We start from the raw sequence: 57,671 nt of genomic DNA on the forward strand, positions 1-57,671 counted from the left end.
CAAACGTTTGGTAGGTTATGTAGTGAGTGAAGGTGATTTTGATAAAGAGGCTGTTCAATTAGAATTAAAGAATAGTTTACCAGAATACATGGTTCCTACAGTTTGGGTTGAGTTAGAAGCGATGCCATTAACCTCAAGTGGGAAGTTAGACAGAAAGGCTTTACCAGGGCCAGATGGTTCATTACTATCAACTAAGGAATATGTAGCTCCAAGAAATGAAGTAGAAGCAGATATTGCAAGGATTTGGCAAGAAGTTTTAGGACTAGACAAAGTAGGAGTTTACGATAATTTCTTTGAATTAGGCGGACACAGTTTATTAGTTGTACAACTAATTTCACGCCTACAAAAGATAGATTATACTATCGAAGTAAAAGATATTTTCTCAAATCCAACAATTGCTGCAATGAGTCAAAAAGCATCTTCGTTGTCATTGGCTTATACAGTTCCAGAAAATGGAATTACAGTAGATACAGATCGCATTACTCCAGAAATGGTATCTCTGTTAAATATTAGTCAAGAAGATATAGATACTATCGTTTCTAATGTTCCAGGAGGTGTTTCTAATATTCAAGATATTTATCCTTTGGCACCATTACAAGAAGGAATTTATTTCCATCATTTAATGAGTACTAAGGAAGAAGGAGATCCATATATTATTCCGAATCTTTTATCATTCCCAAATACAGAAAATCGAGAGATATTTATAGAAGCGTTACAATTTGTGATCAATCGTCACGATGTATTGCGTACCTGTATTATTAATGAAGGATTAACCGAAGCTGTCCAAGTAGTACTTAGAGAGGCTCCATTAACCGTAACACATCTAGAGATAGACTCATCTAAAGATGTATTAACAGAATTAAAAATATTAAAAGAACCAAGTAATCAATGGATGGACGTTTCAAAAGCGCCATTATTTAAATTACTATCGGCAGATGAACCAAATAGTAGTACTTGTTATTTACTAATAGGTCAACATCACTTAACATTAGACCATGTAGGCTTAGAGAAAGTTGTTTCTGAGATCATTTTATACTTATCAGGTAAACAGGATAGTCTTCCAACACCAGTTTTATATAGAAATTTTATTGGTCATACCTTGCACCAATTATCAGTTAATGATAGTGAATCGCACTTTAAAAAATTATTAGGAACTATTGACGAACCAACGTATCCTTTTGATTTAGCAGATGTAAGAGGAAATGTTGGTGATATTAAAGAACTACAGATTATTTTACCAGAAGGCTTAAATAACGGAATTAGAAAAACGTGTTTGGAATTAGGAATTAGTCCAGCTGTTTTCTTCCATGCAGCCTATGGATTAGTTATAGGAAAGTGTAGTAATTCAGAATATGCATTATTCGGATCATTATTTTCTGGACGTTTGCAAGGTGCTATTGGAGCATCAAATTCTTTAGGATTATTTATCAATACATTACCTATTATTTTAGAATTAAAAGGAAATGTAAAAGAATATCTGAACGATGTCCAAAATATCTTACGAGGACTATTACCATACGAACAAGTTTCATTATCTGATATTCAAACATGGAGTGGAATTTCCAACGAAGTACCATTATTTAGTGCTTTATTCAACTTCCGCCATTCTTCAATTTCCTCTGAAGTAGAAGAAGCAAATGATACTATTGACTTAGGAATAGAAATGTTCGATGGTCATGAACGAACAAATTATCCATTTACTATGAGTGTGGATGATTACGGAACTGATTTTGGATTAACAGCTAAGATGCATCATAGTATTGAGCCAAGTAGAATTATTGAATATATGACAATAACCTTGGAAACATTACTAGAAAATGTAGCAACCGATAAAGAAGTATCGATTGACAGTCTAAACATCATATCTGAGAAAGAAACTACACAGTTAGTAACAAATTTCAATACTACATTCCAAGAAATACCAGAAAACAAAACATTAATAGAGTTATTTTCAGAACAAGTTCAGAAAAATCCTTTACAAACAGCGTTAGTTTATGAAGGAGAGTTGATTACGTACAAAGAGTTAGACGAAAAATCAAATCAATTAGCACATTATTTACATGTTCAAGGAGTTGTTCCGGATATGTTAGTAGGAATTTGTTTAGAGCGTGGCTTTGATATGATAGTAGGTATTTTAGGGATCCTAAAATCAGGAGGTGCTTATGTGCCAATAGATCCAACATTCCCACAGGCTCGTATTGATTATATTTTAGAAGATGCAAGGATTAATTTAGTAATAAGTACATCAGTTAATAGTTATGCTTTAGAACATACAAAAGGACTACATATTGTATCGTTAGATAGTGATTGGAGTACTATTACTGATTTTTCTACAGGTACATTAAGTCAAACAGTAACACCAAATCATTTAGCATATGCTATTTATACTTCAGGAAGTACAGGAAAGCCAAAAGGAGTACTTATAGAGCATAGAAATGTGGTGAATTTAGTAACTGCTCAAATCAAAGCATTTGGAATCGATAAAGATGATAGTATTTTACAATTAGCAAATTTTGTATTTGATGCTTCAGTAGAACAAATTTTTATCACCTTATCAGCCGGAGCAAAATTAGTATTACTTAGCAGAGAAACTATTATTGATACTGATAAGGTATTAGAGTTAATAGATAAGGAAAGAGTTACACATTTACACGCTACTCCGAGTTTACTGAGCATATTACCAATTAACGAAAAACTACCATCTCTGAAAAGAGTAGTGTCAGGAGGAGAGCCTTGTAGCGAAGAATTAATGTTACGTTGGAGTAAAGATTATCTATTCTATAATAAATACGGACCAACAGAAGCTACGGTTACTGCAACTATGAAAGCTTTTGAAAATAGTGATACTACACAACCAATTACCATTGGAACTCCAATTGGAAATACGCAAATCTATATTACAGATACCTCTATGAATTTAGTTCCTGAAGGTGTAGTAGGAGAACTATGTATAGGAGGTAAAGGAGTCGCTAGAGGATATTTGAATAAAGAAGCATTAACTGCAGAAAAATTTGTTGTAAACCCATTCAAAGCAAATGATATCATTTATAAAACTGGAGATTTAGCACGTTGGTTACCAGATGGAACTATTGAGTTTTTAGGAAGAAGGGATAACCAAGTAAAAATCCGAGGATATCGTATTGAATTAGGCGAAATAGAAAATGCATTGGCTTCTTTACCAGGTATACATCAATCTTGTGTGTTAGCTAAAGAAGATACTAATGGAAGTAAACAATTAATCGGTTATGTAGTTGTAGAAGATGAATTTGATAAGGAATCAATTCAATTACAGTTGCATGCGAGTTTACCAGAGTATATGGTTCCTGCATTATGGGTTCAGTTAGATGAAATGCCATTAACTTCAAGTGGAAAGTTAGATAGAAAAGTCTTACCAGAACCTGATGGAGGAATGTTGTCAACCAGAGAATATGTTGCACCACGTACAGAAACAGAAGAACAACTAGTACGTATTTGGCAGCAACTATTAGGAATAGATAAAATTGGAGTTTATGATAATTTCTTTGAGTTAGGAGGACACAGTTTATTAGCTACTCGTTTAGTATCAACTATTAGAAAGGAATTAGAAATAGAATTGTCTATTCGCAACATTTTTAGATTTACTACCATAGAAGAAATAGCTTCTTACCTAGACTATAAAGAGCGCACATTAAAAGAAGATCAAGAAGATTACAATATAAATATTGAAATATAAATTCAATCAACCACATCAATCAACCAAACATGGACATTATAAGTTTTTTTCACAGACTTGATAAGGAGGGTATTAAGTTGGTTTTAAAGAATGATTCTTTAAAAATTCAAGCTAAGACCGAGATAAAACCGGAAATAATAAAAGAACTAAAATCCAATAAACAACTAATTATTGACCATTTAAAAGCTTATGAAGATGAAGGAGCTGCAGATGGACAACAATTACAAAAAATTACTGCCTATAATAAAGAAAGTTTAGACCGTATTCCACTATCATTTAATCAAGAACGATTGTGGTTTTTAGATCAACTAAACGGAAGTAATGAATACCATATGCCTACTGTTATTCGCTTAGAAGGAGCGTTAAATATTACAGTATTGGAAGAGGTATTACAAACCATTGTTTCGCGCCATGAAGTGCTACGAACCAACATCTTGTCAGATGAAGGTTTAGGGTACCAAGAAATTATGGAAGCAGATAGTTGGTCTTTAGATCTAGTAGAAGGCGTTTCTGAAGAATCATTAACGGAAAGTTTAGTAAACTATATAAATGCACCCTTTAATGTAGCTACAGATTATAAATTACGTTCATGTTTATACGATCTAGGGAATGAAAAATATGTATTAGCATGTGTTTTTCATCATATTGCAAGTGATGGTTGGTCAAAAGGAATTTTGGTAAATGAATTTATAGCATTGTATAGCGCCTTACAGGCAGGAAAAGAAATAGAATTACCAGAATTAACATTACAATATTCAGATTATGCCATTTGGCAACGTAAGCATATAGAAGGAGAAATACTAGACAATCAATTAGCATATTGGGAAAAAAAGCTAAAAGATATAAGTACACTAACATTACCAATAAATTATAAGCGTACAACTGTTACTAGTAAAGAAGGAGCTAATGTTATTTTGAATTTAGATCAAAAATTAAGAGATGACTTACAAGCTGTATGTAAAAAGGAAGGAGTAACCTTATTTATGCTGTTATTATCAGTATTTAAAGTACTATTATCTCGATACAGTGGTCAAGAAGATATTTGTGTAGGAACTCCAGTAGCCAATCGTACCCAAGCTGACCTAGAGGGAATGATAGGATTCTTTGTAAATACCTTAGTACTAAGAAGTGATGTAAGTGGAAATCCAAGTTTTAGAGAGTTACTAAATAGAATTAAATCAACTACCTTAGAAGGGTACGACAATCAGTTAGTGCCTTTTGAAAAAGTAGTAGATAAAGTACTTGTAGATAGAGATATGAGTACTACTCCTCTGTTTCAAGTAATGTTTGCATTACAAAATACATCATCATCATCTTTAATCGCTGAAGAAGGAACAGCTGTAGATTTAGGCGGAGTTGAAATTTCAGGATATAGTTTTGAAGGAAAAACATCAAAATTTGATCTTACACTAGACATATCAGAAAATGATCTTGGTATTGTAATGGACATGGAATACCGTACTGCATTGTTTGATAAAGCTGCTATTGAACAATTATTAGCACACTACAAAAACCTATTACTTGCTATTGTAGATAATATTACCCAGCCTATTGCTGCATTACCTATATTAAATCCTGAAGAGGAAACACAACTATTAGAAGTTTTCAATGATACATCATTTGAGTATACTAAAGGTCTTACAATCGTTGACTTGTTTAAAGAACAGGTTGTAAAAACACCAGAAGCGTATGCATTATCTTATAAAGGAGATACATTAACTTATAAAGAGTTAGATGCATGTTCTAATCAATTAGCACATTATTTAGTATCAAAAGGAGTAAAGACTAATTCAAGTGTAGGTATTCTTTTCGATAGAAGCTTTGATATGGTAATTAGTATGTTAGGAGTATTAAAAGCAGGATGCTATTATGTTCCCATAGATGCTTCTTTACCGAGTAATCGATTATCTCATATTTTGCAAGATGCTGAAATCTGTTATGTATTATATACAGAAGATTACTTGTTGCCAAAAGTTCCTGTTTCAAATGATATTACCACGTTACTTCTTAAAGATGCTCAGGTGTATGAGACTTCAGAAAAAGTTGTAGATAGATCTGAACAATCTATAGCTTATGTAATGTACACGTCAGGAACAACTGGAGTTCCTAAAGGAATTTGTATTACTGATACTAATATTATTACATTGGTTAATAATCCTTCAAGTGCTATTGCAATTAGAAATTCAGATCGAGTATTACAATGGTCTAATTATGCTTTTGACGGATCAACCTATGAAATTTTTGGAACATTATTAAATGGAGCCACATTATACTTCATTGATAGCGAGGTAGCTTCCGATGCACAAGCTTTATCTCAAGTAATCCATAAAGAAGAATTAAGTGTTATTTTTATTACTACAGCTTTATTCAACAGTTTGGCAGAGTATAATTTGTCTTTGTTGTCAAGTTTACGCTTATTACTTTTTGGAGGAGAAAAAGTTTCAGTAGCACCTGTTAGAAAAATGTTAGTTGGTTTAGGTGCAGAAAAAATACTCCATGTTTATGGACCTACAGAAACTACTACTTATGCTTCTTGTGAAGTTATTTCAGAAATAAAAACAAATGTAATTACCATTCCAATAGGAAAACCATTAAGTAATACAAAATTCTATGTTTTAGATCAGTATCAGAATGTATTACCAATTGGAGCCATTGGAGAATTATGTATTTCAGGAAGTGGTGTCGCTAAAGGATATTTAAATAGAGAAGAATTAACCAACCAGAAGTTTATAGAAAACCCTTTTGTTAAAGAAGAAAGACTATATAAAACTGGAGATTTAGTCCGTTGGTTACCAGAAGGAAAAATAGAGTTTGTCGGAAGGAAAGATACTCAAGTAAAAATACGTGGATACCGTATTGAATTAGGAGAAATAGAAAACGCTTTATCTAAATTAACCGCAATACATCAAAGCTGTGTATTAGTTAAAGAAGACACAAATGGTAATAAACGTTTAGTAGGTTATGTAGTTACAGATGGTGAATTTGATAAAAAAGTAATTCAATCTGAATTGAAAGAAAGTATACCAGAATACATGATTCCAGGTATATGGATTGAATTAGAGGAACTTCCTTTAACTAGTAATGGTAAATTAGACAAAAAATCATTACCAGAACCTAATATAGCTTACTTGTCTACTGCAGAATATATAGCACCAAGAAACAATACAGAGAAACAATTAGCAATCGTTTGGCAAGAATTATTAGGTGTAGAAAAAATAGGAATTCATGATAATTTCTTTGAGCTAGGTGGACATAGTTTACTAGTAATTCAGCTTATTGCACAATTACAAAAAATAGATTTTTATATTCAAGTAAAAGATATTTTCTCAAACTCAACTATTGCTTCTTTAAGTGAAAAAGTATCGTCAGAAGCCCCATTATATGAAGTTCCAGCTAATGGAATTACAACAGCTACAGAACGTATACTTCCAAAAATGCTTCCTTTAGTAGAGCTTACTCAAGAAGAAATAGATAAAATAGTAGGAGAAATCTCAGGTGGAGTAGCTAACATTCAAGATATCTACCCATTATCACCATTACAAGAAGGAATGTATTTTCATTATTTAATGAGTGATAAATCCGAAGGAGATCCTTATGTCTTATCAAATTTATTAGTATTTGTTGATAAAGAAAAACGAACTTCTTTTGTAGAAGCCTTAGAGTTCGTGATGAATAGACACGATGTATTACGTACATGTGTACTAAGTGATGGTTTACCAAGTGCGGTTCAAGTAGTACTTAGAGAAGTTAAACTATCTGTAGAACACTTAGTTTTTGACGAATCGAAAGATGTTTTGTCTGAATTAAAGGTATTATCAGCGCCAGGAGGTCAATGGATGGATGTTTCTAAAGCGCCATTAATGCATTTAAAATCTGCGGACGATGAGGAGCAAGAGTATTATTTCTTATGGATTACACATCATCACGTACTTTTTGACCATGTTGGATTAGAAAAAATAATTGAAGAAATAGCAAGCTACACGTCAGGTGAAACAGCAAATTTACCAGAACCTGTACTATATAGAGAATTCATTGCTCATACTTTACATTTACAAGCAACAAACGATAGCGCATCATATTTTAAAGAATTATTAGGAGAAATTAGCGAACCTACTTATCCATTCGATGTATCAGATGTTCAGGGTTCTGGGAATAATGTAAAAGAATCAATCATAAATATATCAGAAGAATTAAGCGCAAAAATACGAAGTGTTAGTACTACATTAGGAATAAGTCCAGGTGTACTATTTCACGCAGCATATGCAATTGTAGTGGGAAGATGTAGTAATAAAGAATATGCACTTTTTGGTTCATTACTATCAGGACGTTTACAAGGAAGTACTGGAGCAGCAGATTCATTAGGACTTTTTATCAATACATTACCGTTTTTTATTAGGTTAGAAGGAAGTGTAAAAGAATACATTTTAGCGGTTAAAAATGCACTAGGATCATTATTATCTTATGAACAAACGCCATTAGCTTCTGTTCAAGGTTGGAGTGGAGTCGCTAATGATATGCCGCTATTTAGTGCGTTATTAAATTTCCGTCATTCTCCTGAGGCTACAGAAGAAGAAATTAATGAAGATACAGTTGATCTAGGATTTAATCTTATAGAAGCTCATGAGCGTACCAACTATCCATTCTCTTTAGATGTTGATGATTATGGAATGGGGTTTGGATTAAAAGCACAAGTTGACGAACGTTTAAATGCGGATCACTTACTCGCGCATACAATAGCAGCTATTACAGGTTTAGTAGAAGGTGTAGAAAACGAATCAAATGTAGCACAAATAACCATTTTATCTGAAGAAGAAGAAACACAAATATTGGAAGATTTCAATGCCAATAAGGTTGCATACAGATTAGATAAAACAGTAGTTAATCTATTTGAAGAACAAGCAGAGAAAAATCCAGATGCTATCGCATTAGTTTTTGAAGAAGCAATAGTAACCTACAAAGAATTAGACGAACGCTCAAATCAATTAGCTCATTACTTGGTAGCTCTAGGGGTACAAGAAGATGACTTAATAGGGGTTTGTTTAGAAAGAGGTTTTGAGATGATTATTGCTATTTTAGGAATTTTAAAGTCTGGAGGCGCCTATGTTCCTATGAAACCAGATTTTCCAAAAGATAGAATTTCAAGTATTCTAGAAGATACAGCGTGTCATTTATTAATTACAGATATAGCTAGTAAGTCTGCTTTAGCTACTTTTACTACAGTTAACTTAATTGTTGTAGATGATATTTCTTTATTTGAATCGGAATATCCAGTTACTTCATTAGACATTTCTTACAATCCAAATGCACTAGCGTATGTAATTTATACCTCAGGAAGTACAGGAGTACCGAAAGGAGCAATGATTGAGCACGCAGGATTACTAAATCACTCATTAATTATGATTGATGAGCTGAAAATGACCAACGAAAGTGTGATTGCATTTACTGCTCCATTTACTTTTGATATTTCTGTATGGCAAATGTTAAGTGGATTATTGTGTGGCGGGTGTGTTGCCATTTACAATGAAGACATGATTTTAAATATTGATGAATTTCAAGCGTCTTTATTTGAAAATAAAGTAAGTCACTTACAACTAGTACCTTCTTATGTGTCAACCCTACTAGATACTGAAAATACTGCAGAAGGATTATCAAACTTAGCCTATTTCTTAGTTACGGGTGAAGCAGCTACTAAATCATTATTAGATAAATGGTTCTCATTATATCCATCAATTCCAGTAGTAAATGCATATGGTCCGGCAGAAGCTGCAGATGATATTACTTTACATATCATGGAAGAATCACCAAATGGAATTGTAGTGCCAATTGGAAAGCCAGTAGCTAATATGGAGCTTTATGTGGTAGATCAATCTGATAATCTATGTCCAATAGGAGTTGTAGGAGAATTATGGACAAGTGGTGTAGGAGTTGGACGAGGATATTTAAATAGAGAAGAACTTACTAAAGAAAAATTTATTACAAATCCGTTTAAACCTGAAGGAGGACGACTATATAAAACAGGAGATTTAGGTCGCTGGCTACCAGATGGAACATTGGAATTTGTAGGGCGTTCAGATGATCAGGTAAAAATTCGAGGGTATCGTATCGAATTAGGAGAAATAGAAAATGCATTATCGGTAGTCTCAGGAGTTCAGCAAAGTTGTGTATTAGCCAAAAAAGATACGAACGGGATCAATCATTTAGTAGGGTATGTAGTTGTTGAAGGTGAATTAGATAAAGAATTAATTCAGGAAGAATTAAAGGCCAGTTTACCAGATTATATGGTTCCAATAATTTGGATAGCCCTAGAAGAAATGCCATTAACAGCTAATGGAAAGTTAGATAAGAAAGCCTTACCAGAATTAGATGGAGCTATGTTATCTACTAAAGCATATGTTGCTCCAAGAAATGAAAAAGAAGAAAAAGTAGCCGCAATTTGGGAAAAGCTATTTAATGTAGCCGAAGTAGGTGTTCATGATAGTTTCTTTGAATTAGGAGGTAATAGCTTATTGGTAATAAAATTAATTTCTAAGCTACAAAATATAGGATTTAATATTGGTGTAAGAGATGTTTTTTCAAACCCTACTGTAGCAGGAATTAGTGATAATTTATTATCAGCAGCATCAATATATCAAGTTCCACCAAATGGAATTACTGTTGATACAACTCATATTGTACCTGAAATGGTTCCTTTAGTAGATTTCGAACAAGAAGATCTAGATAAAGTTATAGCTAATATAGAAGGAGGCGTTTCTAATATTGAAGATATGTATCCTTTATCACCATTACAAGAAGGGATTTACTTCCATCACTTAATGAGTACTAAAGAAGAAGGAGATCCTTATGTATTACCACATATACTGTCTTTTTCAGATAAGGAGAAAAGAACTTTATTTATAGATACATTACAGTTTATAGTAAATCGTCACGATGTATTACGTACTAGCGTTTTAAGTGAAGGATTACCAAAAGCAGTTCAAGTAGTACATAGAGAAGCGCAGTTATCATTAGAAGAATTAGTAATAGATGAGGTTGATGATGTCTTGTCAGAACTAAAGCGATTACACGCGCCAGGAACATTATGGATGGATGTATCTCAGCCTCCATTAATGAAATTGAAATTTGTAGACGATCTTAAAAATGACAATTATTACTTGGTATTATTAGAACATCATTTAATGTTCGATCATATTGGAGTAGAAAAGGTTGTTTCAGAAGTTGAAATGTGCTTATTAGGAAAGCAAGCAAAACTTCCAGAACCTGTTTTATATCGAGATTTTATTGGACATGTACTACATCTGCAGGCTACGAATGATAGTGAGTTGTATTTCAAGAATTTATATACTGATATTGAAGAGCCTACTTATCCATATGATTTATTAGATGTTAGAGGATCTGGGTTAGCGATTGAAGAATCAGATATCATATTGTCAGAAGAGCTGAGTAAAGAACTTAGAGAAGTTAGTACAAAATTAAGAATGAGTCCGGCAGTATTATTTCATGCAGCATATGGTCTGGTTGTAGGAAAATGTAGTAATAAAGAGTATGCTATTTTCGGATCATTATTTTCAGGACGTTTACAAGGTTCTTTAGGTGTAGAAGATTCGTTAGGAATGTTTATTAATACCTTACCGTTTTTAGTACAATTAAAAGGAAGCATTTCTGAATATGTACATTCAGTTAAAGAACATTTAAATGGATTATTAGCCTACGAACAAACACCACTATCAAGCATTCAATCTTGGACAGAAATTCCTAATGAAGCCCCTATGTTTAGTGCTTTATTAAATTTCCGTCACGCTAATCTTTCAGAGTCTGAAGAAGGTATAACCGAACCGATTGATTTAGGAGTTACATTATTAAGTAGTGAAGAACGAACGAACTATCCATTCACATTAAGTGTTGATGATTATGGAGATGTTTTTGGTTTAATAGCTCAAATTCATGAAAGTGTTCCAGCAGATCGAATCATTTCGTACATGCAAGAAGCTTTAGAACAATTACTTGAAGGTTTACAATCGGAGCAAAAAGAGCTTACAGATATTGTTATTGCCTCTGAAAAAGAAACAAAGCAATTGTTAACTACTTTTAATGCTACTCAGCAAGATTATATATTAGATAAAACGGTTGTTGATGTATTTGAAGAACAAGTACAGCAATCACCTACAGCAATTGCAGTGTGCTTTGAAGGAAAAACAATTACCTATAAAGAGCTAGACCAACGTGCTAATCAGGTTGCACACTATTTACGAGAAAAAGGAATACAACCAGATGCGTTTGTAGGTATTTGTATGGATCGTAGTTTGGAACTTATTGTAGCAATTTTAGGAGTGTTAAAATCTGGTGGAGCATACATCCCAATTGATCCAACTTACCCAGAAGATCGTATCAATTATATGCTAACAGATGCAGGGATCAATTTAGTATTAAGCAGTACAAATAGTAGTGAGGTAATAACAAAAAAAGAAGGACAAACAATTGTATGTTTAGATAGCAATTGGGCAACAATAGCTAAGTATCCAAAAACTAGATTAAGTAATGTTATACAACCAAATAATTTAGCGTATGTAATTTATACTTCAGGAAGTACAGGAAAACCTAAAGGAGTATTAGTTGAACATCAAAACTTGCTACATTTATGTTATTGGCACCAAGCTGCGTTTTCAGTAACCTCAACAAGTAGAGGAACTTTATTTGCCGGAGTTGGTTTTGATGCAAGTGTTTGGGAACTATTTCCATACTTATTAATAGGAGCAAGTATATATCCAATAGCAGGAGAAAATCGTTACGATTTACAGTGGCTTTCACAATTCTTAAACGATAATGAAATAACACATGCTTATATACCTACATTATTATGTGAGCATTTTATTGATGCCGAAGTTTCACTTCCAAATACTACCATTTTAACTGGAGGAGATGCATTGTCTTTACCTAAACAGACTGCACTTAACATTTACAATAACTATGGGCCAACAGAAGGAACAGTAGTAGCTACGAGTTGTAAGTTAATACCAGAAAATCTTATTAATGAAAAGCCTTCAATAGGTAAACCTATCGATAACACACAAGTGTATATTGTTGATTCAGCAATGAATTTGTCACCAATGGGAGTTGTAGGAGAACTTTGTATAGGAGGTTCAGGTGTAGCTAGAGGATATCTAAACAGAGAAGAACTTACCAATGAAAAATTTATTAACAATCCATTTGTAGTAGGTGATCGATTATACAAAACAGGAGATTTAGCCCGTTGGTTACCAAATGGAAACATAGAATTTATAGGAAGAAAAGATGCGCAAGTAAAAATACGTGGATATCGTATTGAATTAGGAGAAATAGAGAATGCGTTATCTAATCTAAGTTCAATAAGTCAATCTTGTGTATTAGCAAAAGAAGATACAAAAGGGAATAAGCATTTAGTAGGTTATGTAGTGACTGAGAATGATTTTAATAAAGAAGCAACTCAAGCGGCATTAAAGGAAAGCTTACCAGATTATATGGTACCATCAATCTGGGTAAAGTTAGAAGAAATGCCATTAACAAGTAATGGTAAATTAAATAGAAAGGCATTACCAGAACCAGAAACAAGTGCATTATCAACTCAAAATTACGTAGCACCAAGAAATGAAACAGAAGCACAAATTGTAGCTATTTGGCAAGAAATATTAGGAGTAGAGAAGGTTGGAATATACGATGACTTCTTCGAGTTAGGTGGACACAGTTTATTAATAGTACAGTTAATTTCACGTTTACAAAAAATAAGTTTCTATATTGAAATTAAAGAAATCTTCACAGGAGCTACGGTTGCAGAAATTGGTGAAAAATTAGCTACAGAAAACTTTGTTTATAAAGTTCCTGCTAATGGAATTACATTAGAAACGGACTATATAACCCCTGAAATGCTGCCGTTATTAGCAGATTTTACTCAAGAAAATATAGATACTATTGTTACTCAAGTTAATGGAGGAGTCGCTAATATCCAAGATATATACCCATTATCGCCATTACAAGAAGGTATGTATTTTCATCATTTAATGAGTGATAAAGAAGAAGGAGATCCTTACGTATTACCCAACTTATTATCATTTCCTAGTTTAGAAAAACGTTCATTGTTTATAGAAGCACTACAATTTGTTGTTAATCGTCATGATGTTTTACGCACTTGTATACTTAGTAAAGGTTTACCCCAAGCGGTACAAGTAGTAGTTAGAAAGGCAGCATTATCAGTAGAAAAACTAGCAATAAATCCAACAGCAGATATACAGAGTGAATTAAAGAGATTAATAGCACCAGGAAGTAACTGGGTAGATGTTTCTAAAGCACCAATATTAGAGTTAAAATCAGCAGATGATATAGCAAACGATCAATATTATTTGTTTGTAAATCAGCATCACATGGTATTTGATCATGTTGGATTAGAAATAATTCTTTCAGAAATTGTTACCTATATATCCGGACAAGTTGAAACCTTACAAACACCGGTTTTATATCGAGATTTTATAGGTCATGTATTACACTTGCAAAATGAAAATAGTAGTGAACAATACTTTAAAGAACTATTAGGAAATATTGATGAATCTACCTATCCATTTGGTTTATCAAATGTTCAAGGAAATGGAACAGCAGTTAAAGCTGCAAATATTGCATTACCAGATGATGTAACTAAAAAGATTCGAAAGGTTAGCGTTGATTTAGGAATAAGTCCAGCTGTTTTATTCCATGCAGCTTACGGATTAGTTGTCGGTAAATGTAGTAATAAAGAATATGCCATTTTTGGTTCTTTATTCTCAGGACGTTTACAAGGAACTTTAGGAGCAGCAGATTCATTAGGGTTGTTTATAAATACCTTACCATTTTTAGTAGAGTTCAAAGGGAGCACGTTAGCATATGTGCAACAAGTTAAAGAGAGATTAGGTGCTTTATTACCTTATGAACAAACACCACTATCTAGAGTTCATGGTTGGTCAGGAATTTCGAATGAAGTACCATTATTTAGTGCCTTACTGAATTTCAGACATTCTCATATTGAAACAGAACTAAAAACAGAAAATGATGAAGAGCTAATAGATCTAGAAATGGAAGTTATTAGCGGTGAGGAGCAAACAAACTATCCTTTTTCTATGGATGTTGATGATTATGGAATTGGGTTTGGACTAAAAGTTCAAGTAGATGGAAGTATAAGTGCAGATAGTATATTGTCTTATATGGTAGAAGCTATTACAGGATTATTAGCAGGAATAGAAAACGGAGTAAATGTAGCTAACTTAGAGATTGTACCAGCAGAAGAAAAAACACTAGTATTAAAAGATTTTAATGCTGCTGAAGCTGACTATCCATTAGACAAAACAGTTATTGATTTATTTACGGTTCAGGTTGAAAAAAATCCAAATGCAACTGCAGCAATATTTGAAGAAACAACAATAAGCTATAAAGAACTAGATCAGTGTTCTAATCAATTAGCACATTGTTTAGTAAAACAAGGCATTCAACAAGATGATTTGGTAGGTATTTGCTTGGAAAGAGGCTTAGACATGTTAGTTGGGGTATTAGGAATATTAAAATCTGGAGCAGCCTATGTACCTATGAAACCAGATTTTCCAGCAGACAGAATTTCACACATTTTAGAAGATACAAAATGTAAGATATTAGTAACAGATACCTCAAGTAAATCGGTAGCAACAAGCTTTGAAATAGTAAACGTAATTACAATAGATGATAACTCTTTAATAGATTATCCAGTTACTGAATTAGCTATTTCTTATAACCCTAGTGCATTAGCGTATGTAATTTATACTTCAGGAAGTACAGGAGTTCCAAAAGGAGCAATGATAGAACATGCAGGATTGTTGAATCACTTATTAATTATGGTTGATGAGTTGAAAATGACCAATGAAAGTGTAGTTGCTTTTACAGCTCCATTTACATTTGATATTTCTGTTTGGCAGTTATTAAGTGGTTTACTATCTGGAGGATGTATTGCTATATATAGCGAAGATCAAATTTTACAAATTGATGATTTCCAAACTTCGTTATTCGAAAATAAAGTAAGTCATTTACAATTAGTTCCTTCTTATGTTTCTAGCTTAATAGAAAGTGGTAAGGTTGTTAAAGGCTTATCAAACTTAACCTATTTCTTAGTAACGGGAGAAGCTACCACTAAATCATTATTAGATAAGTGGTTCTCGTTATATCCAGAAATTCCAGTTGTAAATGCATACGGACCAGCAGAAGCCGCAGATGATATTACTTTACATATTATGCATGAATCTCCAAATGGAGCAGTAGTTCCAATAGGAAAACCAGTGGCAAATATGGATGTGTATGTAGTAGATCAATTCAATAATTTATGTCCAATAGGCGTAGTCGGAGAATTATGGACAAGTGGTATCGGAGTTGGTAGAGGTTATTTAAACAGAGAAGAACTTACTGAAGAAAAATTCATCGCAAATCCATTTACTGAAAAAGAAGAACGTTTATACAAAACAGGTGATTTAGGAAGATGGTTGCCAGATGGAACATTAGAATTTGTCGGACGTTCAGATGATCAAGTAAAGATTCGTGGTTATCGTATAGAATTGGGAGAAATTGAAAACGCATTATCGGTTGTCTCTGGAATTCAAAATAGTTGTGTATTAGCTAAAAAAGACACAAATAATATATATCGTTTAGTAGGATATGTAGTAGTTGAAAATACCTTTGATAAAGAATTTATTCAGAAAGAATTAAAGCAACGTTTGCCTGATTACATGATTCCAATGATTTGGGTTGAGTTAGAAGAAATGCCATTAACAGCTAATGGTAAATTGGATAAAAAAGCGTTGCCAGAACCAGATAAATCAGCACTTACAACAAAAGTATATGTAGCTCCTAGAACTGAGAATGAAGAAAAAATAGCAATAGTTTGGGAGAAATTATTTGGTATGCAAGTAGGTATTTATGATAATTTCTTTGAATTAGGAGGAAACAGTTTATTAGTTATAAAATTAATTTCCAATCTTCAGCATGTAGGCTTTAATGTAGGAGTAAAACAAGTCTTTTCAAACCCTACAGTAGCAGGAATTAGCGAAAACTTATTGACATCATCATCTATTTACCAAGTTCCACCAAATGGAATTACCACAGATACAACTCGTATAATTCCAGAAATGGTTCCTTTAGTAGATTTTGAACAAGAAGATCTAGATAAAATTGCAGCTAATATAGAAGGAGGAGTTTCAAATATTGAAGATATTTATCCTTTATCACCATTACAAGGAGGAATCTATTTCCATCATTTAATGAGTAATAAAGAAGTTGGAGATCCATATGTTTTATCACATTTATTATCATTTTCAAATACAGAAAGACGTGTTGCATTTGTTGATGCATTACAATATATCGTAAACCGTCATGATATTTTACGCACTTGTGCATTAAGCGAAGGTTTACCAAGTGCTGTGCAAGTAGTACTTAGAAAAGCTGAATTATTTGTAGAGCATTTAGAACTAGATCCTGCAAAAGATGTCATGGCAGAATTAGAACGATTGACTGAGCCAGGTACATTATGGATGGATGTTACAAAACCTCCATTAATGAGATTACAAGCTGTGGATGATGTAGAGAATGATAACTACTATTTAATCCTATTAGAACATCACTTAATGTTCGACCATATTGGAGTAGAAAAAGTGGTTGCAGAAGTAGAAATGTGTTTGTTAGGGCAGTATGATAGACTACCAGAGCCTGTTTTATATAGAAACTTTATAGGCCATACTTTACATCAACAAGCAACAAATGATAGTGAAGCATATTTCAAAAACTTATATGGAGATATAGAGGAACCTACACATCCATTTGAATTGTCAGATGTTAGAGGAGAAGGAACCGAAATAAAAGAAGCTGAGATTGTATTACCTACAGCATTTAGTAAACAACTTAGAGAAGTCAGTACCAAATTAGGAATGACACCAGCTGTTTTATTCCATGCAGCATATGGTATAGTTGTAGGAAAATGTAGTAATAAAGACTACGCTATTTTCGGATCGTTATTCTCTGGACGTTTACAAGGTTCAATAGGTGTAGAAGGTTCGTTAGGGATGTTTATCAATACTTTACCATTTCTTGTTGAATTTACAGGAAGTATTGCAGAATATGTAAATGCAGTTAAGGATCATTTAAGTGGATTATTACCATACGAACAAACCCCGTTATCAAGCATACAAGGCTGGAGTAATATTTCTAACGATGTTCCTTTATTTAGTGCCTTATTAAATTTCCGTCATACCTATGATTCTTCTATGAAAGCTGAAGTTGAAGAGAATGAAATTATAGATTTAGGTATTAGTGTATTAGATAGTAAAGAGCGTTCCAATTATCCTTTTACTATTAGTGTTGATGATTTTGGAGTTGACTTCGGATTAACCGCTCAAATTGATGAACGTATAGATGCAAGTCGTGTACTTGGTTATATGCAAGAAACTTTAGAAGAGTTATTAAAAGGATTACAATCTGATAAAGAAATCTCGGTTACTTCTTTAAGGATGTTAGGTAAAGAAGAAACAGCATTGTTAGAAACATTTAATGCTACTTCAATAACTTATCCAGAGCATGAAACAGTGGTAAGCTTATTTGCAGATCAGGTTGATAAAGTCCCTGAAAATACCGCTGTAGTATACGAAGATGTTGTATTAAGTTACAGGGAATTAGATGAACTTTCAAATCAATTAGCACACTATGTATTAGCGAATTATAAACTTGATGCAGAACATCCTGTTGGAGTTGTTTTAGAGCGAAGTGATTGGCTAATAGTATCTTATTTAGCAATTTTAAAAACAGGTAGTTGTTATGTTCCAATAGACACTGCTTATCCAGAAGAACGGAAAGAATATATTATCGCAGACAGTGGTAGTAGTCTTATTATAGACAATCTATTTTTAGAAACTTTCAAACAGAATAGAGAAAAATACACTACCCAAACACCAGAGGTAACTGTACAATCGAATGATTTGGCATATATCATTTACACATCAGGTAGTACAGGAAAACCAAAAGGAGTACTTATTGAGCATGGAAATCTAGCACACTTATGTTTTTGGCACCAATCAGAATATGAAGTAACGAAATCAAGTAAAGGAAGTTTATTTGCAGGAATTGGTTTCGACGCAAGTGTTTGGGAGATTTATCCATATTTAATTAGTGGAGCAAGTTTATACCCAGTTTCAGAAAATATTCGTTACGATTTGAATTTATTTTCAACATTTTTAAACACAAATGCAATTACACATGCATATATACCTACTTTGTTATGTGAGCGTTTTGTAGAGGAAGATATTTCATTACCGAATACAACAATTTTAACTGGAGGAGATGCGCTAAAACTCACTAAAGCTACAAATCTTACTATTTACAACAATTATGGCCCTACAGAAACTACAGTGGTTGCCACTAGTTGTCAAGTAACTCCATCTAATAGTGCTATAAGTAAACCACCTATTGGAAAACCGATTCATAATGCTCAGATTTATATTCTAAATGAAACCAATGAGTTATTACCAGTTGGTATAGTTGGTGAGTTATGTATAGGAGGAAAAGGAGTAGGAAGAGGTTATTTAAATAACGAAGAACTTACCAACGAGAAGTTTATAGATAACCCATTTAAAGCAGGAGATCGTATCTATAAAACTGGAGATTTAGCAAAATGGTTGCCAGATGGAAATATTGAATTTATAGGTAGAAAAGATTATCAAGTTAAGATTCGAGGATATCGTATAGAGCTAGGAGAAATAGAAGCAGCTTTATCTAATATACCAGCTATTCAACAATGTTGTGTATTAGCTAAAGAAGATGAAAAAGGGAACAATAGATTAGTGAGTTATGTGGTTGTATCAGAGAATTTTAATAAAGAACAAATACAAACTAATTTAAAAGAGAGTTTACCAGATTATATGGTTCCTAATGTATGGATTACATTAGAAGAAATGCCATTAACAGCTAGTGGTAAATTAGATAGAAAAGCCTTACCAGAGCCAGATATTACTTCGTTATCAAGTAAAGTTTATGTAGCTCCAAAAACAGAAATAGAAAAGCAATTAGTTACTGTTTGGGAGCAATTACTTGGAGTAGATAAAATAGGATTGAATGATGATTTCTTTGAGTTAGGAGGACATTCATTACTTGTTGTTCAGATGATCTCTCGTTTACAAAAATTAGGATATCATATAGAAGTTAAAGATATTTTTACCGATGCTACTGTAGTAGGAATTAGTAAAAAATTAGCTTCTGGTACTTCAATATATAAAGTTCCAGCGAATGGTATTACAGAAGGAATTGATCGTATTGTTCCAGAAATGCTGCCTTTATTAGATGGTTTCACTCAAGAACATATTGATACTATTGTTGATCAGGTACAGGGAGGTGTTGCTAATATTCAAGATATGTACCCATTATCACCACTTCAAGAAGGAATTTATTTCCATCATTTAATGAGTGATAAAACCCAAGGAGATCCTTATGTATTGCCAAACTTACTATCATTTGCAAATCAAGAAAAACGTACGTTATTTATAGAAGCTTTACAATTTGTAGTAAATCGTCATGATGTTTTACGTACACTTGTGTTAAGTGAAGGTTTACCAAATGCGGTACAAATAGTCGTTAAAGAAGCACAACTAGCAATAGAAACATTAACATTTGAACCTTCGGTAGAAATAGCATCGGAATTACAAGGTCTAATAGGACCAGGTAAAAATTGGATGGATCTTTCTAAAGCTCCAACATTAGAATTAAAAATAGCAGACGATCCAACAAATGGTAATTATTATTTAATTGTAAATCAACATCACTTAATTTTTGATCACGTAGGTTTGGAAATGGTAATTTCTGAAATTGTAACTTATGTGTCTGGAAATGCTTCAAATCTTCCAGAACCTGTCTTATATAGAGATTTCATTGGTCACGTAATGCATTTACAAACCGATAATAATAGTGAGATTTATTTTAAAGAATTGTTAGAAGATATTCAAGAACCTAGCTATCCCTTTGAATTATCAAGTATTCGAGGAAACAATAGTGTCATTAAAGATGCAGAGATCATTTTATCTGAAGAGATCACTAAAGAAATTAGAGAAGTTAGTGTTCAGCTAGGAATAAGTCCTGCTGTTTTATTTCATGCAGCTTATGGAGTTATAGTAGCTAGATGTAGCGGAAAAGAATATGCTGTTTTCGGTTCTTTATTCTCAGGACGCTTACAAGGATCTTTAGGAGCTGCAGATTCCCTAGGGTTATTTATCAATACATTACCATTTTTAGTTGAGTTAAAAGGAAATGTGTTAGCGTATATTCAAGAAGTTAAACAAAGATTAGCAGATTTATTAGCTCATGAACAAACACCGTTAGCAAAAGTTCATAGTTGGTCTGGTATTGCTAATGATGTACCATTATTTAGTGCTTTATTTAATTTCCGTCATTCTCATATTCCAACAGAGGAAGAAGTGGAAAATCCTAATGGTATTGACTTAGAAATGGAGGTGATGAGTGGAGATGAAAGAACTAATTATCCTTTTGGTTTATATGTAGATGATTACGGATTTGGTTTTGGGTTAACTGTACAAGTAGATGAAACTATTGATCCAAATCGTGTACTTGGATACATGCAAGAAACGATAACAGAATTATTAGAGGCTGTAAAGTCTGAAAAAGAGGTAGCTGTTAGTAGTATTGCAATGGTATCAGAGGAAGAAAAACTTGAGTTGTTAGAAACATTCAATACAGCTGATGTTAACTATCCGAAAGATAAAACACTAGTTGATTTATTTACAGAACAAGTTCAGAAAACACCAAATGCAATTGCAGTAGTGTATGAAGGAGTAGAGATAACGTATAAAGAGTTAGATAAAAAATCAAATCAATTAGCACGCTATCTACGAGAAAAAGGAGTACAACCAGATACTTTAGTAGGTATTTGTATAGATCGTAGTTTAGAAATGCTAGTTGGAATTTTGGGAATTCTAAAATCAGGAGGAGCTTACGTTCCAGTGGACCCAGATTATCCACAGGATCGTATAGATTATATTTTGAATGATGCCAATATTAATTTGGTCATTAGTAATGAAGCAAGTCAAAAAGTATTAAAAGAAACTAAAAGCTTAACGATTGTATTATTAGATACGGATTGGAGTGTAATTACCGAATTCTCAACAAGAAAGTTAAGTAAAGTTATAACTCCTGGTAATTTAGCTTATGTTATATATACTTCAGGAAGTACAGGTAAACCAAAAGGAGTACTTATAGAGCACATAAATGTTGTTCGATTATTTGAGAACGATGCAGCCTTATATGATTTTGGTTCAGAAGATGTTTGGACCTTATTCCATTCTTTTTGCTTCGATTTTTCTGTTTGGGAAATGTATGGAGCACTATTATTCGGAGGTCGTTTAGTAGTGGTTCCTAAAAGAGTAACAAAAGATATGACTTCTTTTACAGAGTTGTTAGTTAATGAAGGAGTTACCGTTTTAAATCAAACACCAAGCTCATTCTATACATTACAGGAAGAATTTTTGTCATCAAATAGAAATTCTGCTATACGATATGTAATTTTTGGAGGAGAAGCATTAAACCCAACATATTTAAAAGGTTGGAAAGAGACTTACCCAGATTGTAAACTGATCAATATGTATGGTATTACTGAAACTACTGTACACGTTACCTACAAAGAAATTACAGCTACTGAGATTGCAAACCCAGTAAGTACTATTGGAACTGCAATACCAACATTAAGTTGTTATATAGTAGATAATTATATGAATTTAGTCCCACAAGGAGTTATTGGTGAATTGTGTGTTGGTGGGGCAGGAGTTGCAAGAGGTTATCTAAATAGACAAGAATTAACCGATGAACGTTTTGTTTCAAATCCATTTAATAATAATGAAGAAGCTCGATTATATAAATCAGGAGATTTAGGACGCTGGCTACCAGATGGTACTATAGAGTATATTGGTAGAAAAGATCATCAAGTTAAAATCCGTGGTTATCGTATCGAATTAGGAGAAATAGAAAGCACATTATTAGCTGTAGATACTGTACACCATTGTTGTGTATTAGCAAAAGAAGATGCAAGTGGTACTAACCGATTAATAGGATATGTAGTTGTAGAAGGAGAATTAGATAAAGAAGTATTACAAGAAAAACTTAGAGAGAGTTTACCGGAATACATGATTCCTATGATATGGGTAGCACTAGATACAATACCATTAACTTCTAATGGTAAGTTAGATAGAAAAGCTTTACCAGAGCCAGATGGAACGCTATTGTCAACAAGAGAGTATGTGGCGCCACGTAATGAAATAGAAGAGCAATTAGTTGCAATTTGGCAAGAATTGTTAGGAGTAGATAAAATTGGAGTTTATGACAACTTCTTTGAATTAGGAGGCCATAGTTTACTAGCTACTCGTTTAGTTTCAATGGTAAACAAAGCATTAGACATAAAAATTGAAATAGTAGACATTTTCGAATTCGATTGTATAGAACAGTTGGCAAATTATATTGGGGTAATTTCTCTAAATAAAATTGAAGACGAAGATGAATACGTAACCACTATTAGTTTATAAAAAAGAATCAATCAATATCAACCAATGAACTTAGAAATTTTAGAAATACTAAGAGTATCTGAAAAAGAGGGTATTAAATTAGTATTGGAGGAAGGGAAATTAAGTATTAAATCGAAGAAAACTAGTATTGATTCGAATTTACTTCAGAAGATAAAAAATCAAAAAGAGGTTTTAATAAGTTATCTTCAAAAACATGAAAAAGGTAGCAGCCAAATAGGATCAGAAGGAAATATTGTTGCATTCGATAGAACTGAATTAACTCACATCCCACTATCGTTTAACCAAGAAAGATTATGGTTTTTAGATCAGTTGCAGGGGAGTAGTGAAGAATATCATATACCTGCAGTTATCCGTTTAGAAGGAGCATTAAATATTTCAGTTTTAGAACAAGCTTTAAAGACAATTGTTGATCGTCATGAAGTTTTAAGAACTAATATCTTATCGAAAGAAGGTGTCGGTTACCAAGAAATTATAGAGGCTAAAGATTGGTGTTTAGATAAAAGTAAGGTTACAGGAGAAGAAGAATTATCTAAGGTATTACAAAACTATCTTACTGTTCCTTTTGATTTATCTAAAGATTATAAGTTAAGAGCATGTTTATATGATTTAGGAGAAGATAAATACGTATTAGCTTGCGTATTTCATCACATTGCTAGTGATGGTTGGTCTGAGAATATCTTAACAAATGAATTTGTAGAATTATATAGTGCTTTACAATCAAATAGAGCAATAATATTACCTGAGTTAAGTCTACAATATATTGATTATGCGATTTGGCAACGTAAATATTTTGAAGGAGACCTTTTAGAGGCTCAATTAAGTTATTGGGAGCAAAAATTAGCAGGAGTAAATACTTTAGCATTACCGTTAGATTACACTCGACCTCCAATGCAGAGTAATGCTGGGTCGGATGTATCTTTAACTTTAGATGAAAAATTAACGCAATCGTTAAAAGATATATGTCAGCAAGAAGGCGTAACAATGCCAATGTTGTTATTATCTGCATTTAAATTATTATTATCACGTTACAGTGGACAAGAAGATATTTGTGTAGGAACATCAATAGCAAACCGAACCCAATCTGAACTAGAAGGAATGATCGGTTTCTTTGTAAATACATTAGCATTGCGTACTGATTTAAGCGGTAATCCTACTTTCACAGAGTTTTTAGCAAGAGTAAAAACAACAACCTTAGAAGGATATAAGCATCAACAAACGCCGTTCGAAAAAATTGTAGATAGAGTTGTTACTACACGTGATATGAGTAGTACACCTTTATTTCAAGTGATGTTTGATTATCATAATGAGGGATCAATTCTAGAAGAAGCAAATGCAGATACAGATGAAAGTTTAGATCTAGGAAATTTAAATATCTCAGAGTATGAATATACGAATACTTCTGCTCAATTTGATCTCACATTAAACGTTTCCGAAGAAGACCTAGTTATTATTCTGAATCTGAACTACTGTTCCGACTTATTTAAACAAGTTACAATAGGAAGAATACTAGCACATTATAAAGAATTGCTGTTGAGTATTGTGAGTAATGTCGACCAGCCTATTGGAAACTTATCAATGCTTACTCCACAAGAAAATGTACTATTGTTGGAAGAATTTAATGCAAGTACTGTCGATTATCCTTTAGATAAAACAGTAATGGATTTATTTTCAGATCAAGTACAAAAATCACCTAACGCTGTAGCGGCTATTTTTGAAGGAGAAGAGTTAACTTACTCAGAGTTAGATAAACGCTCAAACTCATTAGCATACTATTTAATAACACAAGGAGTACAACCTAATGATTTAGTTGGAGTTTGTTTAAATAGAGGTTTTGATATGCTAATTGCTGTTTTAGGAGTTTTAAAATCAGGAGCAGCATATGTGCCAATAAAACCAGATTTTCCAACAGACCGTGTGGCTCATCTTATAGAAGACACATCATGCAAGTTAGTTATAACAAATAGTTCAAGTACAGACGTATTAATTCCATTTAATACTATTGAGTTAGTTAATCTAGATAAGACTTCTTTATTTACATCTAATAATACAGCTAAAGAGTTAGAATTAACTTATAGTTCGAATGCTTTAGCTTATATAATTTACACTTCAGGAAGTACAGGAGTACCAAAAGGAGCTATGATAGAGCACGCAGGTTTATTAAATCACTTGTTAATTATGATTGACGAGTTGAAAATGAACAATGAAAGCGTAATTGCCTTTACAGCTCCATTTACGTTCGACATTTCTGTATGGCAGTTGTTGAGCGCATTAGTATGTGGAGGTAGCGTTGCAATATATAGTGAAGATCGAATTTTAAATCTTAACGATTTTCAAGTATCATTAGAAGAGTACAAAGTAAGTCATTTGCAGTTAGTGCCTTCTTATATAGCAAGTCTATTAGAAAATGGAGTTGCGGTAAAAGGTTTATCAGGTTTAGCTTATTTTTTAGTAACGGGTGAAGCTGTAACAAAATCCTTATTAGATAAATGGTTCTCATTATATCCATCTGTTCCTGTAGTTAATGCTTACGGACCTGCTGAAGCTGCAGATGATATTACGCTACATATTATGCATGAACCTCCTCTTGGAGATTTAGTTCCAATAGGAAAACCAGTAGCAAATATGGATGTATATGTAGTAGATAGTTTTAATAATTTATGTCCGATAGGTGTAGTTGGAGAATTATGGACAAGCGGAATTGGTGTAGGTAGGGGTTATTTAAACAGAGAAGAGCTAACTAAGGAAAAATTTATAACAAATCCATTCAAAAATAATGGAGAACGTTTATATAAAACAGGTGATTTAGGACGTTGGTTACCAGAAGGAATACTGGAGTTTGTAGGTCGTTCAGATGATCAGGTAAAGATTCGTGGTTATCGTATTGAATTAGGAGAGATAGAAAGTGTTCTTTCAAAAATTGAAGGCATACAAAACAGTTGCGTCTTAGCAAAAAAAGATGCCATAGGTACCAATCGTTTAGTTGGCTATGTAGTTGTAGAAAAAGAATTGAATAAACAAAAAATTCAAGAAAGCCTAAAAGCAAGTTTACCAGATTATATGGTGCCTACAATTTGGGTTGAGCTGGGAGCAATGCCATTAACAGCAAATGGAAAAATTGATAAAAAATCATTACCAGAACCCGATAGTTCGGAATTATCGAGTAGTGAATATGTAGCTCCAAGAAACGAGACGGAGGAACAATTAGTTACTGTTTGGCAGGAATTATTAGCAATTGAAAAAATAGGAGTTTATGATGACTTCTTTGAATTGGGTGGACATAGTTTATTAGCAACTCGTTTAGTAGCTATGATACGAACTAAAATGTCGATTGAGATTTTAATTCGCGATGTTTTTGAACACACAACAATTTCAGATTTAGGTCTACACATTTCAACACTGTCAGAAGGTGTATTACTTCCGCCAGTAATTGCACAAGAGCGTCCTAAACAAATTCCATTATCATTTAGTCAAGAAAGATTATGGTTTTTAGACGAATTGCAAGGCACTAATGAATACCATGTGCCAATTGTTATTCGCTTAAATGGAGCATTAAATATAGCAGCATTAGAGCAATCGTTCAAAACAATTCTTGAGCGCCATGAAATATTGTGTACTAATATTGTATCTGAAGACGGATATGGATACCAAGAGATCGTAGCAGCAGATTCATGGTTTTTAGAACAAGAAACAACAACTACAGAAGCACTAGAAAAAAGTTTAGAAGCATATCTATCAACTCCTTTTAATTTAGAAAAAGACTATAAATTAAGAGCATGTCTTTACAATCTAGGAAACGAACAATATGTGTTAGCAGCAGTTCTTCATCATATTGCTAGTGATGGATGGTCAGAAGATATTTTAATAGGAGAGTTTTTAGCACTTTATGGTTCATTACAAGAAGGTAAAACAATTGAACTACCAAAGTTAAATCTACAATATTCCGATTATGCTATATGGCAACGTAAATATATAGAAGGAACTGTTTTAGAGAATCAATTATCCTACTGGGAAGAAAAACTTAAAGGAGTAAGTAATTTACAACTTCCTCTAGATTATGAAAGGCCAGCAGTTCAGAGTATTGAAGGGGCTAGTACTTTTTTAGCATTGGATGAAGATTTAACTACTTCGGTAAAAGAATTATGTCAGAAAGAAGGTGTAACATTATTCATGTTCCTACTATCAACTTTTAAAGTATTGTTATCTCGTTACAGCGGACAAGAAGATATTTGTGTAGGTACTCCAATAGCTAATCGTACACAATCGGATCTTGAAGATATGATTGGATTTTTCGTTAACACACTAGCATTGCGAAGTGATTTAAGTGGAAATCCAAGATTTAGTGATGTATTAGCACAAGTAAAACAAACTACTTTAGAAGCTTATGATCATCAATTAACACCTTTTGAAAAAGTTGTAGATAAAGTAGTTGCGACTCGAGACATGAGTACAACTCCTTTGTTTCAAGTAATGTTTATGACCGAAAATACCTCAACAGATGTATCTGGTGAAAGCGGAAATGATATCGATTTTGGAGGTGTAGAAATATCAGAATATGAATTTGAAAATGTTACAGCAAAGTTCGATCTAACAATGAGCATTGCTGAGAGTAATTCTAATATTCTTTTAAACGTAAATTATTGTACAGCATTATTTGAAAAAACTACTATAGATAGAGTTTTAGTTCACTATAAAGAATTATTAAAAAGTATAGTTCAAGATTGTAGGCAACCAATTGGTCACTTATCAATGCTTACAACAGCAGAGAAACAGCTATTCTTAAATGTGAATAATGAAACAGAAGTTATCTATGCTAAAGATAAAACTGTTGTAGATGCATTTACAGAGCAGGTTTTAAAAACTCCAGAAGCAATTGCTTTAATTTACCAAAACCAGGAGTTAACTTTTGAGGAAGTAGATCAACGTTCTAACCAATTAGCTCATTATTTACAAGATGAAGGAGTACAGGCAAATACACTGGTAGGTATATGTATGGAACGTAGTTTAGAAATGCTGGTGGGTATTTTAGGAGTTTTAAAATCAGGAGGTGCATATGTACCTATAGATCCGGCATACCCAGAAGATCGTATCGATTATATGCTGAAGGATGCTGAAATTAATCTAGTATTAGTTAATGAAGTTAACGAGCAAACAAAACGACTACAAGAGAAAGAGGATTTAATAATTACTTCCTTAGATCAAAATTGGAAAGATATTACTGCGTATACTAAAGATAGTTTAGGTGGAGTTGTAGCACCTAATAATTTAGCTTATGTAATTTACACATCAGGTAGTACAGGTAAACCTAAAGGAGTTCCAATTCGTCATAATAGTTTGATGAATTATATTTCAACCTGTAGTAATTTATATATAGGAGAAGAAATCTCAGGAAGTTATATGCATCTATCGATGTCTTTTGATGCTTCAATGACAGAGATTTTTACTCCCTTAGTTAATGGTAAACTTTTAGTAATAAGTAGTACAAGTGGTTTAGAAGTTTTTAAAGACGAGAATTTAATAAAATACGCACCTTATAACTTTATAAAATTAACACCATCTCATCTAGAATTATTAGATCCTATTATAAGAGATACAGAAATTTTAGCACATCGATATGTGTTAGGAGGAGAAGCTTTACAGCTGAATCATTTATCTACTTTCGAGGAATTAAATATTTCAGCAACAATTATTAATGAATACGGTCCAACTGAAGCTACTGTAGGATGTACAACCTATACATTCAATACCTTAGATGAAAATTTACCTACACATAGTTACCCCATTGGAGTTCCAATGCCTAATATGCAACTATATGTATTAGATAAGAATTTAAACTTAGTTCCAGAAGGTGTTACAGGAGAATTATGTATCGGAGGATTTGGTTTATCATCAGGATATTTACATAGAGAAGAACTGACTAAAGAAAAATTTATTGAGAATCCATTTGTAGCAGGAGATAAACTATACAAAACTGGAGATTTAGGGAAATGGCTACCTGATGGAAATTTAGAATTTCTAGGAAGAAAAGATGATCAAGTAAAGATTAGAGGATATCGTATTGAACTAGGAGAGATAGAGAGTACCCTGTCAGAACTTCCATCTATAAACCAATGTTGCGTATTAGCAAAAGAAGATGCAAACGGAGCAAAACAATTGGTAGGTTATGTAGTTTCAAAAGAAGAATTTAATAAGGAGGAAGTTCAAACTGCCTTAAAAGAAACATTGCCTAGCTATATGGTTCCTTCACTTTGGATAAGCTTAGATGAAATGCCATTAACAGTAAATGGAAAGTTAGACAGAAAAGCCCTGCCAGAACTAGATGGTTCAATGTTATCTACAAAAGAATATGTAGCTCCAAGAAACGAAACCGAAGAACAATTGGTTAACATATGGCAAGACTTATTATCTGTAGAAAAAGTGGGCGTATACGATGATTTCTTTGAATTAGGAGGCCATTCATTATTAGCTACTCGCTTAGTATCTTTAATTCGAAAAGAGTTAGAGAAGGAATTAGCTATTCGTGAAATATTCGAACACACTACTATAGCTGATTTATCTTTACATATCACAACTCAATCTAAAGGTGTATTATTACCTGAAGTAACTGCTGAAGATCGTAGTGACTCTATTCCTCTGTCTTTTAGTCAAGAACGTTTATGGTTCTTAGATCAATTTGAAGGAACACTAGCATATCATATTCCTGCAATAATACATATCGAAGGAGATTTAGATGTAGAAATCCTTGAACAAGCATTAAAAACAATTGTAGCTCGTCATGAAATATTACGTACTAATCTTTTTTCTAAAGATGGGGTAGGATATCAGCAAATAGTGAGCGCAGACAATTGGTCTTTAGAAAAGAAAGTAATTTTAAATAAAGATGAATTAGATACACAAATACATAATTATCTAATAACACCATTTAATTTATCAAGTGATTACAAACTAAGATCTTGTTTGTATGATTTAGGAGAAAATACATATGTATTAGCTTGTATTTTTCATCATATAGCAAGTGATGGTTGGTCAGAAGGAATTTTAACTAATGAATTTGTAGAACTGTACGATGCATTAAAATCAGGTAGAGAAATTAATCTTCCAGAATTAAGTATTCAATATGCAGATTATGCAATATGGCAGCGCAAGTATTTAGAAGGAGAAATTTTAGATAAACAATTATCATATTGGGAAAATAAATTAACAGGAGTAGATACATTAGCACTACCAACAGACTATATCCGTCCTGCCGTTCAAAGTATGGCAGGAACTACTTTTTCAACAGATTTAGGAGAAGAATTAAGTGCATTAGTAAAAGAAGTATACCAAAAAGAAGGAGTGACTTCATTTATGTTCTTGTTGGCATCTTTTAAAGTATTACTATCGCGTTATAGTGGACAAGAAGATATTTGTGTGGGTACACCAATTGCAAATCGTACTCAATACGAATTAGAAAGTATAATTGGTTTCTTTACCAATACATTAGCATTACGTAGTGACTTAAGTGGAAATTTAAGTTTTAAGGAATTATTACAGCAAGTAAAACTAACTACATTAGAAGGATATGACAATCAGTTAACACCTTTTGAAAGAGTAGTAGACAGAGTAGTAACTACTCGTGATGTAAGTATGACTCCTTTATTCCAAATAATGTTTGATTATGATAGCGAAATAGAAAAAACTACAGAACAAACAGAAGAAAGTAAAGGGTTAAGTGATATTCTTATTCAACCTCATAATTTTTCTGAAACTACAGCACAGTTCGATATCATTTTTAATATCAACGAAAATGAGTCAAACATTCTTCTAAACATAGTGTATTGCACAGACTTATTCAAAGAGGAAACCATTGCACGAATGTTAGAGAATTATAAAACATTACTAAAAAGTATAGTAACTAACATTGAGCAATCTATAGGAGATTTACTAGTATTAGCTCCTCAAGAAGAAACTCAATTATTAAATACATTTAATGCTACAGCAGTAGATTATCCTTTAGACAAAACTGTAGTTGATTTATTTTCAGCGCAAGTTCAAAAGTCTCCTGAAGCCATAGCAGTAGTTTTTGAAGGAGAAGAATTAACTTATTCAGCATTAGATGAACGTTCAAATCAATTAGCGCATTATTTAATAGGCGAAGGTGTTAAGTCTGATGATTTAGTGGGACTTTGTCTAGAGCGCGGATTAGACATGCTTGTTGGAGTTTTGGGAATTTTGAAATCAGGAGGAGCTTATGTTCCGATTAAACCGGACTTCCCAATGGATCGTATCTCTTATATTATAGAAGATACCAACTGCTCTTTATTAGTAACAGATTCACTAAATGAGTTTGTTTTAGAATCGTTGTTTGATGATTCAATTCATTTAGTAATATTGGATGAAGAAGTTGTAGAATCAGATTATCCAACAACACCAGTAGAAGTAAAGTATAGGTCAAATGATTTAGCGTATATCATTTATACTTCAGGAAGTACAGGATTACCAAAAGGAGCTATGATAGAACATGCTGGTTTATTAAACCACTTGTTAATTATGGTTGATGAGTTGGAAATGAATCCAGAAAGTACAGTAGCTTTTACAGCGCCATTTACTTTTGATATTTCAGTATGGCAAATGCTTAGTGGATTATTGTGCGGAGCTAGCATTGTGGTGTATAGTGAAGATACCATTTTAGATATCGATGAGTTTCAAGATACTTTAGAAGAAAATAGCATTAGCCATTTACAATTAGTTCCATCCTATGTAGCTAGCTTATTAGACAATGAAGAAGTTGTTTCTGGTTTATCAGGTTTATCATATTTCTTAGTTACAGGGGAAGCAGCTACTCAATCTTTATTAGATAAATGGTTCTCATTATATCCAAATGTTCCAGTAGTGAATGCATATGGACCAGCAGAGGCCGCTGATGATATTACATTACATATTATGAAGGAAGCACCGAATGGAATTGTAGTTCCAATCGGAAAACCAGTTGCTAATATGGATGTTTATGTTGTGGATCAGTTTAATAATTTATGTCCTATAGGTGTAGTTGGAGAATTATGGACAAGTGGAATAGGCGTAGGTAGAGGGTATTTAAATAGAGAAGAACTTACACAAGAGAAATTCATCGAAAACCCATTCAAATCAGAAGGCGGACGATTATATAAAACAGGAGATTTAGGAAGATGGCTATCAGATGGAACCTTAGAATTCGTTGGTCGTTCAGATGATCAGGTAAAGATTCGTGGATATCGTATTGAATTAGGAGAAATAGAGAATGCGTTATCACAAGTATGCAATGTTCAAAGTAGTTGTGTATTGGCGAAAAAGGATGCTATTGGAACAAATCTCTTAGTTGGTTATGTTGTGGTTGAGGGTGAATTTGAGAAAGAAAAATTACAAGAAGATTTAAAAGCTAGTTTACCAGATTATATGGTTCCAATGGTTTGGGTGTCATTAGAAGAAATGCCACTAACAGCTAATGGAAAGATAGATAAGAGATCATTACCAGAACCTGATAGTTCAGAGCTCTCAACAAGAGAATATGTAGCGCCAAGAAATGAAACTGAAGAGCAAATGGCAGCTATTTGGCAGAATTTATTAGGGATTGAAAAGGTAGGTGTTCATGACGATTTCTTTGAATTAGGTGGACATAGTTTATTGGCCACACGTTTGGTGTCAATGATTCGTAAAGAGTTAAAGAAAGAAATTGAAATCGCAGGAGTTTTCGAGCATACTGAGTTATCAGAATTAGCAGAGCACGTTTCAACTTTATCTGTTGGTGTGTTATTACCATCAGTAAGTGTTGAAGAGCGACCAGAAAGAATTCCATTATCGTTCAGTCAAGAACGTATATGGTTTATCGATCAGTTACAAGGGAGCTTAGCATATCATATGCCTGTAGTGATGCATTTAGAAGGAAAATTAGATGTAGATAACTTAGAACGAACATTAAAAACAATTGTTGAACGTCATGAAATATTAAGAACTAATATTTTATCTGCAGATGGGTATGGTTACCAAGAAGCAATGAGCCATAACAATTGGCGTTTAACTCAACAAACCGTAATAGATAGTGAACTTGAGGAAAGTTTAGCAAAATATTTAGTTATTCCTTTTGATTTATCTAAAGATTATAAGTTAAGAGCTTGTTTGTATAGCTTAGAAGCAGACAAATATATATTAGCTTGTGTTTTTCATCATATTGCTAGTGATGGTTGGTCAGAAGATATTTTAATTAAAGAGTTTGATGAACTATACATTGCAATGCAATTAGGTAAAGAAGCTAATCTACCAGACCTAACATTACAATATGCAGATTATGCAATTTGGCAGCGTAAATACTTAGATGGTGAAGTTTTAGAAAATCAATTATCATATTGGGGAGAAAAATTAGCAGATGCAAGTGTTTTAGAATTACCTACAGATTACCAACGTCCAGCTATACAAGAAACTGAAGGGGCTAATATAACAGTAAACTTAAGTGAAGAATTAGGAATTTCAATTAATACATTATCAAAACAAGAAAATGTAACAACATTCATGTTCCTGTTATCGGCATTTAAAGTATTATTATCACGTTACAGTGGTCAAAATGATATTTGTATAGGTACTCCAATTGCTAACAGAACACAAACGGAGTTAGAAGGAATGATCGGATTCTTTGTAAATACATTAGTATTACGTAGTGATTTAAGTAATGATATAAGCTTTAAAGAATTATTACGTCAAGTAAAAACAACAACATTAGAAGGATACGATAATCAATTAGCACCTTTTGAAAAAGTTGTAGATCGAGTAGTTACTAATAGAGACATGAGTACAACTCCTTTATTTCAAGTAATGTTCTCTTTAGAAAACACTTCCAATGCAGCGACAGATGAACCATTAAATGAAATAACAGATGCTGAATTTGATCATATAGTAATTTCTCCATACGAATCTGATACAGTGAGTTCACAGTTTGATCTAACATTAGATGTTTCTGAAGAAAATTCAATTTTCGAATTAAGTTTAACGTACAGTACTACTTTATTTAAAGAAGCTACAATAGTTCGTATGTTAGCACATTACAAGCAGTTACTGAAAAGTATTGTTAGTAATATAGATCAATCTATTGGAGATGTAGAAATGTTAACATCACAGGAACAAACACAGTTGTTAGATGTTTTCAATGCTACAGAAGTTAATTATCCTTTAGATAAAACGGTTGTTGAATTATTTGCCGCTGAAGTTGAAAAAACACCAGAAGCGACTGCCGTAATTTTTGAAGGTGAAGAATTAACCTATCAAGAATTAGACGAACGTTCAAATCGATTAGCTCATTATTTAGTTGAAAAAGGAGTAAAGTCTGATGATTTAATAGGAATCTGTTTGGATAGAAGTACACAAATGCTCGTAGGTGTTTTAGGAATTCTAAAGTCAGGAGGAGCCTATGTTCCAATCAAACCAGATTTTCCATCAGATCGTATCGCTTATCTTTTAGAAGACACCAATTGTTCTTTAGTAGTTACAAACTCTACCAGTATAGATGTATTCAATTCTTTTGAAGCTGTAAATCAGGTTGAATTAGATACAATTATTACAAATGCAAAATATCCAATAACTACTTTAGAAATAGCATGTAATTCAAAAGGTTTAGCCTATGTTATTTACACTTCAGGAAGTACAGGTTTACCAAAAGGAGCCATGATCGAACATGCAGGTTTACTGAATCACTTGTTATTAATGATTGATGATTTGGAAATTACTTCAGATAGTGCAGTAGCATTTACCGCACCATTTACTTTTGATATTTCAGTATGGCAAATGCTAAGCGGATTATTATGTGGAGCAAGTATTGTGGTTTACTCAGAAGCATCAATTTTAGACCTTGAAGGTTTCCAATCTTCACTATCTAATAATAAGGTAAGTCACTTACAATTAGTTCCATCCTATGTCTCAAGTTTATTAGAAAGTGGAGAAGTTAAAGCAGGTTTATCTGATTTATCATATTTCTTAGTTACAGGAGAAGCAGCTACCCAATCTTTATTAGATAAGTGGTTCTCATTGTATCCACAAGTTCCAGTAGTAAATGCATATGGGCCAGCAGAGGCTGCCGATGATATCACATTACATATTATGAAAGAATCGCCAAGTGGTATGGTAGTTCCAATCGGAAAACCAGTGGCGAATATGGATGTGTATGTTGTGGATAGATTTGATAATTTATGTCCAGTAGGGGTTGTTGGAGAATTATGGACAAGTGGAATTGGAGTTGGACGAGGTTATTTAAACAGAGAAACACTTACAAAGGAGAAGTTTATAGAAAATCCATTCAAATCAGAAGGAGGACGATTATATAAAACAGGCGACTTAGGAAGATGGTTACCTGATGGAACCTTGGAGTTTGTAGGTCGTACAGATGATCAGGTTAAGATCAGAGGTTATCGTATCGAATTAGGTGAGATTGAAAATGCATTATCACAAGTAGTAACAATTCAAAACTGTTGTGTTTTAGCGAAGAAAGATACAAGTGGGATCAATCGCTTGGTAGGTTATGTTGTTGTAGATGGTGATTTTAAAAAGAATAAGATTCAAGACGAACTAAAGGAGAGTTTGCCAGAATATATGGTTCCTATGTTATGGATTAACTTAGATGAAATGCCATTAACAGCTAATGGGAAAATTGATAAAAAATCGTTACCAGAACCAGACAGCTCAGAATTATCTACGGTAGAATATGTAGCTCCGAGAAATGAAATAGAAGCACAATTAGTAAGCATTTGGCAAGACTTATTAGGAGTGGAAAAGGTTGGCGTTTACGATGATTTCTTCGAATTAGGAGGACATAGTTTATTAATTGTTCAACTCATTGCTCGTGTACAAAAGATTGGCTTTCATATTGCAGTAAAAGATATTTTCTTAAATCCAAGTGTGGTAGGTATTATAGAAAAAATGGTGTCATTGAGTTCAATGTATGTAACTCCAGAAAATGGAATCACAAAAGATACAGTTAGAATAACTCCTGAAATGGTCCCATTATTGGATTTTGACCAAGAGCACATAGATGTAGTTGTTTCACAAATAAAAGGAGGAACTTCAAGTATTGAAGATATATACCCTTTATCACCATTACAAGAAGGAATTTATTTTCATTATTTAATGAGTAGTAAGGAAGAAGGTGATCCTTATATTTTACCAACATTACTATCTTTTACAAATCAAGAAAAACGTTCATCATTTATAGAAGCATTACAATTTGTAGTCAATCGTCATGATGTATTACGTACTTGTTTTATAAATGAAGGATTGTCAAATCCAGTACAAGTAGTTCTGAGAGAAGCACCATTATATATTGAAGAATTAGAAATAGATAGTACTAAAGATTTCTCATCAGAGTTAGAGTTGTTAGTAGCGCCAGGTCATCATTGGATGGATGTTTCTAAAGCACCGTTATTACAATTAAAATCAATAAATGACCCAAATAATGAAATATGTTATTTGGTGGTTTATCAACATCACTTAGCTTTAGATCATATTGGTTTAGAGAAAGTTGTTTCTGAAATTGTATTGTATTTATCAGGAAGAAAAGCAGAACTTCCAACTCCAGTATTATATAGAGATTTTATCGGACATACACTACATCAGCAAGCCACTAATGATAGTGAAGCATATTTCAAAGAGTTATTAGGTAATATAAATGAACCTACATATCCATTTGCCTTATCAGACATACGAGATAATTTTAGCGATATTAAAGAAGCACAATCGCTTTTACCTGAAAGTTTAAGTGCAGAACTTCGTGAACTAAGTATCTCACTAGGTATGAGTTCTGCAGTGTTATTCCATGCTGCTTTTGGTTTGGTGGTAGGAAGATGTAGTAATACAGATTATGCAATTTTCGGAACATTACTTCTAGGTCGTTTACAAGGATCTTTAGGAGCAGCCGATTCATTAGGATTATTCATTAACACGTTACCATTTCTTACAGAATTAAAAGGTACTGTTTCAGAATATGTTGCAAAAGTTAATGGAGCATTAAGCGATTTATTAGCTTACGAACAAACACCACTGTCTAATGTTCATAGTTGGAGTGGAATTTCTAATGAACTTCCTTTGTTTAGTGCATTAATGAATTTCCGTCATTCAGCACCAGAAGAAGATGAAGAAGTGGAGGCAGGAATAGAAGAACAAAATGATGATGCAATCAATTTAGGAGTAGATGTAACAAGTGTGAATGAACGTACGAATTATCCAATCTCATTAGATATAGATGATTACGGAAAAGAGTTCGTACTAACTGCTCAAATTGATGGGGATATTAAACCTGAACTATTTTTAGGGTATATAGAAGAAGCGTTAACTCAATTAGTAAAAGGATTAAAAGCAGAGCAAAATACTACAGTTGATAGTGTAACAATTTTACCGAAAGAAGAAGTTTCATTATTAGAATCGTTTAACGAAACAACAGTGGATTATCCATTAGATAAAACAGTTGTTGATTTATTTGAAAGTCAGGTTCAAAAATCTCCAGATGCAATTGCTGCTGTATTTGGAGAAGATGAATTAAGCTATCAAGAATTAAATGAACGCGCTAATCAATTAGCACACCATTTGGTTGCACAAGGAGTTCAGTCGAATGATCTGGTTGGAATTTGTGTAGAGCGAAGTTTCGATATGCTAATAGGTATTTTAGGTATTTTAAAATCTGGAGGTGCATATGTACCTATAAAACCAGATTTTCCAAAAGATCGTATAGCATATCTTTTAGAAGATACAAAATGTTCAATATTAGTAACTGACATTGTAAGTAAAACCTCTTTGGAATCATTTACGGATACTATTCAAGTTGTTACGATAGATGAAACAAAAGATTATTCAACAATGTCTACAGGATTAACATATAGTTCAAGCGATTTAGCTTACATCATTTATACTTCAGGAAGTACAGGTTTACCAAAAGGAGCCATGATTGAACATGCAGGTTTATTAAATCACTTATTATTAATGATTGATGAACTGAAAATGACTCACGAAAGCGCAGTTGCTTTTACAGCTCCATTCACTTTTGATATTTCGGTATGGCAAATGTTAAGTGGTTTATTATGTGGTGGTAGAATTATAATTTATGGAGAAGATAAGATATTAGATATTAACAATTTCCAAAAGTCATTGTATAGTAATAATATTAGTCATTTACAACTAGTGCCTTCTTATGTAACCAATATATTAGAAGAAGGAGTTGCTGTGGAAGGCTTATCAAATTTAGATTATTTCTTAGTTACTGGTGAGGCAGCTACAAAATCCTTATTAGATAAATGGTTCTCATTATATCCATCTGTTCCTGTAGTTAATGCTTACGGACCTGCTGAAGCTGCAGATGATATTACATTACATATCATGAACGAAGCTCCAAATGGTGCAGTAGTTCCAATAGGAAAACCAGTAGCAAATATGGATGTATATGTAGTAGATAGTTTTAATAATCTATGCCCAATAGGTGTAGTTGGAGAATTATGGACAAGCGGTATTGGAGTAGGTAGAGGATACTTAAATAGAGAAGAGCTTACTCAAGAGAAGTTTATAGAGAATCCATTTAAACCTGAAGGTGGACGATTATACAAAACGGGAGATTTAGGAAGATGGTTACCAGATGGAACTTTAGAATTTTCTGGTCGTACAGATGATCAAGTTAAAATTAGAGGTTATCGTATTGAATTAGGAGAAATAGAAAATACCATAACGTCTTTAGAATCTATAAGTCAATGTTGCGTATTAGCAAAGAAAGATACTACTGGAGTAAATCGTTTAGTGGTGTATTTAGTAGTAGAAGATAATGCTAGTAAAGAAAAACTACAAGAAGCTGTTGCTGAAAGTTTACCAAATTATATGATTCCTCAGTTATGGTTTGTGCTAGATGAAATGCCACTTACGGCAAATGGAAAAATTGATAAAAAGTCTTTACCTGAGCCAGATCTTTCTCAATTATCAAATAAAGAATATGTAGCACCAAGAAATGAAACTGAAGAACAATTAGTAACAATTTGGCAAGAGTTATTGGGTATTGAAAAAATAAGTATTTATGATGACTTCTTTGATTTAGGAGGCCATTCTTTACTCGCTACTCGCTTAGTATCTATGATTCGAACAAAATTAGATACTGAAGTTTCTATTCGTGAAATATTTGAAGAAACAACCATAGAAGAACAAGCATCACTTATTGAAATTTTTAGATCATATCTAGAAGAAGATGATGATGAAATTGACCAAGAAAACTATATCGAAACTATTGAAATATAACTTTTAAGTTATGAATACTGAAATTTTAGACATCCTAAAAGAAGCTAAGCAGCAAGGTGTAAAGATAGGTGTTAAAGGAAGCTCTTTGACAGTTAAGTCTGCAGCTCCAATTAATTCTGAATTAATTCAAAAAATAAAAGAGAATAAACCTGAGATTATAAAATACATTCAAAATCTTAGATCAAAAAATAAAACAAGTGCACTTAAAAAGGTAACTCCTTACGATCGAGAAACCGTTACTAAAGTTCCATTATCATTTGGACAAGAACGTTTGTGGTTTGTAGATAAATTACAAGGGTCAGAAGCTTATCATATGCCCTTTATTTTACAATTTGAAGGAGATTTAGATGCATCTATCATAGAAAAATCATTCATAAATATCATTACCAGGCATGAAGTATTAAGAACAAATATTTTGTCTGAAGATGGGGTGGGATATCAAGAAGTGATAAGTCCAGAAAACTGGACATTACTGCAAGAAAAAGTATCAGAAGAAACTTTAGAAGAAAAGTTAGAACAGTTTTTAACCACTCCTTTTGATTTATCTAGTGATTATAAGTTAAAGGTATGTTTGTATGCTATTGGGAATAGTAAGTACGTATTAGCTTGTGTTTTTCATCATATTGCTAGTGATGGTTGGTCTGAAGATATCTTGGTAAATGAATTCACAATAATTTATAATGCACTACAATGGGGAACAGAAATAAATCTTCCTCCATTAACATTACAGTATGCTGATTATGCGGTATGGCAACGTAAATATTTAGAAGGTAGTGTTTTAAACTTTCAACTTTCATATTGGGAAGAAAAACTAAAGAACGTTACACCTTTATCCTTACCAACTGACCGTCCACGACCAGCAGTTCAAAATACAGCAGGAGATTGTATATCTGTATCTTTAAGTAAAGAATTAAGCGATGATTTAAATGCACTCTGTGAAAGAGAAGGAGTAACCATTTTTATGTTGTTACTAACTACTTTTAAAGTGTTATTATCTCGTTATAGTGGTCAAGATGATATTTGCGTTGGAACTCCTATTGCTAACAGAACACAAACGGAGTTAGAAAGCATGATTGGATTTTTCGTAAATACCTTAGCTCTACGAGGAGATTTAAGTGAAAATCCAAGTTTTTCAGATGTGTTAAAGCAAATAAAAAATACAACATTAGAAGGATACGATTATCAATTGGCTCCTTTTGAGAAAATAGTAGATCGTGTGGTAACAGCACGCGATATGAGTAAAACTCCACTATTTCAGGTACTATTTGTATTACAAAATACGTCTGATAATGATGAAGAAGAAGTTAAAGAAACAGAAATAGAAGTATCAGAAAATCTGAAAATTTCAGAATATGGATTTGATACGGTAAGTTCTATGTTCGATTTAACTTTAGATGTTAGAGAAAGTGGTCAATGTTTTGTTTTAGATATGATTTACAGTACTACTTTATTCGATAGTACTACCATTAATCGTATGTTAACTCATTATCAAGAGTTATTAAAAGCAATTATAAAAGATACAACTCAATCCATTGGTAATTTACCAATGCTAACAAATGAAGAAAAAAGAGAATTAGTTAGTACGTTTAACGATACCTCAGTAACCTATCCAACAGATACTACAATCATAAACTTGTTTTTAGAACAAGTAAATACAACTCCAAATGCTGTGGCTGTTGTATTTGAGGAAAAAGAGTTAACATATGCAGCATTAAATGAACGTTCTAATCAACTCGCAAATTATCTACTATCCAATCATATAATTAAGAAAGAAGCCCCTGTAAGTGTTATTTTAGAACGTAGTGATTGGTTATTGGTTTCTTTTTTAGCCATTTTAAAAGCAGGAGCTTGTTATGTTCCTGTTGACCCTTCGTATCCAAAGGATAGGAAAGAATATATTCAACAAGACAGTGGAAGTATTTTTGTAATTGATGATGCATTCATAAATTCTTTCAAAGAAAATAGTGCATCGTACTCAAAAGAAATTCCAAATGTACAAGTAGACGCCAATGATTTAGCTTATATCATTTATACTTCAGGAAGTACAGGAAAACCTAAGGGAGTAATGATTGAACATCAAAATATCATTAACACTCTTTTATCGCAGATAGCTTCCTTTTCTATAACTTCAGAAGATAATTGCTTACAGTTTGCAAGTCAATCTTTTGATGCTTCAATCTGGGAATTAGGAATCTCTTTATTAAGCGGAGCAAGTTTATACATCATTAAAGAAGAACGAAAATCTGAAATTTCATTCTTTAAAGAGTATATACAAGAGAATAAAATCACCTTTGCTACATTACCTCCTGCATTTTTACAATTATTAGAAGTTGAAGATTTAAAAGGGGTAAAAACATTAGTTACAGCAGGAGAGGCAATTCCATTAGGATTAGCTAAAGAGTTTTCTGAAAATTATACCTATGTAAATGCATATGGTCCAACGGAAACTAGTATTTGTGCTACCACATTTCATGGAGAAATAAAAGATAGGGTACCAATAGGGAAACCTATTGATAATACTCAAATTTATATTTTAAATGACCTCAATGAGTTATTACCAATTGGTGTAGTAGGAGAGTTATGTGTTGGAGGAATAGGAGTAGCAAGAGGGTATTTAAATAGAGAAGAACTTACCAAGGAAAAATTTATTACAAATCCTTTTAAATCAGGTGAACGAATCTATAGAACTGGTGATTTAGCACGATGGTTACCTGATGGAAATATAGAGTTTATAGGAAGAAAAGATGCTCAGGTAAAAATTAGAGGATATCGTATTGAACTAGGCGAAATAGAAAGTGCATTAGCCTCTTTGTCTAATATAGATCAAAGTTGTGTTCTGGTAACTAAAGATGCTTCAGGAAACAAACGTTTAGTAGGATATGTTGTTAGTGAAGAAGAGCTGGATAAAGAAGAGATTCAAGCTCAATTAAAAGAAATTTTACCAGATTATATGGTACCAATGGTTTGGGTAGAGTTACAAGAGATGCCTTTAACCACTAATGGAAAAATAGATAGAAAATCATTACCAGAGCCTGATAGTTCAGCATTATCTACAGTAGCATATGTTGCGCCGAGAAACGAAACTGAAGAATTACTTGTTACTATTTGGCAAGATTTATTAGGAGTTGAAAAAGTAGGGATTTACGATAACTTTTTTGAATTAGGTGGACATAGTTTATTAATTGTTCAGTTAATTTCCCGAATTCAAAAAGAAGGATATCATATCGAAATAGGAGATGTCTTTGGAAATCCAACAATTGCTGCAATTACAGAAAACCTATCATCAATAGTTTCAACGTATCAAGTGCCAGCTAATGGAATTGTAGAAGGAATAGATGAAATCACTCCAGCAATGGTTCCGTTATTAGATTTTGGACAAGAAGATTTAGATAGTATCGTAGCTAGTATTCCAAGTGGTGTAGGAAACATCCAGGATATGTATCCATTATCACCATTACAAGAAGGAATGTATTTCCATTATTTAATGAGTGATGAGAGTGTTGGAGACCCTTATGTTTCACCAAATTTATTATTGTTTAAAAATAAAGCACAACGAGTTTCTTTTATAGAAGCTTTACAGTTTGTAGTAAATAGACATGATGTTTTACGTACCTGTTTTATAAGTGATGATTTACCAAATGCAGTCCAAGTAGTACTTAAGGAAGCGAAGTTATCAATTAATGAATTGCCATTAAATCCATCTCAAGATATCAGAGTTCAACTTGAAGGATTAGTAGCGTCTGGAAATCATTGGATGGATGTTTCTAAAGCGCCTTTATTAGATGTAAAATATATAGATGATGATGAAAATGAAGCATATTATTTGTTAGTTAACAATCACCATCTAATTATAGATCATGTTGGTTTAGAAAAAATTATAACAGAAGTAAATGTACATTTATTGGGACATGGAGATATTTTACCTCCACCAGTTTTATATAGAGATTTCATAGGTCATACATTACATCAGCAAGCTACGAATGATAGTGAAACGTATTTTAAAGAAGCATTCGGTAGTATAGATGAACCAACATATCCATTTAACTTATCAAATGTAAGAGGTAATGGTACCGAAATTTCAGAAGCAAGTATCGGATTACCAAAAGAATTAAGTAAAGAAATCCGAACAACCTGTACAGATTTAGGAATAACTCCAGCTATATTATTTCACGCAGCCTTTGGAATAGTAGTAGGAACATGTAGCAATAATAAGCAAGCCTTATTTGGTTCATTATTTTCAGGACGTTTACAAGGTGCTCTGGGAGCAGCAGATTCTCTTGGTTTGTTTATTAATACATTACCATTGTTGTTTAACATTGAAGGAACTGTTTCAGAGTATTTACAACAAGTACAATCGAAATTAGGAGAATTATTACCTTATGAGCAAACACCGCTATCGCAAGTTCATAACTGGTCAGGTATCTCTAATGAAGTTCCTTTATTCAGTGCCATTTTAAATTACAGACATTCTGGATCAGATGATGAATCTGAAGAAAGTATAATTGAAACTACTTTAGAAGAAATCAATGAATTTAATTTAGATATTGAAGTAATTGGAGAATTAGAACGTACAAATTATCCTTTTTCATTAGCAATAGATGATTTTGGAGTGGATTTTGGCTTAACGGCACAAATGGATTCTAGTATTCAACCAGAGCGTATTCTTTCTTACATGGAAGCAGTACTAAAGCAGTTGCTAGATGAATTAAATACCGGAATAAGTGTAGATAAATTATCGATATTACCAAACGAAGAACAACTACAACTGATTAATGATTTTAATACAACAGCAGTTGAGTATCCAGAAGATAAAACAGTAATAGACTTATTTACAACTCAAGTTCAAGCAAACCCTGAAGCTACGGCATTGGTTTACAATGGAGAAAAGTTGAGTTATCAGCAGTTAGATGAACTTTCTAATCAGTTGGCAAACTACATGTTAGCTAATTATAGTGTAAATAACAAAACGTTTATAGCTGTAAGTTTAGAACGAAGTGATTGGTTAATAATTTCCTTTTTAGCAACGTTAAAAACAGGAGGAGTATATATCCCTATTGATCCTGCTTATCCAGAAGAAAGAAAACAGTATATCAAAACAGATAGTAATAGTAGCTTTAGTATCGATGAAGCGTTTTTAACAGCTTTCAAACAAAATATAGAAAATATTGATATCAGTTCTCCTAATGTAATGCTTAAACCGAAAGATTTAGCTTATGTCATTTATACTTCTGGAAGTACAGGAAACCCAAAAGGTGTAATGATAGAACATTTTAGTATTATTAATACAATACTTTCTCAAATAGCTGATTTTTCTATTGATGCAAAAGATAACTGTTTACAATTTGCAAGTCCATCATTTGATGCTTCTATTTGGGAGATAGGAATTGCATTATTAAGTGGTGCTAGTTTATGTATTGTAAATGAAGAAGAAAAGTCAGATGCTTCACTATTTAAAACATTCATACAACAACAAGAAGTAACTTTTGCTACGTTACCACCAGCATTTTTACAATTGTTAGACGTTGAAGATTTAAATAGTCTCAAAACCTTAGTTACTGCAGGTGAAGCAATTCCATTAAAAGTAGCGAAAGCTTTTTCACAACAGTATAAATACATAAATGCATATGGCCCAACAGAAACAAGTATTTGTGCCACCACTTTTAATGGTGAAATAGATGAGCTTGTTCCTATTGGAAAGCCAATTCATAACACTCAAGTATACATATTAAGTGAAGCGAATGAGCTATTACCTTTAGGAGTTGCAGGAGAACTTTGTGTAGGCGGAAGAGGAGTTGCTAGAGGATATTTAAACAGAGAAGAACTTACCAAAGAAAAATTTATAGATAATCCATTTGTAGCAGGTGATCGAGTATATAGAACAGGAGACATCGCTAAATGGTTACCAGATGGTACCTTAGAATTTATAGGAAGAAAAGATTTTCAAGTTAAAATTCGTGGTTATCGTATTGAATTAGGAGAAATAGAGAATGCGTTATCACAAATAACAAATGTCCAAAGTTGTTGCGTATTAGCAAAAGAAGATACGAGTGGTGCAAAACAATTGGTAGGTTATGTAGTTGTAGATGGAAACTTTGATAAAGAGTTTTTACAAGAAGAACTATTAAGAATTCTACCAGATTACATGGTGCCGATGATATGGATTGAAATGGAAACGATGCCAATGACTAGTAATGGTAAGTTGGATAAGAAAGCATTACCAGAGCCAGATGGCACAATGCTATCTACTCAAGAATATGTGGCGCCTAGAAATGAAACAGAAGAACATCTTGTTGCTATTTGGGAAGAATTATTAGGAATTGAAAAAATTGGAGTTTATGATAATTTCTTTGAGTTAGGAGGACATTCATTATTAGTTACCCGTTTGGTCTCATTAATTCGTAAAGAGTTAGAAATAGAAGTCGCAATCAGAGATATTTTCGAGTATACAACAATTTCTAGTTTAGCATTACACATAACAACCTGTTCAAGAAGTAGTATTTTACCTGAGGTAACACTCCAAGAAAAAGAAGCAAACATTCCTTTATCATTTAACCAAGAACGTTTGTGGTTCCTGGATCAATTACAAGGGCGAAGTGATGAATATCACATTCCAGTTATTGAACATTTAGAGGGAGATCTAGACATCAATGCTGTAGAAGAAGCTTTGAGAACAATAATTGATCGTCATGAAATTTTACGTACTGTAATTTATGAAGAAGAAGGTGTTGGATATCAGAAAACCATTCCTTCTAATAACTGGTTATTACATAAAGTTGCCATTTCAGAAGAAGTGAATTTAGAGGAAGAAATTAGTAACTTTATTACTATTCCTTTTGATTTAGCAAAAGATTACATGTTACGTTCTTGCTTATTCGATTTAGGTCAAGAAAAATATGTTTTGGTTTGTGTATTACACCATATTTCAAGTGATGGGGTGTCTGGAGGAATTTTAATGGATGAGTTTAATGAATTGTATAGTTCATTACAATCAGGAGAAGAAATAATATTACCAGAACTAACCTTACAGTATGTAGACTATGCAATTTGGCAGCGTAAATATTTTGCTGGAGAGGTTTTAGAAAATCAATTATCGTATTGGGAAGAAAAATTATCTGGTGTAAATACATTAAAGTTACCAACAGATTATGTACGTCCTAGTATACAAAGTAATAAGGGAAGTAGTATTATTTTAGGAACAGGTAAAGAGCTTACAACATCAATAAAATCAATATGTAAACAAGAAGGTGTAACACCTTTTATGTTTATGTTATCAGTTTTTAAAGTACTATTACTACGTTACAGCGGACAAGAAGATATTTGCGTAGGTACACCAATTGCTAATCGTACTCAGTATGAATTAGAAAGCATGATTGGATTCTTTGTAAATACATTGGCTTTACGAAGTGATTTAAGTGGAAATCCAAGTTTTAAAGAAGCATTATTAAGAATAAAAGAAACTACATTAGAAGGGTATGATCATCAATTAACCCCTTTTGAAAAAGTTGTAGATCAAGTGGTAACTACTCGTGATATGAGCATGACACCATTATTTCAAGTAATGTTTGATTATCATAATGAAGATGCAGGAATAGCGAATGAAAATGAAAGTGAAGAGAATTACTCTTCAACAGAATATGATAATTTTGATAGAACAGCTCAATTTGATTTAACCTTAGATGTATCTGAACAAGGGTCAGAAATCGTATTGAGTTTAAACTATTGTACAGCACTATTTAAAGAAGCAACAATAGTTCGCATGTTAGCACACTACAAACAGTTATTGAAAAACATTGTTAGTAATGTAAATCAATCTATTGGAGATGTAGAAATGTTAACATCACAGGAACAAATACAAGTATTAGATGTTTTCAATGCTACAGAAGTTAATTATCCTTTAGATAAAACGGTCGTTGAATTATTTACCGCTCAAGTTGAAAAAACACCAAAAGCGGTTGCTGTAATTTTTGAAAGTGAAGAATTAACCTATCAAGAGCTAGATGAACGCTCAAACCGATTAGCTCATTATTTAGTTGAAAAAGGAGTAAAGTCTGATGATTTAATAGGAATCTGTTTGGAGAGAAGTACAGACATGATCGTAGGTGTTTTAGGAATTCTAAAGTCAGGAGGAGCCTATGTACCAATCAAACCAGATTTCCCATCAGATCGTATCGCTTATCTTTTAGAAGATACCAATTGTTCTTTAGTGGTTACAAATTCAAACAGTATAGATGTATTGAGTTCTTTTGAAACGCTAAATCAGGTTGAATTAGACTCAATTATTATAAATCAAAAATATCCAATAACTACTTTAGAAATAGCATGTAATCCAGAAGATTTAGCCTATGTTATTTACACTTCAGGAAGTACAGGTTTACCAAAAGGAGCAATGATCGAACATGCAGGCTTACTAAATCACTTGTTATTAATGATCGATGATTTGGAAATGACTTCAGAGAGTGCAATAGCATTTACAGCACCATTTACTTTTGATATTTCAGTATGGCAAATGCTAAGCGGACTATTATGCGGAGGACGAATAGTTATATATAATGAAGACACTATCTTAGATCTTGAAGGTTTCCAATCTTCACTATCTAACAATAAGGTAAGTCACTTACAATTGGTTCCATCCTATGTCTCAAGTTTATTAGAAAGTGGAGAAGTTAAAACAGGTTTATCTGATTTGTCATATTTCTTAGTCACAGGAGAAGCAGCTACCCAATCTTTATTAGATAAATGGTTTGCCATGTATCCGCAAGTTCCAGTAGTAAATGCTTATGGACCAGCAGAGGCTGCCGATGATATTACATTGCATATTATGAAAGAATCGCCAAGTGGTATGGTAGTTCCAATCGGAAAACCAGTAGCGAATATGGATGTGTATGTTGTGGATAGATTTGATAATTTATGTCCAGTGGGTGTTGTTGGAGAATTATGGACAAGTGGAGTTGGAGTTGGACGAGGTTATTTAAAAAGAGAAGCGCTTACAGCGGAAAAGTTTATAGAAAATCCATTCAAATCAGAAGGAGGACGATTATATAAAACAGGAGATTTAGGAAGATGGTTACCTGATGGAACCTTGGAATATATAGGTAGAACAGATGATCAGGTTAAGATCAGAGGTTATCGTATCGAATTAGGTGAGATTGAAAATGCATTATCACAAGTACCAGAGATCCAAAGTTGTTGTGTACTAGCAAAAAAGGACAATAGCAATATCAATCGTTTGGTAGGATATGTGGTTACAGAAGACACATTCAATAAAGAACAAGTACAGGATACTTTAAAGGAAAGCTTACCAGATTATATGGTACCAATGATTTGGATACCATTAGAAGAAATGCCACTAACAGCTAATGGTAAAGTAGATAAAAAGTCATTACCAGAACCTGATAACTCTGTATTATCAAGTATACCTTATGTAGCGCCTAGAAATGAAACTGAAGCACAACTAGTTGCGATTTGGCAAGACTTATTAGGAGTAGAAAAGGTAGGGGTTTATGATGAATTTTTTGAGTTAGGTGGACACTCGTTACTAGCAACGCGATTAGTTTCTATGATTCGTAAGCTTATGGAAAAAGAAATATCAATTCGAGACGTATTTGATTACACAACTATTTCCGCTTTATCGGATTACGTATCTAAACAATCTAAAGGAACATTACTTCCATTAATAACTGTTGAAGAGCGTCCTGAACAAATCCCATTATCTTTTAGTCAAGAGCGCCTTTGGTTTTTAGATCAATTACAAGGTACAGTAGCTTATCATATGCCAACGGTAATTCGTTTAGAAGGAAATGTTAACACTACTAACCTAGAAAAAGCTTTTAAAATAATTGTTGATCGTCATGAGATATTACGTACCAATATTATATCAGAAGACGGGTTTGGCTATCAAAAAGTTATTAGTGTTGATGATTGGACATTAACTCAAGAAAAAATATCAGAGAATGAAGTAGAAAAACATATTGGAAATTATATAACAGCTCCTTTTGATTTATCTCTTGATTATAAATTAAGAGCTTGTTTATATAATCTTGGAGAAAATAAATATGTATTAGCTGCAGTAGTTCACCATATAGCGAATGATGGTTGGTCTGAAGATATTTTAATTCGTGAATTTACAATAATATATAATGCTTTAGAAGCTAATATTGATGTTCCACTTCCAACTTTAGCTTTACAATATGCAGACTATGCCATTTGGCAACGTAAGTATTTTGATGGTGAAGTTTTAGAAAATCAACTTTCATATTGGGAAAATAAATTATCAGGAGTTACCACACTGTCTTTCCCAACAGATTTTGTTCGTCCAGCAATACAAAGTAACGAAGGAGCTATTTTAGAATGCAGCTTAGACGATGAGTTAACGATAACAATACAACAATTATGTGAAGCAGAAGGAGTAACATCATTTATGTTCTTATTATCAGCGTTCAAAGTATTGTTATCTCGTTACTGTGGTCAAGAAGATATTAGTATAGGAACAACTATTGCTAATCGTACACAAGCTGAGTTAGAGGAAATGATAGGTTTCTTTGTGAATACGTTAGTATTGCGTAGCGATTTAAGTGGCAATCCAAGTTTTAAAGAATTACTAAACAAAGTAAAAGAGACAACTTTAGAGAGTTACGATAATCAATTAGCACCTTTTGAAAAAGTAGTAGATCGAGTAGTAACCACACGTGATATGAGTACTACTCCTTTATTTCAAGTAATGTTTTCATCAGAAAGTACAGCTGCTAGTACTTCGGACGAAGAAGAAACAGAAATGCAGGCAGAAGAACTTGTCGTAATGCCATATGAATCTGATGATGATAGCGTAGCTTCTCAGTTTGATTTAAGTTTAGATGTATCTGAAGAAGGTTCTGATATTACATTTAAACTAAGTTATTGTACAGCTTTGTTTAAAGAATCAACTATGATTCGTTTGTTAGAGCATTATCAAGAATTGCTAAAAGGTTTTACAGCTAACATAGAACAGTCTATTGGAAATGTTTCAATGTTAACTAATGAGGAGAAAACACAAGTCTTAGAAGTATTTAATGCTACAGAAGTTAACTATCCTTTAGATAAAACAGTTGTTGAATTATTTACAACTCAGGTTAAAAAAACACCAGAAGCAATTGCTGTATTATTTGGAAATAAAGCACTAAGTTATAAAGAACTTGATGAACGTTCTAATCAATTAACTCATTATTTATTAGAGCAAGGTATACAGCCAAATAATTTAGTTGGACTTTGTATTGATAAAGGTTTCGATATGCTAATAGGAGTCTTAGGAATTTTAAAGTCAGGTGCAGCTTATGTGCCTATTAAACCAGATTTTCCAGCAGATCGTATTGTATATTTGATAGAAGATACAAGCTGTAATTTGGTAGTTACAAACCAGTCAAGTAAAACACTATTAGAATCACTATCTACAGACAGAAAGTTAATTTCAATTGATGATAGTAAAGCCCATATAACAAGTTCGGTAGTCAGATCAACTAATCCAGAAGATTTAGCCTATGTTATTTATACTTCAGGAAGTACAGGTTTACCAAAAGGTGCAATGATTGAACATGCTGGTTTACTGAATCATTTATTATTAATGGTTGATGATTTGGAAATGACTTCAGATAGTGTAGTTGCATTTACAGCACCATTTACTTTTGATATTTCAGTTTGGCAAATGTTAAGTGGACTGTTATGTGGAGGTCGAATAGCCATATATAATGAAGATACGATTTTAGATCTTGAAGGTTTCCAATCTTCTTTATCTAACAATAAAGTAAGTCATTTACAGCTCGTTCCATCATATGTGTCAAGTTTATTAGAAGAAGGTGTAGCTGTGTCTGGTTTATCCAGTCTATCATATTTCTTGGTAACAGGAGAAGCTGCAACAAAATCGTTACTAGATAAATGGTTTGCCATATATCCACAAGTTCCAGTAGTAAATGCATATGGACCAGCAGAGGCTGCGGACGATATTACATTACATATTATGAAAGAGTCACCAAGTGGTATGGTGGTTCCAATCGGAAAACCAGTGGCGAATATGGAGGTATATGTTGTGGATAGATTTGATAATTTATGTCCAGTTGGTGTAGTAGGAGAATTATGGACAAGTGGAGTAGGAGTTGGACGAGGATATTTAAATAGAGAAGCATTGACCAAAGAAAAGTTCATTACCAATCCATTTAACAAGAAAGAAGAACGTTTATATAAAACAGGTGATTTAGGAAGATGGTTGTCAGACGGAACTTTGGAATATGTGGGTAGAACAGATGATCAGGTTAAGATTAGAGGTTATCGTATCGAATTAGGTGAGATTGAAAATACGTTATCGCAAGTGTCAGGAATCCAGAGTTGTTGTGTATTAGCGAAAAAGGATAATAATGATATCAACCGTTTGGTAGGATATATAGTGACAGAAAATGCATTCAATAAAGAACAAGTACAAGATGTTTTAAAAGAAACTCTACCAGATTACATGGTTCCAATGATTTGGATACCATTAGAAAAAATGCCACTAACAGCCAACGGAAAGATAGATAAAAAGTCATTGCCAGAACCTGACAGTTCAGCATTGTCTTCAAAAGAATATGTAGCACCTAGAAATGAGTCAGAGACACAATTAGCGGCAATTTGGCAAGAGTTATTAGGAGTAGAGCAAGTAGGAATATATGATGATTTCTTTGAGTTAGGTGGGCATAGTTTATTAGCGACTCGTTTAGTATCTATGATTCGTAAGCTTATGGAAAAAGAAATTCCTATCCGAGATATATTTGAGCATACGACTCTAGCTTCTTTGGCAGTTCATGTTTCACAACAAACTGGAGGATTATTATTACCAACTATTGTAGCTGAAGAACGTCCAGAGCGTATTCCACTATCATATAGTCAAGAACGTTTATGGTTTATAGATGAATTACAAGGTACTTTAGGCTATCATATGCCAATGATAATGCAATTGAAAGGAAATATAAATGTTGAGTTACTACAACAAACCTTTGAAGTGATTTTAAACCGTCACGAAGTATTACGTACCAATATTTTATCCGAAGGAGGAGAAGGATATCAATATGTGGTAAGTAGTGACGATTGGTTATTAACCCAAGAAATAATATCGGAAAATGAACTAGAAGAAAATCTAGAAGCATACATATTAGTTCCATTTGACTTATCAACAGATTATAAGTTAAGAGCTTGTTTATATGAGTTAGGAAATAAAGAATATGTTTTAGCAGTTGTTATACACCACATTGCTAGTGATGGTTGGTCTGAAGATATTTTAATGAATGAACTTCTAACAACATACACTGCTTTAGAATCAGGAAGTAGCCCATCACTTCCAGCATTAAGTTTACAATATGCAGATTATGCTATTTGGCAACGAAAATATTTTGATGGTGAAGTTTTAGAAAGTCAACTATCTTATTGGGAAGCAAAACTGAAAGGAGTTAGTACATTAGACTTACCTACAGATTATCCACGCCCAGCAGTACAAAGTGCATCAGGTGATTATGCTGGTTTAACATTAGATAAAGAGTTGAGTAACTCACTTAATGAGCTTTGTGAAAGAGAAGGAGTTACTTTGTTTATGCTTCTACTATCAGCATTTAAAGTATTACTGTCTCGTTACAGTGGACAAGAAGATATTTGTGTAGGTACACCAATTGCAAACCGAACTCAAGCTGAGTTAGAAGACATGATTGGTTTCTTTGTAAATACATTAGCATTACGTAGTGATTTAAGTGGCAATCCTAGTTTTAAAACATTCTTAAACCAATTAAAGAAAACAACATTAGAAGGGTACGACAATCAGTTAGTGCCATTTGAAAAGGTAGTAGATCGAGTAGTTACAAATAGAAATATGAGTACAACTCCGCTATTCCAAACAATGTTGGTATTACAAAATACAGGAAGTAAAGAGGCTGATGATGAAACAACAAATGCATCAGAAGTTATTTCTGGAAACCTTAGTATTTCAGAATATGAGTTTGATGCAATTGTTTCTATGTTCGATTTATCCTTAAATGTATCGGAAAATAGTGAAGGCATTTCATTGGATATATTGTATTGTACGGATCTGTTTGATAAGGCTACTATTGAAAGAATGTTAGTACATTATCAGAAATTATTGAAAAGTATTGTGGATGATATTCACCAGCCAATTCATACTATTTCAATGTTAACTGAGCATGAAGAACATAAATTGCTAAATGTTTACACAGCTACTAAAGTTGATTATTTAAATGCAGAAAATGTAGTAGACTTATTTGCAAACCAAGTTAAAAAATCGTCAAGAGCTACAGCTGTAGTTTATAAAGGAGAAAAAATAACATACAAAGAGTTACATAAAAAATCGAATCAATTAGCACGATACCTACAAAATCAAGGTATTCAAAAAGATAGTTTGGTAGGAATATGTATGGAACGTAGCCTAGATATGATTATAGGGATCTTAGGAGTCTTGAAATCAGGAGGAGCCTATGTACCAATAGATCCAAATTATCCAAAAGATCGAATTGATTACATGATTGAAGATACAGAAACTACATTAGTATTGAGTAGTAGTGTAAGCAAAGAAACTTTAGGAGAACACCATGGTGTAACAGTGGTTTCTTTGGATAGTAATTGGAATGCAATTGCTGATTTTTCTACAAAGAAATTAAATACATCAATTACATCAGATAGTTTAGCATATATCATTTACACCTCAGGAAGTACAGGGAAGCCAAAAGGAGTAATGATTGAGCATGGTAACATGTATAATTTAGTAAGTTGGGGAATTCGAAACTTCGAAGATTCATTACATTTAGGAATGTTGGCAAGTACTTCTATAAATTTCGATTTATCAATTTTTGAAATTTTTGTAACGCTAGCTTGTGGTGCTAAAATTGATTTAGTAGATAATCTACTTTCTTTACTAGAAGAAGATTCAGAAGTATCAGTATCGTTAATAAATACAGTTCCAAGTGTTTTATTAGGATTGTTAGATTCTGGTAAAATTCCTAACTCAGTTCGAACTATTAATTTAGCAGGAGAACCTTTGCTGCCAAGTTTAGTCGATCGTATTTACAAAGAAAGTTCAGTAAGAAAAGTATACGATTTGTATGGTCCATCAGAGGCAACAACATATAGTACATATACAAAACGTAAATTCAATGGAATTCAAACTATAGGAAAACCAATAGCAAATACATTAACATACATTGTAGATGAAGATATGAATTTAGCTCCTTTAGGTGTAGTAGGAGAATTGTGTATTGGAGGTAAAGGTGTAGCAAGAGGTTATCTGAATAAAGAAGAATTAACCGAAGAAAAATTCATTCCAAATCCATTTGTAGCAGGTGACCGACTATATAAAACTGGAGATTTAGCGAGATGGTTATCTGACGGTACTTTAGAGTATATAGGAAGAAAAGACAACCAAGTTAAAGTTCGTGGTTATCGTATAGAATTAGGGGAAATTGAAAATGCTTTGTCTAAGTTATTATCTATAAATCAATGTTGTGTTTTAGCTAAAGAAGATGCTAATGGGAATAAACGTTTGGTCGGTTATGTTGTAGCAGAAGGAGACTTTAATAAAAGAGAAATACAACAAGAATTAAAAACGAGTTTACCTGATTATATGGTTCCTTCAATCTGGGTTGAGTTAGCAGAAATGCCTTTAAGCGCTAATGGTAAATTAGACAGAAAAGCGTTACCAGATCCTGAAAGTTCAGATTTTTCAACAGTAGAATATGTTGCTCCTAGAAACGAGAAAGAAGAAACATTAGTGAAAATATGGAAAAACATATTAGGTGTAGAAAAAATAGGAGTTTATGATGATTTCTTCGAATTAGGAGGGCATAGTCTATTAGTAATAAAATTAGTAGCTCAGATTAATGAAGCGTTCAATACGAATATAAATATTGTTAATGTTTTTGAATATCCAACTATTGAGCAGTTCATCAGAAATATGAATACAAAAGCGCAAGCTTACGATACAAATCTAATGGTTGCTTTACAAGATAAAGGAAGTCAACGACCAATTTTCTTTGCTCCTCCGGGTGGGGGATTATACAATTGTTATGTAGACTTAGCAAGAGCATTAGGAGAAGATCAACCTGTTTATGCATTTCAAAGTCCAGGTGTAAATGGAAAACTACCAGTTTCTGAATCAATTGAAGCCATGGCAACAGATTTTATTACAGAACTTCAGAAAGTTGATCCTTATGGACCATATAGGTTAGGAGGGTATTCTTTTGGGGGTATTGTGGCTTATGAGATGGCATTACAATTAAGAGCTAAAGGATTTGAAGTTGAAGAACTATTTATGTTTGACAGTACGTTATTAGAAGCTCATACCAATAAGGTAGAAAACATTGATGAATTGTTTAAAGAGTTTTTATTAGATCAAATGGAAGATTTAGTAGGTGAAAATTTTGATCTATCAACACTTAATCTTGAAGAAAAAACGAAAGATCAACAATTGAACCTTATTTGTGAGTTAGCAAAAGAATCGGATCTCCAAATGAACGACGAAGAAATAAAAGGATTCTTTGAAGTTTCTTTTTACAATGAAATCTATCCATATATAATTAGAGATGAAGAGAAGCTTGATACTAACATCGTCTTGTTTAAAGCAATGTACATGGATTCTGAAGAAGAAGAAGGAGAAAGAGTTCCAAATACAGAGTATGAAATGTATGACTACGATTGGAGTAACTACACAAACAAAGAAGTAATTATACATTCAATTCCTGCAATACATACCGAACTTTTAGATTATGAACATATCGAAAGAATTTCAGAATGCATAAAAGGAATGGAAGAAGCAATTTCTTAATTAAAAAATATATAATATAGTAAACTACAGCCAAATGAAAATACCTAGAATTAATAATATAACAGAAGAGCAATTCATTGAAGAATATATAGCCGGTAACAAACCAGTTATTGTAACAGATGGAATGGAAAATTGGGATATGAGTAAATTTACTCCAGAGTATTTTAAAGAAGCTTTTGGAGAAGAAAAAGTACAGGTATATGACGATCTATTTAACTTACAAAACATACAATCTCTAAAACAATATATTGATGCAAATTTTGACAGAAAAGAAGAAGAAGGATTATCAAATCAATATATGAGGTGGTATACAAAGCTAAAAGAAATTGATTATTACTGGTCAGATAAAGTATTTGATGCTTTACAAGATGCTTGGAGTCATCCTTATTTTATACCTAACACATCTCTAGTAATTCCTAGTAATAGTGATGCGGAAAAAAGGGAGATTAATAAATTTCGTTATCCTTATAAAGGATTATTTATTTCTGGAAAAGGTTCTAGAACAAGACTTCATAAAGATCCTTTTACTAGTAACGCAGTTTTATGTCAATTTTATGGACAAAAGAAAATATACTTATTCGATCCAAAGAAAGAAGCAAGTGTAATGAACGGGAAGGAGTTTGTAGATGTTATGAATCCAGATCATGAAAAATTCCCAGATTATAAAAATATTACGCATGACTATGAGGACGTATTATCTCCAGGAGAAATTGTGTTTTTCCCTTCCGGATGGTTTCATGATGTAACTTGTGAAACAGATAGTATTTCTATAACATGGAATTTTGTTCATGAAACACAACTGAATATCGTTTGCAAACATATAGCTAAAAATCCAGAGGATGATCAATTAGAGATTGCTAAATTTTTCCTTAAAGAAGAAATTAAAGAAAATGCAAATGCAAGAGATATTATACTTTTCTTGAAAAAGAAATTTAAAGCAAGAAAAAAACTAAAAGCAGAGATGTAATGCAGAAATCATTAAAGAACTAAATGAGGTAAGCTTATTATAGCATATAAAAAGTCTTATAAGAGTACCTAATTTAAAGGAAAACAAACCTTAGAAAATGGATCATGGCTATTCATTTTCTAAGGTTTTCTTTTTGGGCTAAACAAATGTGTTAATCGAATGTAGTCGATTACAAATATTTACAATCGAAAGTAATTGTTTTGCAACCGAAACAGGGTTTGATTAAGTCGCATCTTTGCAACGTCAATTCATTTGAATGGCAATGTCTTAACTGTTTAACGTAAAAAATATATAATTATGAATGCACTTAAAAACAAAGTACAGTTAATTGGTCAC

At 32.7% G+C, this 57,671-nt stretch carries 6 protein-coding genes (1 of these 6 running past the window's edge); all 6 read left to right on the forward strand.

The features are described from left to right. Positions 1 to 3,712, forward strand: a 3,712-nt coding sequence (locus tag BVC87_RS17525; protein ID WP_075343707.1) for a non-ribosomal peptide synthetase, incomplete at its 5' end; no start/stop codon positions are given. 29 nt (positions 3,713 to 3,741) lie between these two features. After that, positions 3,742 to 23,292 (forward strand): non-ribosomal peptide synthetase, encoded by a 19,551-nt coding sequence (locus BVC87_RS17530; protein ID WP_083629583.1) that lies wholly within the window; start codon positions 3,742 to 3,744, stop codon positions 23,290 to 23,292. A gap of 24 nt (positions 23,293 to 23,316) precedes the next feature. Continuing rightward, on the forward strand, positions 23,317 to 39,549 hold the full coding sequence (locus BVC87_RS17535) for a non-ribosomal peptide synthetase (protein WP_075343709.1): 16,233 nt from the start codon (positions 23,317 to 23,319) through the stop codon (positions 39,547 to 39,549). A gap of 10 nt (positions 39,550 to 39,559) precedes the next feature. Beyond that, complete coding sequence (locus BVC87_RS17540) at positions 39,560 to 56,368, forward strand: non-ribosomal peptide synthetase (RefSeq protein WP_075343710.1); 16,809 nt, start codon at positions 39,560 to 39,562, stop codon at positions 56,366 to 56,368. 34 nt (positions 56,369 to 56,402) lie between these two features. Further along, on the forward strand, positions 56,403 to 57,335 hold the full coding sequence (locus BVC87_RS17545) for a cupin-like domain-containing protein (RefSeq protein ID WP_075343711.1): 933 nt from the start codon (positions 56,403 to 56,405) through the stop codon (positions 57,333 to 57,335). A 297-nt stretch (positions 57,336 to 57,632) separates the two neighbouring features. Then, a protein-coding gene (locus BVC87_RS17550) for a single-stranded DNA-binding protein (RefSeq protein ID WP_075343712.1) crosses the window boundary here: on the forward strand, positions 57,633 to 57,671 show its beginning. The gene runs 297 nt beyond the window's last position; only the first 39 of its 336 coding nucleotides appear in the window; the start codon lies at positions 57,633 to 57,635; the stop codon falls past the right edge of the window.

The sequence above is a fragment of the Tenacibaculum agarivorans genome, from assembly GCF_001936575.1.
Taxonomy (GTDB): Bacteria; Bacteroidota; Bacteroidia; order Flavobacteriales; family Flavobacteriaceae; genus Polaribacter; species Polaribacter agarivorans.

What these genes read in the sequence shown, in the direction of transcription:
- BVC87_RS17545 (WP_075343711.1), top strand. Translation starts at nt 56,403, where the DNA reads ATGAAAATACCTAGAATTAATAATATAACAGAAGAGCAATTCATTGAA.
- BVC87_RS17540 (WP_075343710.1), top strand. Translation starts at nt 39,560, where the DNA reads ATGAATACTGAAATTTTAGACATCCTAAAAGAAGCTAAGCAGCAAGGT.
- BVC87_RS17535 (WP_075343709.1), top strand. Translation starts at nt 23,317, where the DNA reads ATGAACTTAGAAATTTTAGAAATACTAAGAGTATCTGAAAAAGAGGGT.
- BVC87_RS17530 (WP_083629583.1), top strand. Translation starts at nt 3,742, where the DNA reads ATGGACATTATAAGTTTTTTTCACAGACTTGATAAGGAGGGTATTAAG.